The 57,037-nt window shown below is 58.4% G+C and carries 55 protein-coding genes (2 of these 55 cut by a window edge); 46 read left to right on the top strand and 9 right to left on the bottom strand.

Annotation, left to right across the window (positions count from 1 at the left end; translation table 11 throughout):
* The 7 genes from ACWGXE_RS03010 to ACWGXE_RS03040 form a co-directional block, all read left to right on the top strand.
* Positions 1-472, top strand: the end of a protein-coding gene (locus ACWGXE_RS03010) for a multinuclear nonheme iron-dependent oxidase (protein ID WP_447601206.1). It extends 1,013 nt beyond the left edge of the window; only the last 472 of its 1,485 coding nucleotides appear in the window; the start codon falls outside the window, past its left edge; the stop codon is at positions 470-472.
* Positions 469-1,632 (top strand): tRNA dihydrouridine synthase, encoded by a 1,164-nt coding sequence (locus tag ACWGXE_RS03015; RefSeq protein WP_447601207.1) that lies wholly within the window; start codon positions 469-471, stop codon positions 1,630-1,632. Before ACWGXE_RS03010 ends, ACWGXE_RS03015 begins: the two co-directional genes overlap by 4 nt.
* A gap of 8 nt (positions 1,633-1,640) precedes the next feature.
* A complete protein-coding gene (locus ACWGXE_RS03020; protein ID WP_447601209.1) occupies positions 1,641-2,273 on the top strand; it encodes a Maf family protein in 633 nt (210 codons plus the stop codon).
* A 166-nt stretch (positions 2,274-2,439) separates the two neighbouring features.
* Positions 2,440-3,114 carry a hypothetical protein gene (locus tag ACWGXE_RS03025; RefSeq protein WP_447601211.1) on the top strand — a complete coding sequence of 225 codons (675 nt, stop codon included), beginning with the start codon at positions 2,440-2,442 and terminating at the stop codon, positions 3,112-3,114.
* Positions 3,115-3,292: 178 nt separating this feature from the next.
* On the top strand, positions 3,293-4,828 hold the full coding sequence (locus ACWGXE_RS03030) for a sensor histidine kinase (protein ID WP_447601213.1): 1,536 nt from the start codon (positions 3,293-3,295) through the stop codon (positions 4,826-4,828).
* Complete coding sequence (locus tag ACWGXE_RS03035) at positions 4,825-5,265, top strand: response regulator (RefSeq protein WP_447601215.1); 441 nt, start codon at positions 4,825-4,827, stop codon at positions 5,263-5,265. The genes ACWGXE_RS03030 and ACWGXE_RS03035 overlap by 4 nt, the downstream gene beginning before the upstream one ends.
* A gap of 18 nt (positions 5,266-5,283) precedes the next feature.
* Positions 5,284-7,062, top strand: a complete 1,779-nt coding sequence (locus tag ACWGXE_RS03040) for a response regulator (RefSeq protein ID WP_447601217.1) — start codon at positions 5,284-5,286, stop codon at positions 7,060-7,062.
* On the opposite strand, the gene ACWGXE_RS03045 is transcribed toward ACWGXE_RS03040, so the two are convergent.
* Positions 7,059-7,247, bottom strand: coding sequence for a F0F1 ATP synthase subunit gamma (locus ACWGXE_RS03045; RefSeq protein ID WP_447603858.1), 189 nt, complete (start codon positions 7,245-7,247; stop codon positions 7,059-7,061). The two genes, ACWGXE_RS03040 and ACWGXE_RS03045, sit on opposite strands and share 4 nt — an antisense overlap.
* 223 nt (positions 7,248-7,470) lie before the next feature.
* Positions 7,471-7,620 (bottom strand): hypothetical protein, encoded by a 150-nt coding sequence (locus ACWGXE_RS03050; protein WP_447601219.1) that lies wholly within the window; start codon positions 7,618-7,620, stop codon positions 7,471-7,473.
* Positions 7,621-8,097: 477 nt separating this feature from the next.
* Here ACWGXE_RS03050 and ACWGXE_RS03055 point away from each other — a divergent pair, with 477 nt between their 5' ends.
* From ACWGXE_RS03055 to ACWGXE_RS03075, 5 genes are all read left to right on the top strand, one after another.
* Positions 8,098-9,021, top strand: a complete 924-nt coding sequence (locus ACWGXE_RS03055) for a mechanosensitive ion channel family protein (protein ID WP_447601220.1) — start codon at positions 8,098-8,100, stop codon at positions 9,019-9,021.
* 79 nt (positions 9,022-9,100) lie between these two features.
* Positions 9,101-10,489, top strand: coding sequence for a sigma-54-dependent transcriptional regulator (locus tag ACWGXE_RS03060; protein WP_447601222.1), 1,389 nt, complete (start codon positions 9,101-9,103; stop codon positions 10,487-10,489).
* A 60-nt stretch (positions 10,490-10,549) separates the two neighbouring features.
* Positions 10,550-13,918, top strand: a complete 3,369-nt coding sequence (locus ACWGXE_RS03065; protein WP_447601224.1) for a PAS domain S-box protein — start codon at positions 10,550-10,552, stop codon at positions 13,916-13,918.
* Between the two features lie 287 nt (positions 13,919-14,205).
* Positions 14,206-14,580, top strand: a complete 375-nt coding sequence (locus ACWGXE_RS03070) for a response regulator (protein ID WP_447601225.1) — start codon at positions 14,206-14,208, stop codon at positions 14,578-14,580.
* Between the two features lie 41 nt (positions 14,581-14,621).
* Complete coding sequence (locus tag ACWGXE_RS03075) at positions 14,622-16,034, top strand: sigma-54 interaction domain-containing protein (protein WP_447601227.1); 1,413 nt, start codon at positions 14,622-14,624, stop codon at positions 16,032-16,034.
* Positions 16,035-16,308: 274 nt separating this feature from the next.
* On the opposite strand, the gene ACWGXE_RS03080 is transcribed toward ACWGXE_RS03075, so the two are convergent.
* From ACWGXE_RS03080 to ACWGXE_RS03100, 5 genes are all read right to left on the bottom strand, one after another.
* Entirely contained in the window at positions 16,309-17,064 is a 756-nt protein-coding gene (locus ACWGXE_RS03080; protein ID WP_447601229.1) for a cytochrome c biogenesis CcdA family protein, read from the bottom strand.
* Between the two features lie 58 nt (positions 17,065-17,122).
* Complete coding sequence (locus ACWGXE_RS03085) at positions 17,123-17,623, bottom strand: TlpA family protein disulfide reductase (RefSeq protein WP_447601231.1); 501 nt, start codon at positions 17,621-17,623, stop codon at positions 17,123-17,125.
* A 13-nt stretch (positions 17,624-17,636) separates the two neighbouring features.
* Positions 17,637-18,107, bottom strand: a complete 471-nt coding sequence (locus ACWGXE_RS03090; protein ID WP_447601232.1) for a DsrE family protein — start codon at positions 18,105-18,107, stop codon at positions 17,637-17,639.
* A 159-nt stretch (positions 18,108-18,266) separates the two neighbouring features.
* Entirely contained in the window at positions 18,267-18,926 is a 660-nt protein-coding gene (locus tag ACWGXE_RS03095) for a response regulator (protein ID WP_447601234.1), read from the bottom strand.
* 45 nt (positions 18,927-18,971) lie between these two features.
* A complete protein-coding gene (locus tag ACWGXE_RS03100; protein ID WP_447601236.1) occupies positions 18,972-20,387 on the bottom strand; it encodes a sensor histidine kinase in 1,416 nt (471 codons plus the stop codon).
* Between the two features lie 580 nt (positions 20,388-20,967).
* On the opposite strand from ACWGXE_RS03100, the gene ACWGXE_RS03105 reads away from it, so the two are divergent.
* The 19 genes from ACWGXE_RS03105 to ACWGXE_RS03195 all read left to right on the top strand — a co-directional run bounded on the left by ACWGXE_RS03105 (position 20,968) and on the right by ACWGXE_RS03195 (position 42,142).
* The gene (locus ACWGXE_RS03105; protein WP_447601237.1) at positions 20,968-25,908 is read left to right on the top strand and encodes a hypothetical protein; all 4,941 of its coding nucleotides are present in this window, start codon (positions 20,968-20,970) and stop codon (positions 25,906-25,908) included.
* 281 nt (positions 25,909-26,189) lie between these two features.
* Complete coding sequence (locus tag ACWGXE_RS03110) at positions 26,190-27,095, top strand: formylglycine-generating enzyme family protein (RefSeq protein ID WP_447601239.1); 906 nt, start codon at positions 26,190-26,192, stop codon at positions 27,093-27,095.
* A gap of 143 nt (positions 27,096-27,238) precedes the next feature.
* Positions 27,239-28,213 (top strand): formylglycine-generating enzyme family protein, encoded by a 975-nt coding sequence (locus tag ACWGXE_RS03115; RefSeq protein WP_447601241.1) that lies wholly within the window; start codon positions 27,239-27,241, stop codon positions 28,211-28,213.
* Between the two features lie 126 nt (positions 28,214-28,339).
* The gene (locus ACWGXE_RS03120) at positions 28,340-28,621 is read left to right on the top strand and encodes a hypothetical protein (protein WP_447601242.1); all 282 of its coding nucleotides are present in this window, start codon (positions 28,340-28,342) and stop codon (positions 28,619-28,621) included.
* Positions 28,618-29,016, top strand: a complete 399-nt coding sequence (locus ACWGXE_RS03125) for a hypothetical protein (protein ID WP_447601243.1) — start codon at positions 28,618-28,620, stop codon at positions 29,014-29,016. The genes ACWGXE_RS03120 and ACWGXE_RS03125 overlap by 4 nt, the downstream gene beginning before the upstream one ends.
* A 569-nt stretch (positions 29,017-29,585) precedes the next feature.
* The gene (locus ACWGXE_RS03130) at positions 29,586-30,029 is read left to right on the top strand and encodes a cupredoxin domain-containing protein (RefSeq protein WP_447601245.1); all 444 of its coding nucleotides are present in this window, start codon (positions 29,586-29,588) and stop codon (positions 30,027-30,029) included.
* A 14-nt stretch (positions 30,030-30,043) separates the two neighbouring features.
* Entirely contained in the window at positions 30,044-30,520 is a 477-nt protein-coding gene (locus ACWGXE_RS03135; protein ID WP_447601247.1) for a hypothetical protein, read from the top strand.
* 115 nt (positions 30,521-30,635) lie between these two features.
* Entirely contained in the window at positions 30,636-33,425 is a 2,790-nt protein-coding gene (locus tag ACWGXE_RS03140; RefSeq protein ID WP_447601248.1) for a monovalent cation/H+ antiporter subunit A, read from the top strand.
* Positions 33,416-33,772: a Na+/H+ antiporter subunit C gene (locus ACWGXE_RS03145; protein ID WP_447601249.1), complete on the top strand. Its 357-nt coding sequence runs from the start codon at positions 33,416-33,418 to the stop codon at positions 33,770-33,772. Before ACWGXE_RS03140 ends, ACWGXE_RS03145 begins: the two co-directional genes overlap by 10 nt.
* Positions 33,769-35,313 (top strand): monovalent cation/H+ antiporter subunit D, encoded by a 1,545-nt coding sequence (locus ACWGXE_RS03150; protein WP_447601251.1) that lies wholly within the window; start codon positions 33,769-33,771, stop codon positions 35,311-35,313. Before ACWGXE_RS03145 ends, ACWGXE_RS03150 begins: the two co-directional genes overlap by 4 nt.
* Positions 35,310-35,795 carry a Na+/H+ antiporter subunit E gene (locus tag ACWGXE_RS03155; protein WP_447601252.1) on the top strand — a complete coding sequence of 162 codons (486 nt, stop codon included), beginning with the start codon at positions 35,310-35,312 and terminating at the stop codon, positions 35,793-35,795. Before ACWGXE_RS03150 ends, ACWGXE_RS03155 begins: the two co-directional genes overlap by 4 nt.
* Positions 35,789-36,058 (top strand): K+/H+ antiporter subunit F, encoded by a 270-nt coding sequence (locus ACWGXE_RS03160; RefSeq protein ID WP_447601254.1) that lies wholly within the window; start codon positions 35,789-35,791, stop codon positions 36,056-36,058. Before ACWGXE_RS03155 ends, ACWGXE_RS03160 begins: the two co-directional genes overlap by 7 nt.
* 4 nt (positions 36,059-36,062) lie before the next feature.
* Positions 36,063-36,410 carry a Na+/H+ antiporter subunit G gene (locus tag ACWGXE_RS03165; RefSeq protein WP_447601256.1) on the top strand — a complete coding sequence of 116 codons (348 nt, stop codon included), beginning with the start codon at positions 36,063-36,065 and terminating at the stop codon, positions 36,408-36,410.
* The gene (locus ACWGXE_RS03170) at positions 36,407-37,336 is read left to right on the top strand and encodes a universal stress protein (protein WP_447601258.1); all 930 of its coding nucleotides are present in this window, start codon (positions 36,407-36,409) and stop codon (positions 37,334-37,336) included. Before ACWGXE_RS03165 ends, ACWGXE_RS03170 begins: the two co-directional genes overlap by 4 nt.
* A gap of 72 nt (positions 37,337-37,408) precedes the next feature.
* Positions 37,409-38,563 carry a hypothetical protein gene (locus ACWGXE_RS03175; RefSeq protein WP_447601260.1) on the top strand — a complete coding sequence of 385 codons (1,155 nt, stop codon included), beginning with the start codon at positions 37,409-37,411 and terminating at the stop codon, positions 38,561-38,563.
* Between the two features lie 10 nt (positions 38,564-38,573).
* A complete protein-coding gene (locus tag ACWGXE_RS03180; RefSeq protein WP_447601261.1) occupies positions 38,574-39,050 on the top strand; it encodes a hypothetical protein in 477 nt (158 codons plus the stop codon).
* A 122-nt stretch (positions 39,051-39,172) separates the two neighbouring features.
* Positions 39,173-39,748, top strand: coding sequence for a hypothetical protein (locus ACWGXE_RS03185; RefSeq protein WP_447601263.1), 576 nt, complete (start codon positions 39,173-39,175; stop codon positions 39,746-39,748).
* Between the two features lie 295 nt (positions 39,749-40,043).
* Entirely contained in the window at positions 40,044-40,718 is a 675-nt protein-coding gene (locus ACWGXE_RS03190; protein ID WP_447601265.1) for a response regulator transcription factor, read from the top strand.
* Complete coding sequence (locus tag ACWGXE_RS03195) at positions 40,715-42,142, top strand: sensor histidine kinase (RefSeq protein ID WP_447601266.1); 1,428 nt, start codon at positions 40,715-40,717, stop codon at positions 42,140-42,142. The genes ACWGXE_RS03190 and ACWGXE_RS03195 overlap by 4 nt, the downstream gene beginning before the upstream one ends.
* 63 nt (positions 42,143-42,205) lie before the next feature.
* Here ACWGXE_RS03195 and ACWGXE_RS03200 read toward each other — a convergent pair whose 3' ends face one another.
* The gene (locus ACWGXE_RS03200; RefSeq protein WP_447601267.1) at positions 42,206-42,679 is read right to left on the bottom strand and encodes a DUF2231 domain-containing protein; all 474 of its coding nucleotides are present in this window, start codon (positions 42,677-42,679) and stop codon (positions 42,206-42,208) included.
* Between the two features lie 221 nt (positions 42,680-42,900).
* Here ACWGXE_RS03200 and ACWGXE_RS03205 point away from each other — a divergent pair, with 221 nt between their 5' ends.
* The 3 genes from ACWGXE_RS03205 to ACWGXE_RS03215 are packed head-to-tail and all read left to right on the top strand — an operon-like array spanning position 42,901 to position 45,896.
* Positions 42,901-43,239, top strand: a complete 339-nt coding sequence (locus ACWGXE_RS03205) for a Zeta toxin family protein (RefSeq protein ID WP_447601268.1) — start codon at positions 42,901-42,903, stop codon at positions 43,237-43,239.
* A complete protein-coding gene (locus tag ACWGXE_RS03210) occupies positions 43,236-43,394 on the top strand; it encodes a hypothetical protein (protein ID WP_447601269.1) in 159 nt (52 codons plus the stop codon). The genes ACWGXE_RS03205 and ACWGXE_RS03210 overlap by 4 nt, the downstream gene beginning before the upstream one ends.
* 30 nt (positions 43,395-43,424) lie before the next feature.
* A complete protein-coding gene (locus ACWGXE_RS03215) occupies positions 43,425-45,896 on the top strand; it encodes a type I restriction-modification system subunit M (RefSeq protein ID WP_447601271.1) in 2,472 nt (823 codons plus the stop codon).
* A 238-nt stretch (positions 45,897-46,134) separates the two neighbouring features.
* Here the strand turns inward: ACWGXE_RS03215 and ACWGXE_RS03220 are convergent, their stop codons facing one another.
* Positions 46,135-47,169 (bottom strand): IS481 family transposase, encoded by a 1,035-nt coding sequence (locus tag ACWGXE_RS03220; protein WP_447597908.1) that lies wholly within the window; start codon positions 47,167-47,169, stop codon positions 46,135-46,137.
* Between the two features lie 214 nt (positions 47,170-47,383).
* Here ACWGXE_RS03220 and ACWGXE_RS03225 point away from each other — a divergent pair, with 214 nt between their 5' ends.
* The 12 genes from ACWGXE_RS03225 to ACWGXE_RS03280 all read left to right on the top strand — a co-directional run.
* On the top strand, positions 47,384-48,298 hold the full coding sequence (locus ACWGXE_RS03225; protein ID WP_447601272.1) for a restriction endonuclease subunit S: 915 nt from the start codon (positions 47,384-47,386) through the stop codon (positions 48,296-48,298).
* Positions 48,292-48,813 carry a hypothetical protein gene (locus ACWGXE_RS03230; RefSeq protein WP_447601274.1) on the top strand — a complete coding sequence of 174 codons (522 nt, stop codon included), beginning with the start codon at positions 48,292-48,294 and terminating at the stop codon, positions 48,811-48,813. Before ACWGXE_RS03225 ends, ACWGXE_RS03230 begins: the two co-directional genes overlap by 7 nt.
* A gap of 6 nt (positions 48,814-48,819) precedes the next feature.
* Positions 48,820-49,701 carry a hypothetical protein gene (locus ACWGXE_RS03235; protein ID WP_447601276.1) on the top strand — a complete coding sequence of 294 codons (882 nt, stop codon included), beginning with the start codon at positions 48,820-48,822 and terminating at the stop codon, positions 49,699-49,701.
* Entirely contained in the window at positions 49,698-52,877 is a 3,180-nt protein-coding gene (locus tag ACWGXE_RS03240) for a type I restriction endonuclease subunit R (protein ID WP_447601278.1), read from the top strand. The genes ACWGXE_RS03235 and ACWGXE_RS03240 overlap by 4 nt, the downstream gene beginning before the upstream one ends.
* Entirely contained in the window at positions 52,867-53,595 is a 729-nt protein-coding gene (locus tag ACWGXE_RS03245; RefSeq protein ID WP_447601279.1) for a M48 family metallopeptidase, read from the top strand. The genes ACWGXE_RS03240 and ACWGXE_RS03245 overlap by 11 nt, the downstream gene beginning before the upstream one ends.
* A 44-nt stretch (positions 53,596-53,639) precedes the next feature.
* Entirely contained in the window at positions 53,640-53,966 is a 327-nt protein-coding gene (locus tag ACWGXE_RS03250) for a hypothetical protein (protein ID WP_447601281.1), read from the top strand.
* A complete protein-coding gene (locus ACWGXE_RS03255; protein WP_447601283.1) occupies positions 53,951-54,190 on the top strand; it encodes a DUF2283 domain-containing protein in 240 nt (79 codons plus the stop codon). Before ACWGXE_RS03250 ends, ACWGXE_RS03255 begins: the two co-directional genes overlap by 16 nt.
* A 594-nt stretch (positions 54,191-54,784) precedes the next feature.
* On the top strand, positions 54,785-54,940 hold the full coding sequence (locus ACWGXE_RS03260) for a hypothetical protein (protein ID WP_447601285.1): 156 nt from the start codon (positions 54,785-54,787) through the stop codon (positions 54,938-54,940).
* Between the two features lie 42 nt (positions 54,941-54,982).
* Positions 54,983-55,186, top strand: coding sequence for a hypothetical protein (locus ACWGXE_RS03265; protein WP_447601286.1), 204 nt, complete (start codon positions 54,983-54,985; stop codon positions 55,184-55,186).
* A 283-nt stretch (positions 55,187-55,469) separates the two neighbouring features.
* Complete coding sequence (locus tag ACWGXE_RS03270) at positions 55,470-55,670, top strand: hypothetical protein (RefSeq protein WP_447601288.1); 201 nt, start codon at positions 55,470-55,472, stop codon at positions 55,668-55,670.
* A 56-nt stretch (positions 55,671-55,726) separates the two neighbouring features.
* The gene (locus tag ACWGXE_RS03275; protein ID WP_447601290.1) at positions 55,727-56,083 is read left to right on the top strand and encodes a hypothetical protein; all 357 of its coding nucleotides are present in this window, start codon (positions 55,727-55,729) and stop codon (positions 56,081-56,083) included.
* Between the two features lie 275 nt (positions 56,084-56,358).
* Positions 56,359-57,037, top strand: the 5' portion of a protein-coding gene (locus ACWGXE_RS03280) for a universal stress protein (RefSeq protein WP_447601291.1). It continues 281 nt past the right edge of the window; 679 of the gene's 960 nt are visible here — the first part of the coding sequence; its start codon is at positions 56,359-56,361; its stop codon lies beyond the right edge, outside the window.

The following is a 57,037-nucleotide window of genomic DNA, read 5'->3' on the forward strand; positions in this document are numbered from 1 at the left end:
AAGAAGCGACGCGGCATATCAGTTGTTTGCCTCACAAGAGCGAAAGACCGCGCTCGCTCAAGACTATGCGCAGTATGCCGCGGTCGTGACCGGTCGGGAGGGGATTGAATCTCGGCGCCCAATTCTCGAGCCCGGGGATCAACAGGAAGGGTTGGCTTATTATCGGCAGGTCTACCTTCCCTATGAAATTCTGCACTGGGGCGGTGAGTTGCACGATATGTTTCCCCGGACTTTTGAGGTGATCTTTCAGAGCCATGTAGATATGAATGACTTTGTGGCCTTCTGGTTTAGCCGGCCTCGCCCCGCACCGGCTCCCTATGACTTCTTTTTATTAAAGGTCGAATACTTTGTGGAGTTCGTGGCGACCATCATGCCCGATGCCGTTGCCGTGGCTTCGAAAGAGGCGGAAGAGTTGCGGGCTGCCTATGACGCGGCGAATCGCCGGGCCGGCTTCGAGGAGATCACGACGTGAGTTTCTGGTCCACGCTTCCACGGCCGATCATTGGATTGGCGCCGATGGACGGAGTCACGGACGCCACGTTTCGGCGCATCGTCGCGACGCAAGGCCCTCCCGACGTGACGTTTACGGAATTTACCCATGTCAGCGATATCAGCCGCGGACCCGAGTATCTTTTGGGTTCTTTGGTCTACAGCGAAGTCGAACGGCCGATCGTCGCGCAGATCTACGGCAAGGAGCCGCTCCTGTTTTATCAAGCAGCTCATCTGGTGTGCGAGTTGGGCTTCGACGGATTGGATATTAATATGGGTTGCCCGTCGCGCAATGTCGCCTCGTCCGGTTCCGGGGCCGCATTGATCAAGACCCCGGAACTGGCCCAAGCCATTATTCGAGCGGTGAAGCAGGGGATTCAGGATTGGGCCGCGGGACAATCGCTGGAGTCCGCAGGGTTGAAACGATCGCGAAGCGAAGCCATACGGCGCATGAATGAAGAGCGAGGCAGCGTTCCGATGATCGGCCGCCGCCCGCTCCCCTGGTCGGTGAAGACGCGCCTTGGCTGCGATGCCGTAGTCATCGATCGATGGATCGGACACCTGCTGGAGGAACGGCCGGCAGCCATCACGATCCATGGCCGTACGCTGGCGCAGATGTATCGGGGTGAAGCCGACTGGAGCGCCATTGCGGCCGCCGCCGAACTCGCGCGGGGTACGGATACGGTGATCCTCGGCAACGGGGATGTGCGCAGCATGGAAGACGCAATCCGGCGCGTGCGTGAGAGCGGTGTGCAGGGCGTGCTGGTCGGACGTGCCACACTCGGCTCGCCCTGGTTCTTCCGACGGAAGGAATTGGTTCGTAAGGCTGCCGTAGAGCAGGCAGGCGGAGAAGCGGAGCCGACAAGGGACCTGGTTGATGAGCCGGATGTCCGCGAACGGTTCGCCGTCATGCTGGACCATGCCAGGCAATTCGAGAAACTCGGCGGGCCCGAGCAGTTCCAGCGGATGCGCAAGCATCTTGGATGGTACTGCAAAGGGTTTCCCCATGCCGCGGCCATGCGAGCCCGCATGTTCCGCGCCTCCAGTGTGCGTGATGTGGAAACGACGATGACGGAGTTCTTCGGCTGCGATTTCGTGGCCACTCTCACCGAGCGATCCTGTTCCGCCGGCCTTCCCGCCTGATCCCACGCATGCGACTCATTCTTGCCTCGACTTCTCCCCGTCGGAAAGAGTTGCTCGCCTTGCTCGGGCGTCCATTCGAAGTCTGCGCCCCGTCGTTCATCGAACGATTGGATGCCCGCCGTCCGGCGGAAGCGCAGGCCAAGGAATTCGCGTTGAATAAGGCCCTCTCATGCGGGCCGTCGTGTCCCGAAGATCTGATCGTCGGAAGCGACACGGTCATCGCACTGGGTGATGAAGTCATCGGGAAACCTCATGATCGCGCAGACGCCGAGGCAATCCTGCGTCGCCTGATGGGCAAGGAGCATCGGATTTGGACCGCGGTCGCGGTGGTATGCGAACGTCAGGGGATCCGAGATATCGCGGCGGACATGGTGCGCGTCCTCATGACACGATGGGACGACGAGCGGTTGGCGGCCTACTTGCAGACCGGGGAAAGTATGGGCAAGGCCGGCGCCTATTCCATTCAAGGCGCCGCCGGTGACTTGATCGAACGGATCGATGGTGATTTTACGGCGGCAGTCGGCCTGCCGCTGCGCCTCTTGGCTTCATTGCTCGCCGCTCGCGGACTTGGCCCGTTGGTCGATGTGGAGACGTTGTATCGCACGCGGCCTTATCCAAACTGGCACCGCTTCGGACCTTAACCACAACAGGCCGACATGATCGGCGCCCGGATTGCGCTCTGTCCGAACGTGGACGGTTGATCGCGATTGTCGCAATCCGAGACGCGGCATCGCGCAAGATTGAAAAGGGGTGGGTCATCCCTTACAATGCGGCCCATTATCCGGCGTAATGTCCGAGGAGGTCCTCATGCATGGTGTTGTCGGAGCAAACAAGCAAAGCCGGCTCATGCCGGTGAGCGTGGCATTGTGTCTGGTCGCGATGATCGTCGTATCACGGCAGCCTGCCGGGGCCATCGATGTCCAATTATCAATCGAAGAGGCCAAGAAGGCATTGGAAGCCGGCCGCGCGCCGATGGAAAAGGCGAGCACGCCGGAAGACGTGAAGAAAGTGTTGCAGCAGGCTTCGCTGGCCACCCGGGTGGGAGCCGATCCGGAGAAGGAACCATGCGGCGCGAGCGCGATCCTGCGGACCAAGCGCTACCGGCTGGAGGCGTTCGGCCGCCAGGAAGCGGCGGAATCCAAAAAGCAAAAAAAAGACATCCGCATGCCGGAAGAATTCATTCAAAAAGTCATCGATATGCCGAATATGGAAGTGGAAGTGCAGCTTTGCGGAGATGATGAATACTTCGCCGAAAAGGCGGACCTTGTGTTTCAGCAGAAGGGAAAAAACATCCGGCCGATCGACATCAGCCCGGCCGACCGGGGTAGAAAGAATGACGGCGAAGGCCCCGGCTATCGATCCCGATTCACCGCCCGTTTTGCGTACGATAGTTTCGATCCCAATGCGAAAACCGTCGTCGTAGTGACTCTTCAGGACGGGCAAGAGATCCGATTCGACGCCGACTTGTCCAAAGTCAGGTAACCCGACATGTGCCCCGGATTTGATTCGGCAGCCTGAGACGCAAGGCTTGGGGCTGCAGTCGCCTCTTGCAGGAACGGTCGCGATGCCGCGGCCTCTCACACAATTCAGATAGCCGGCCGCCGCGGCGATGTTTTCCCTTGGGTCAGTACAGGAAGCCGGGGCTTCGCCCGCTGGTACGATGGACATCAGATCCGCAACCGATATTTTGCGAGAGGTGGATCGCCCTGTCGTCCGTCTTGCTCACTTCCTCTCGGTTTCCTCCGGCATCCTGATCATCTTCTGGCTCGACCTCATCTCGGCGCTCGGTATTTCCGTCTGGGCGCTGTATATCGTTCCCATCTGGTATGTCTCCCGCCTCCGGGTTTCTTCCAAGGCCATCTTTACCATCGCCGCGGTCTGTACGGCGTTGACGATCCTCGGATGGTTCCTCTCGCCGCCTGGCATGGATCCCTGGATCGCCTCGTACAATCGTGTGATCGGGATCGCCCTCATGTGGACCCTTGCGGCGGTGCTGGCGCGAGCCTCGGCTTTTGACGAGCGATTGAGGGTCGCGCAGAAAGCGCAGGCGAGACTCGCGGCCATTGTGGAAAGTTCCGACGATGCGATTATCGGCAAATCGCTGGAAACAACGATAACGAGTTGGAATGGCGGCGCCGAGGCGATGTTCGGGTTTACGGCGGATGAAGCGGTCGGACGGTCCGTTACGCTCATCATCCCTCCCGATCGCTTAGATGAAGAGGCGCATATCATAGAACGGCTGAAACGAGGCGAGCGGATCGAACAGCACGAAACGATGCGCCGCCGAAAAGACGGAACCGATGTGCCGATTTCGCTGACCATGTCGCCGATCAAGGATGCCGGCGGAAGACTGATCGGGATTTCCAGTATTGCCCGGGATGTGACTGAAAAGCGGCGGGCGGATGAGATCCTCCGGCGGCAGACGGCCCAGCTTCAAGAGCAGGCCGAACATCTGCATGTCGCCAATGAGCAGCTCACGAAGCACGCCGTCGCGCTGGAAGAGGCGAATAAGGAGTTGGAAGGGTTCAGCTATTCCGTGTCGCATGATCTGCGCGCGCCGATCCGAACCATCCATTCGTTTGTCCGTATCATCGAGGAAGACCATGCGGCCCAACTGGACCCGGAATTGTTGCGCTGTCTCGGCATAATTGCGAAAGGAGCGAAACAAGCTGGCCAACTCATCGACGACCTGCTCGAATTTTCCCGGCTGGGCCGCCACGCGCTGCAACGGGGACCGGTCAACATGGTCGCGCTGGTCCAAGACGTGTTGGCGGATCTCCGCAAGGACCGAGACGATCATCGCACGAACATCGCGGTCGCCGATCTCCCGTCTTGTTTTGGGGACCGGCGTCTGTTGAAATTGGTCTGGACGAATCTGCTGTCCAATGCATTGAAGTACAGTCAGTATCGCGACGATGTACGGATCGAAGTGGGTTGGCGCCCGGACGACCGGTCAAATCGAATGTGCGTCTACTCCGTCAAGGACAACGGCGTCGGATTCGACATGAAATACGTGCACAAGTTGTTCGGCGTGTTCCAGCGGCTCCATGGAAAAGAGGAATTTGAGGGTACCGGAGTGGGGCTGGCCATCGTCCAGCGCATTGTCCATCGGCATGGAGGCAGGGTCTGGGCCGAAGGAGAGGTTAACGTGGGCGCAACATTTTATTTTACTGTGGAAAGGACCGCGGCATCATGATGAACGGAGTCGATATTCTGCTGGTCGAGGATAATCCTGAGGACGTGGAACTCACGCTGCGGGCGTTCAAAAAGAATAATCTCAGCAATAAGATCCATGTGGCGCGTGACGGGGAAGAGGCGTTGGAATGTCTCTTCGGCACCGGCCGGTATGCGGACCGCTCGCCCTGTACGGCGACCAGGATGATTTTGTTGGACCTGAAACTTCCCAAAGTCGATGGACTGGAAGTGTTGCAACGCTGCAAAAGTGATCCGCGCACGAGCATGATCCCGGTCATCGTCCTTACGTCGTCCCGCGAGGAGCGGGATATCGTCGACAGTTACAAGCTGGGCGTGAACAGTTACATCGTAAAGCCGGTGGATTTTCCGCAGTTTACCGAGGCGGTGCGCCAGCTGGGGTTGTATTGGATGGTGTTGAACGAAACGCCGAACAGTTAGCGCCATCGGGGAGATCGCATGGGAGAGTCGATTCGCATTCTGATCGTGGAGGACGAGCCGGCGGACGCCGAACTGCTTATTCGACAATTGCAGCGAGACGGGTACGAGCCGGACTGGCGTCGCGTCGATACTGAATCGGCATTCCTGGACGCTTTGGATAGCCCGTTGCATATGATCATTTCCGATAATGCCATGCCGTCGTTCAGCGCCGCCCGTGCCCTTGAACTGTTGAAACAGCGGGGGATGCGCGTTCCGTTCGTCGTGGTCTCCCGCGCCATCGGAGAGGAACAGGCGGTGGCCTTGATGCGGGAAGGCGCGGACGACTATGTCATGAAGGATCGGCTGGGCCGCATAGGATCAGCCGTGCGGCAGGTGCTGGGCCAAGCCCGCTTGCGCAAAGAGCATGCCGCCTCCCAGGAGGCGCTGGAACGACTCAATCGAGAGTTGGAACAGCGCATCGCGCAACGGACCAGCGAGCTGCAAATCGCGAACGAGTCGCTGGAGCGGGAACTGCGCGATCGCACCAGAGTGGAAGAAGAATTGCGCCGGATTACGAATGAGCTGGAGTCTCGCGTGATCACCAGGACCGCCGATCTGATCCATTCTCAGGCTCGATTGCGTGCGCTGGCCTCGGAATTGGTCTTGACGGAACAGCGCGAACGCCGGCGGCTTGCGACGGATCTGCACGACTATCTGGCGCAACTCCTCGTGCTGGCCCGTTTAAAATTGAGCCAGGCTCAGCCAAAAATGGCGGCTGGTCCGGCGAGCGACCTGTTGCTCCAGGCTCAAGACGCGCTGAAGCAGGCCTTGACCTACACGCGGACACTGGTGGCCGACCTCACGCCTCCGGTGCTGCGGGAGTTCGGTCTCCCCGCGGCGCTGATCTGGCTGGGGGACCATATGCGGCCGCACGGACTCTCGGTGACGGTCACCATTGAGGAAGACGCACTCCCATTGCCGGAAGATCAAGCGGTCTTGCTGTTTCAATCGGTGCGCGAGCTGCTGATGAACGTCTCCAAGCACGCAGGAACCGATCAGGCCACCGTCTCGCTGTGTATGGCGGAAGGGAAGGTGCTCCGCATTGTGGTCGAGGACCGAGGACAAGGTTTTGACGTGACCGCGGCCGACCGACCGACGGCGCAGTTCGGATTGTTCAGCATCCGGGAGCGGATGCAGGTGATGGGCGGAACGTTGGAAACGGATTCCGTGCCCGGCCGCGGCACCAAGGCCGTGCTCAGTCTACCGCTCACGCCGGAGGAGCCGGCAACCGCGGCGAATACTGAATTAAGAAGTTTGAGTGACGAATTATCTGCGAAAGCAGGGAGGATGAGCCCGGGAGGGCCCGGTGGGGACGACCAGGCTCTCTCCGATTCCAATGCTCTGCATTCAGAATTCAATATTCAGGAGTCAGCAATCCAAAAGCAGGTGCGCGTTCTGTTGGCGGATGACCATGCCATGGTCAGGCAAGGCCTGCGCAGCGTTCTCGAGGGTTATCATGATCTGCAAGTCGTCGGTGAGGCGCAAGATGGGATGGAAGCGGTGGAACTCGCCCATGTGCTGAAACCCGATGTCATTGTCATGGACGTGAACATGCCGAGGCTGGACGGCATCCAAGCCACATCCCGAGTGAAGCGCGAAGATCCGAATACCGTCGTCATCGGCCTCTCGGTCAACGGCGCGAAGCAAGTGGAAGACGCGATGCACCAAGCCGGCGCCTCGGCCTTTCTCACGAAAGAAAAGGTCGCAGACCAGCTCTATCAAGCCATTCAGAGGGCCAAAATACGAGACAGGATCTAATCTAAGCCTTTCCTGAGCGCTTCAGCACTCAACATAATCATTTCGATTTCCTCTGTGATCTCTTCTTGGCGCAGCCGGTTGCGCTTCAAGGTTAATTCTCCGATGTCTTTTTCCAGTCGTTGAATCGCTTGGTCCATGTGTTGGAATCGGACGAGATCTTCAGTCATGAGCGAGCTGAAAAACACCTCCTCAAGCGTGGAAAGCAAATAGTGTTCAAGCAATTCAGCGGCGAAGGCAAACGGGTCGAGCGTCAAGGTCGCGACAAAGGCTATTGGTCACCAGCTCGATCCACCTCTCGCGCATCCGGCAAACGGCGCCAAGTATTTCAGGCCGGGAAGCGCCGTGGCTTCCGCCGCCACCACGGTGGTGTAATCCAAGGCCCGCTGGAGCGCAGTGTGTCGACGGTATTCACCAGGCTCGCTCGTTTTGGCCGATCGCCACGTAGACGTAGAAGACTCCTTTCCCGCGCTGATTGATCACCGTATCGAGCGCAAGGGCGCGCTTCCCGACCCCATTGTCTCCGATGATCAATTGCCGCTGGCCTTTTGCAATCGGCACAAGCGTGTCAACGATTTTGCAACCGGTATAAAGCGGCCGATGCACGAAATCGCGAAGGAGAATAGGGGGGACGGAGCAAGCAATTGTGCTGGACCGGAGCAATCTGGCGGTGGGATCCCGTCCAATGAATCGCCCAGTGGAGTGATCACGCATCCGGGGAGCGATTCGCCGACGGGAACGCTCTGGCGCTGTCCGGAGAGGTATGCGGCGGAACCGGCGGCCAGGGACTGCGTTTGGGTCAGGAGAATTCCGCCCAGACGATCTTGTGCCAGGTGAAAGACAAGCGCGCGACCGCTTTTATAACGTGACCATGGCTCGCAATCGTGTTATGTCACCCCGAGAAAACGGAGCATTTGGCTACAACGTCATGCGTCTAGTGGGGCGAAACGATACAGCGAACGCGCTTGCAGGGGCCATTTCGAGCACTGCGCCGGCCGGAGGTGGTCCTGAACCGATTCACCAAGATGGGAGGAGGGCATGATTGAAACCTATCTCAGGCGATTTCTGGACCGGTCGTTCGAGTGGGTGTCCACGTCGGGATTGCGCGTCATTTTGATCACGGTCGGGATGATTCTTTTGTTCACGCTTCTCCAGCGGCTGGTGGAGCGGTTCCGACGTCTCTATCAGGGACGGCTACCCGGGCCTACGGAACTTAAGCGTGCCGATACGCTGACGCATGTCATCCGAGACGTCGCCAGAGTGGTGATCCTGGTCGTGGGCGGCATGATGATTCTGTCGGAAGTCGGCGTGGATTTGAAGCCGTTGCTGGCCGCGGCCGGGCTGGGCGGGTTGGCGATCGGGATTGGCGCCCAGAGTTTGGTGAAAGACGTCATTTCGGGATTCTTCATCATCTTGGAGGACTCCATTCGAGTCGGAGATGTCGTGGAAATCGCCGGTGTGGGCGGGTTGGTGGAAGAGGTTACGCTGCGAACGGTCGTCCTGCGCGATCAGGCGGGAAGCATCCACGTCATTCCAAACGGCCATATCGACAAGGTCAAAAATCTGACGCAGCTCTATTCCTATTATGTCTTTGATATCGGGGTGGCTTACCGGGAGAATGTGGATGAAATCATGGCGGTCTTGAAAGATATTGCCGAGGAACTACGGCTGGATCCGGATTTTGCCGACGACATTTTGGAACCGTTAGAAATGTTGGGTGTGGATCGATTTGCCGAGTCGGCGGTCATCATCAAATGCCGCATCAAAACGAAACCGATTCAACAATGGCGAATCGGCCGGGAAATGAACCGCCGGATTAAGAACACCTTCGACGCCAAAGGCATTGAGATGCCGTTCCCCCATCACACCATCTATTGGGGCGCGCCGAAGCAGGGGACGCCGCCGCCCCTCTATGTGGCCGGTCTGCGAGACGATCAACTTCCGGTTCAGCCGCTCCCTTGACCGGATGTAGAGGAACCTCTAGGCTTGGGCCTTCTTCGGCTTTGATTACTCGTTGCGGAAGGAAAGCGAGCGACGCTCTATGACGGACGAATCGGGTGCGGTCCTGATTGTGGATGATGATCCCGCGATGCGGGAACTGGTCTATGATGTGTTGAAAGACCGAGGTCACGACTGCACCGCGGTCGGAGGCGCCCAGGAAGCCTTGCAGCAATTGACCCAAAAAGACTATTCCGTGGTGCTGACCGATCTGCGCATGAAAGGGATGATGGGTACCGAACTGCTTACGGAGATCAAGCGGAGTTATCCGGATACCGGCGTCATCCTCATGACGGGATTCGGGTCGGTTGAAACCGCCGTGGAGGCGATGAAGCGAGGGGCCACCGATTACCTAACCAAGCCGGTGAAGACCGAGGATCTGGTTCGCGTGGTGGAACGCGCCATTCGGGAAACGTCTCTTCGACGCGAAGTCGGACGCCTGCGGAAGGAAGTTTGCAAGGAGTACAGCTTCCACCAAATCCTCGGCAAGAGTAAGTCGATGCAGGCCGTCTTCGATTTGATTCGTCGGGTGTCGGACAGCCCGACGAACGTGCTGATCACGGGGGAAAGCGGGACGGGGAAAGAACTGGTGGCCAAGGCGATCCATTACAACAGCGACCGGCGGGATGCCCCGTTTATCCCGGTCAACTGCGCGGCCATTCCCGAGCAACTGCTGGAAAGCGAATTGTTCGGCCATATGCGCGGGGCCTTCACGGACGCCAAGGCGGACAAGCGCGGCCTCTTCGAGGAAGCGCAGAAAGGCACCCTGTTCCTGGATGAGATCAGTGAATTGCCGCTCATGCTTCAAGCGAAACTGTTGCGGGCCATTCAGGAGAAGGAGATCCGGCGGGTCGGGGCCACCAGAGCCATCTCGGTCGACGTGCGGATCATCGCCGCGACCAATCTGAAGTTGGCGGAAGAGGTCCAGCAGAAACGCTTCCGCCAGGACTTCTATTATCGGCTCAACGTGATCGAAGTGAAGCTGCCGCCGTTGCGCGAACGCCGCGAGGACATTCCGCTCTTGGTCGAGGCGTTCCTCAAGAAATGCGGGGAATCGAGAGGGAAGCCCGTCAAAGCCGCGAGCGAGGCGGCTCTTGCCATGCTGATCGATTACGCCTGGCCCGGCAATGTCCGGGAATTGGAAAATGTGATCGAGCGTGCCGTCACATTGACGCGCGGCGACAAGATCGTGCCCGAGGATCTTCCGCCGGCTATCCAGGGATCGCGGGGCGACCGGCGGGTCCTGGACGAAGCGGCGGAACGGACGCTCCCGTTGCACGAAGTGGAGAAGGAATACATCGCCAAGATTCTGGAGAAGACCGGCGGCAACAAGTACCAGGCGGCGCAGGTGCTCGGGATCGACCGCAAGACGCTCTATCGCAAGCTGGCTGAGATGGAAGGCAAGTCGCCAACCGAACCGCGCAGCGGCTGACAAGACCGGATTTTCCAACCGTCGGGGACCGCATTGAGCGACAGGAGACATATCAGTGGCGTGGAAGCCGGCATTCTCTTGCTGCTTTCCGCCGGGATCTTTGTCCTTGATCTGCTGGCTCCGATCGGTGTCTCAGCTTGGCTCCTGTATCTGCTTCCTCTGGCCTTGACATTTTTGCTGCCGCACCACCGTGTCTCTTTCTACTATTGCCTCTTCGTGACGCTTTTCATATTCAGCGCCTATGTATTCAATCCCGCGACCGGGTCGTCGCGTTCCTCCAATCTGCTGAATCGCGTGATCGGACTGACCGCGATCTGGGTACTGGCGTTCGTCGTGAGCCGGAAGAGGGCTCGGACGGGAAGCAGCCCAGCCGAAGTCGACCGCGAGGCGCCCCTGCTCGATCGTTCGCGTGACGACGCCTCTTCCGTGCGCAGCCGGACCGCGGAGGTCCTGCTGGCCGGGCACTTGCGTTTGGAAAGCATCGTGCAGTCCGCCATGGACGCGATCATCACGATTGACGAACGCCAATCCATCGTCCTGTTCAATCACGCCGCCGAGCTCATGTTTGGATGCCCCGCCCAGGAAGCCATCGGGAAGCCGCTTGATCGGTTCATCCCCGATCGATTCCGGGCGGCGCACCGGGATCACATCGTCGCATTCGGCAAATCCGGGACGACCAGCCGCCGCATGGGGGCCTTGGGGCAGGTCCGCGCACTCACGGCCGGAGGCGAAGAATTTCCCGTGGAGGCGTCGATTTCCCAGATTTCGGTCGACGGGAGAAAATACTTCACCGTGATCCTGCGGGATACCAGAGAACGCGAGCGGCTGAAACGTGAGTTGGAGGAGCGCGAAGCCCTCTTGCGGACGATCATCGAAGCCGAGCCGGAATGCGTCAAAGTGCTGAGCGTGGACGGCACGATCCAGAGCATGAATGCAGCAGGCCTGGCCATGCTGGAAGCTGAACAGAGCGGGGAGGTCGTCGGGAAAGCTGCCTGTGATTTTGTCGTGGGAGAGCATCGCGCGGGCTTCACCAAGCTGCTGACCGATGCGGCGCAGGGGCATCCCGGTCTGCTGGAGTTTGAAGCCATAGGACTCCGTGGCAGCCGCAGGTGGCTGGAATGTCATGCGGTCCCGCTGCCAGGCGGGGAGGAAGGCATCAGCGGCATTCTGGCCGTCACCCGCGATGTGACGTCGCGAAAACAGGCGGAGGCGGAACTGAAACGCAGCGAGGAACGCCTCCGGAGCATTTTGGCGTCGATGGAAGAAGTGGTGTGGTCGAATTCGGTGGATGGCTCGGAGATTTTGTATGCCAGCCCGGCAGTCGATCGCGTATACGGACGGTCGGCGACCGACCTCATCGGTCGGCCGGCGCTCTGGCTCGACATGATTCATTCGGAAGACCGGTCGGCGGTGGAGCAGGCGATTCACGCGCTTCCACGTCTCGGACACTTCGACCTGGAGTATCGGATTCGACATCCGAACGGCGAGGTCCGATGCCTCCGTCATCGGGGACGGCTCATCACGGATGACCAGGGGCGGCCGATCCGCGTCGACGGTATGGTGTCCGACGTGACCAAAACCAAGACGGCGGAATCGGCCATGAGAAAGGCGCAGGAGCGGTTCGCGGATATCTTTGAATCCTCCAAGGACGCGATCGGATATGTCTCGCTGGACGAGAGCTTCGTGCTGGCCAATGAGGCCTTTGCCGCGCTGACCGGTTACTCCCGAGAGGAGCTCTTGAGCAAGACTCACGGGGATCTCACGCCGCCGGAATTCCGCATCGCTCAGGCCAAGAAAGTTGCGCGGGTGCTCCAGACCGGGGAGCCGGCTGAATATGAAAAAGAATATGTCCGGAAAGACGGGTCTCGCGTGCCGGTCGCCGTTACCTTGTTCCTCGTGAAGGGAGATGACGGCAAGCCCGACGGTGTGGCGGCCATTGTGCGCGATATCACAGAACGGCGGCGAGCCGAGCAGGCCTTGAGGGAAAGCGAAGAGCGATTCCGGGAAATGGCCGAGACCGTCCAAGAGGCGATTTGGATCAGGGCATTGTATCCCGACCAGGTGCTCTACGTGAGTCCGGCCTTCGGCCGCATCTGGGGTCTGTCGCCTGAGCACCTCTATCGAGATCCGGGGGCCTGGATGCAGGCGGTGCATGCCGGCGAACGGGACAAGGTCGCCGCTCGGTTTGCGCAATGGCTGGCGGATGAGGGCCGGGAGACGGAGTATGACGTCGAATACCGGATCGTACGGCCGGACGGGATCATTCGGTGGATCCATGATCGCGGGTCGTTGATCCGCAACAAGGAGGGCCGGATTTATCGCGCGACCGGCATCGCCGAAGACATCACCGATCGCAAGGCCACCGAAGTTCTTCTGTTGCAGAGCGAACAGCGATATCGCCAGCTCGTGGAAGTCTCCCCGGATGCGATCGTGATCACCCGCGGTGAGTTCATTGTGTTCATCAACCGGGAAGGGCTCGAGCTGCTGGGCGCGGCCGGGCCTGATCACGTCGTGGGACGGTCGCTGTTTGATTTTATTCACCCCGATTCTCATGACGAGGCGAAAGAACGCTTGGGGCAATTGAACCAGGGCTTTGATCAGGTTCCGCTGGTTGAACAGAAATTTGTCCGCATCAACGCCAGCATCGTGGATGTGGAGGTCACGGCCGCCCGGTATATGGACCAGGAAGGCCCGGCCATCCAATTCGTCCTGCGAGACATCACCCAGCGCAAACGCCTCCAGGAGCAACTGCGCCGGACCGAACGTGTGGCCGAACTCGGCACGCTCGCGTCGGGCATGGCGCACGAGATCGGGACTCCCATGAACGTGATCCTGGGACGCGCGGAATACCTGATGAATCGCACGAGCGATGAACCGATCAAGAAAGGCCTTCAAACAATCGTGAGTCAAGTCGAACGCATCACCAGGGTGATGAATCAGCTCTTGTCATTCGCCCGCCGCGAAACTCCGGAACGCCGAGCCGTTAACTTGAGCGAGATCGTCGAAAACAGCCTGGAGATGTTTCACGAGCGGTTCGCGCGCCATCACATCGAGATAGAAACGGAGTTTGAGCCGGCCTGTCCTCCGGTGCATGCGGACGCCGACCAGATGAGCCAGGTCCTGATCAATCTTCTGATGAACGCCATCCATGCGATGCCGGACGGAGGACGAATCCGCATTACCGTCCGGCAGGCCGATCGAAACATGGTCGAGCTGATCATCGCGGATACCGGGTCCGGCATGCCGCCCGAGGTGTCGGCGAAGATTTTCGATCCGTTCTTCACCACGAAGGAATTTGGGACGGGCACCGGTCTGGGCCTCACCGTGGTCAAGGGAATCATGGAAGAGCACGGCGGCACGATCGCGGTCACCAGTGAGCCGGGCCGTGGGACGATTTTTACGCTGGCGTTGCCGGTGAGTGAGGCGTAGTCAAGCTCCAGAAGGCAATGTATGGAAACGGCAAACCAATGATCAACGTGACCCGCCCCGGAACGGACCTGTCGTACGAAAAAAGTGTGGCATCCAGGGACATATCTCTCCGGTGGACTGGGGTCTTTCTCGCCATGGTTTCTTCCTTGTGCCGGTCCCGTAATCCGTTGCGTCAGAGATAAGTCCGCTGATTGTATCGACATTCGAGGGTGATGCAGCTGAATCCGCCATGGCATATGGCTTGCGTGAACCAGGCGTCCAAGGGACGTATGCTTGCGGAGGGATCGGTGACAGCTGAAGTAAAAAAGAGAGCGGTGCTGCTCGTGGTTGAAGATGACCGGGATATGCGGAGCTTGCTGTGCGATGAGCTCTGGGATGAAGGGTTCCAGCTTCGAGAGGCAGCGAACGGCGATGAGGCATTGACCGCCGTGATGGAAGCAATGCCAGATTTGATCATAACGGACTTAAAAATGCCGGCTGGAGGTATCGATTATGTCAATCGCCTCCGGACCTTTGCGCCCTATTGCCCGATTATCCTCATGACAGCGTTTGGAAATACGAGGACCAAGGAAGAAGCCCTGAAATCCGGCGCCACGGTTTATTTTGACAAACCCGTGCGTCTATCGGAACTGAAAGCCACCATCCATGAATTGCTCAAGTGAGGCGGTATAGCGCGATAACCTTTTCATCAAGGGAAACAGAGATGGCCGGATCTCATGAATGCAGTCCCTCCGTCGACTCGTGCGGCGACCCCATCATCAGGGCTCGCATCGAAGCCCTCAAGCAATTGGCGGATACCCTTCCAGAACGAATTGCAATTCTTGATCGTCAGCTCAATGTGATATACGCCAACGAGGCGGCTTGGCCCGCGGTATCCCGTCCTCAAAGCGTCTCCGAACCGGCGAAGTGTTATGAGAGTCTTGTCAGGTCCCAAGGACCCTGCAGGTACTGCCCCGCCACCGGCGTGTTCGAGACCAAAGAGGCCCGCTCATTGCCGTGCGCGGGATCTGAAGAGACGACCGTGTGCGGCATGAAGCGGGTTTTGCCGCTGATCTCCGGACAGGGAGACGTGGAATCGGTGCTGGTGCTGTTTCGAGATCAGCCGACTCCGGCTCCATCGAAGGCGGCCGCCTTCAATGTCGGGCTTCCCGTCGAATGTTCGACGATTCGGGACTCCTCCCGCCTGGGAAGTCTGATCGGACAGTCGCCCGCCATGCAGGAACTGTTTCACATGATTCGTCTTGTCATGGATAGTCAAGCGACGGTGCTGATACAGGGAGAAAGCGGAACAGGAAAAGAATTGGTAGCGCGAACCATCCATCAGATGAGCTATCGGCGGGTGAAACCGTTTGTTGTCGTCGATTGCGGATCGTTGCCCGAGACGCTCTTGGAAAGCGAGCTCTTCGGCCATGTCAAGGGGGCGTTCACCGGCGCCACCTGCGCAAAGCGCGGCCTTTTTGAAGAAGCGGACGGGGGCACGCTCTTTCTGGACGAGATTGCGGATACCACGCCGACCTTCCAAGCGAAGCTGTTGCGGATCCTGCAGGAAGGTGAGATCAAACGGGTCGGTGGCACCCAGCCGATCAAAATCGATGTCAGGGTTATCTCGGCTTCCAATAAGGACTTGTTCGAACTGGTGACGGCCAAGGCTTTTCGGCAGGACCTGTATTACCGCTTGGCCGTCTTGCCGCTCTATCTCCCGGCTTTGCGGGAGCGTCGAGAAGATATTCCGCTCTTGGTCGCACATTTCGTCGAAGCGTCCTGCCGGCGACACCGCCAGGCCGCGCGCAAGATCACGCAAGAAGTCATGCATGCACTGACGCAGGCCCCCTGGCCCGGGAATGTTCGCGAGCTTCAGCATTACATCGAGCGGGCGGTGGTCACCACCAGCGGGCCGGAACTCTGTTGCGTGGATATTTTCGCACTGGGGTCCGACCCTGAATCGTCCGATCTCCGAGAAGTGGTCCGCGGCGCGGCGCGGCAGATGGAGCGCGCCAGGATCATCCAAGCCCTTCGCCAAGCGTCCGGCAATCGTGTCCGCGCGGCCAAACTGCTCAACATCAGCCGGGCGAATCTCTACAATAAACTCCGCGCCTATGGGTTGGACGGAACGTGAACGAAAGGCTTCCGAGCCATCGTCGGATCACGAGTCTATCACCCGGGATGTCGTACAAGAGGTGTTGGTCGGGCCGTTTGGCGCCTCTTCCTGGAGATCTAAGCGCATCATTGATTGCCCATTGAGATGATTGTTAAGAATCGAACGCCGCGGTCAGCAGCCGGGGGCTCAGCGAGCTATCTATAGAACATCGTGGTTGTCACGTCCTTGTGCCCGAGGATCTCTTGCACGGTCCTGATGTCGTACTCAGAAAGACCTTCGGCAACAGAGGACTCTATGCACCGTCGACCCCCAGGTATGAGCCGATCCCGTACCGTTCGAAGAACGACGTCAGCAGCGTGAGGGAATCGCTGTAGATGACCACACCAAAGACGATGAGAAAGAGGCCGCTCGCGGCGGACACCGCCTTTTGATAGCGGCGGGCTCGCTTAAATGTAGAAAGAAACCGGTCCATTCCCATCGCGGCTGCAAACAGCGGCAAGCCTAGTCCCAGGGAATAGAAAGCCAGCAACGTCACTCCATCGGTAAGCGTATCGGTCGTGCTGGCATACATGAGCATGGTGCCGAGTACCGGACCAACGCAAGGCGTCCAACCAGCGGCAAAGGTCGCTCCGATCAGCGCTGAACTGGCATAGCCTGCCGGACGATGATGCAGGTGAATGCGTTTTTCGATCATCAAGAACCGGAGATTCAGCATCCCCATTAAATACAGTCCAAACAGGGCGATGAGGATGCCGCCGACTTTGCGAATCAAATGCTGATAGTCAGCCAGCAGTTGGCCGATCAGGCTGGCCGAGGCCCCAAAGGCAATAAACACGAGCGAAAAGCCCGCGATGAAAAGAAGCGCATTGGCCATGATGGTGTTTCGCAGTCGAGGTCGCTCTGCCGAATCCGACAGTTGATCGAACGAAAGACCCGTGATGTACATGAGATAGGAAGGAACGAGAGGCAAGACGCAGGGAGAAGTAAAGGACAGCAATCCCGCGAGGAACGCAGCCATGAGCGAGGTCTGAGGAAGAGAGTCGAGCATAGTCACCTTCGTAAGCAGACGGCCGGGAGGGACGGTTGTCCGCTCCCGGCCGTGGCCGTCATCTTCTCAGCGTGGACAAAAACTCGCGGAACTGAAAGTTCTGGAGGACACCTCCTCCGCGATGGACCAGCACGACGCTCCCCTGAGCGTCCAGCAGCACATAGGTCGGGGTGGCGTTGATCTTAAACGACTGCGCGACCCAACGGTCTTCGTCATACGCGCTTGGAAAGACGAATGTTCCGGACCGTTCCTTGACGAATTGCGCGACGTTCGTCCTTGTGTCGGCGAATCCGATCGAGACGACATGGAGCTGCGACGGTTTCTCATGCTGATAAAACTCGCCCAAGAGCGGTAAGTCCCGCTGACAAACCTTGCACCAGGGAGCCCAGAAGACCAGCAAGGCCGGGTGACCCTTCAGTGAGTCGTTGCTGTACGTCTCACCGGCGAAGGTGACCAGCTCGAACGCGGGCGCCGTCGAGACCGCCGGCGCCGCCGCCAGTTCAGGCGGGCTGAGATACACGGCGAGACAGATGAGCATGCTGGCACCGAACCAACGCATGGCGACCTCCATTTCACGGTTTGATGTAAAGATATCCTTCCTTCTGCAAATCGGCGATGCGCTTCACGGCTACCGGATGCAGCGTAGCGACGAAACCCTTTGCCAGATTGTCGACCGTTTTCCCGAAGGCCTTCATGGACACCTGGCACATCTCCGCCTTCGCGCCCTTCTCCATGATCTGGTCGAACCGCTTCGTCATCTCCGGATCCATCTTGTCTTTCTCAAACAATTCGAGCGCGGGTCCGTGGACGACGAGCTCGACGTCGATTTTGTCCGGCCCTCCTTCCGCATCGATGTGTTTATTGATGAGCGCGAGTGCGTATTTCGCCACCTCCGGATCTTTCCCATCGACATGATAAAGAACCTTGGTCTTCTCTTGTCCTCCCGCCGCTTGCGCGTGGTCGTGATTCAACGGAAGGACCAGCAGGGTCGCGATGATGAACAAGAAGCACAGCACCGGAGCGCGAGTCGGCAATGTCAACATGGCATCCTCCTCATGGTGAAAAGCGTGGATGGGCATCGAACATATGCCCACATCCTAAGCGAGGGAGGGGAAAGGCCGGCAGGGGAGATCAAGCCGTTACGGAAACAATTATTCCCCCATCGGCCAGGGGAGAATGCCCCTGGCCATGAATAATGAGGGCTAGTGTTTGGAGCGCTGCTTCGTGTAATAGACGGCGGCTTGGGATCGGCGGCTTACGTGAAGCTTCTGGAAGATGTTCTCAAGATAATGTCCGACGGTCTTGTCGCTCAACTGGAGGACGGCGGCGATTTCTTTGTTTGTGTTCCCTTCGGCGACAAGCGCCAAGACGCGCTCTTCTTGCGCCGAGAGCTCATCGCGTTTGTCGGCGGAGTCGCGGGACAATCCTTTCACGCGATCGAGCACCCGATTCGTCACGGCGGGATCGAGGATGGAGCGGCCCGCGGCGACGCACTTCATGGCTCGAATCAGTTCCTCGCTGCTGACTTCCTTGAGGAGAAACCCATACGCGCCTGCGAGAATCGTCGCCAGCACGGCGTCCTCATCGGCGTAAGAGGTCAGGAACAGGACCCTCGTTTCGGGTCGTGCCGCCCGGATGGCTCGACAGGCTTCCACCCCGTTTCCATCCGGCAGCCGCACGTCCATTAGCACGACATCCGGTTTCAGCTTGGCCGCTTCGGCGATCGCGTCGGCCATTGTGCCTGCCTCGCCCACCACCCGAAAGCCGCCTGATTCTGTAAACAGAGTACGTAGGCCGAGCCGCAACACCTCATGGTCATCGACCAACAGTAGCCGGACCAGCTTGGTTTCAGACTCCTGCATGCGCGACCTCCTTTACCGGCAGCTCCTTCGCCTCGAAACGAAGGATTACTCGGACAGGCTCCTCGGTAGATCGAAGATGATACGGGTGCCTTGGCCGGGCTGGGAGACTATCTCCAGCCGTCCATTGAGCCTGCGTGCGCGTGCCGCCATGTTTTTCAATCCGCGGCCGGGCGCTCGGGGAGCCAAGGCCGGAATCCCCTTCCCGTCGTCCTCGATGATCAGCCGTACGTAGCCGGCTTCAAGGCTTAGCTTCATTTTGCCGCTTTTTGCTGCGGAGTGACGAAAGCTATTGCTCATCGCTTCGCGGGCCACCGCGAGGACGTGCGATGCCTGCTCGCCGGTAAGGTAAGCTGCGGCACGTGGATCAATTTCCAAGCGATAGGGCGGTTGTGCCGGGCCGGTCATGTTTCGCACGAGTGATGGCAAAGCCTCTTCAAGGTCCCGCCCGTTTGAGATGAGCGGCTCCAGTCCTACAAGATACCCGCGCAGCTCACGGATCACCACCTTGAGGTCCGCGACGGCGGCTCCCAGCGGCGCCATGACGTCCTTCGCTCGATCAGAGAGGAGGCGCTGGCACCGTTCCAGGCCAAGGGCTACAGAATAAATGGACTGAATGACACTGTCGTGAAGATCGAGCGCGATGCGCTCGCGGTCCTCCAGGCTCCGGCGCAACGCCTCTTCCGCTCGTGACGTCCGTTCGAGCGAGGTCCTCAATTCCGCGATCATCTGCATATAGCCCTGAGCGATTTCCCGGAGAACGAGAAGATAGGCCGTCAGGCGCAAGCCATGCCAGAACCACCAACGACCGTCCCAGGGAACGGAATACATGAACACCAATTCAGCGAGGCCGAACATGAGCGCCAGAGAACCGAAGAGATAGTCCTCGGGACGGCGGGATTGCCGATACTCAAGAAACAATTTGGCGCCGGCTCCGAAGAAGAACATGCAGGCCAAGCTCTGCGGCGCCACAGCAGTCGGAGTGAACTGTCCGTCGCGGATCATGTCCGGAAGCCGGTCGGGGAAGCTCAGCACCCAGACGCCGAAGATCAGTGATCCGATGGAGATTCCCCATGGAAGCCATTTGCCCATGTGGTCCTTCCGACCCGGCTGCCGCCGGACCAGGATGAATCCTGCTCCACCAGCCAGACTGGCGACGTTGCGCAGGAACACAAAACCATCGCCAGGCTGCGCAGCGGCGTGAAACACTTCCAGGATTCCCATCGCCAGAAAGCCGCCGGCGGCCGGCTGCAATCGGTTGGTGCTCGCCTCATCGCGTCTCAGAAAGAGCACGGCAGCCATCGCGATCGACGCCAGCCCGCCGACGGTCTCCATTGCAGAGTGCAACGGAGCCTGATGCCAGCGCCAATCGGGCCATTGGGCCTGCAACAGGATGCTGAGAAGCAATGAACAGACAGTCACAAGGGCCAGAAGAGGGGATAAGAAGGAGGTCGATGTGGGCATGCCGCCTCGCGCTCAGGATGAATGCATACGCATGTTACCGAATTCAGGCGGCTCCCCTCCACCTTTTGCCCCATTGCTCCTCAATGTCTCTGTGTGAGTGTCTACGAGCGTAGACAATATAACCCTGTGATTTGTTTGAGATGGCGCCTTGCTTCAACGAATTGTTGTCCAAATTTATAGAAAAACGGCGAGCCCGCAACCACCAATGATGAGACGTACGCGAGCCATGTAAGGGCCCGATTGTGCGGCTCTTTCTTCACCATTCCAATATTGACGGTCCGATCGGCATATCAATTGCGCTAGAGGTCACCGCTGGTGAAGGGCGCGGGTGATTGTGGACCGGCCTCCGAATGACCTGCTCTCTCGGAAGGGAGAACCTTCACCAGCTCTAAATGCGGAAGCCGGTGACGTACGACTTGGTGACTTGATGATCTGGCGATTTGGTGAATGAACACTTCACCGGATCGCTAAGTCACCCAATCATACTTTGGCACAACAGCACGACGTACGACCCATGGACGACCTGGAGAAGTTCAATAACCAACCGCCGACGAAGGCGGAATCAGAAGGAGGCCGTTGTATGAGCTATATGGGATTTCAACCTCAACGCAGGCGCCGAAGCCGCAAGGCCACGCGAGGTCTGCAAGCTGCGCTGCTCTCAGGCAGCCTGCTGGCAACCCCGTGGCTCTTCGCAGCCGGGCCGGGAGACCAGGCCCATGACGGGCATGCCAGTCCGGTGTCGATGCCGGGGTGGACACAAACGTTGAAGGGCCAGACGGTCGTCGAGGATACGTTGGAAGGACGTGCCGACCGGTCGGAGAAGATCGAACTGCAACATCACCGGTTGATGCGGAAGATCGAGGAGCAGGCGCAGAAGGACGCGCAGGCGCAACCCACGTCCGGCATGTTCAACAACATGTCGATGATGCATCAGTACATGGGGCAAGACGGATCGAGCTTCCTCCTCATGACGGATGCCGCCAAGGGCGAGCCGGTGTCGATGAGCGGCGGCAAGTGTCCGGTCGGCGTGCCGACCAAACAGTTCGATGTGTCGATGATCAACATCGAAATCACCCTGAACCGCTGGCTCGATTACTACCCGGGCTACATGTATGTCCTGACACAGGACATCGACAAAGCGCGGGCGGAGGAAGCGAGGAACAAAGAGGCCCGCGAGAAGGAGGGCTTTGATCCGGGGGCCGTCAGCACCGGATTGCAGGGCGATGTCATCCAACCGCTTGTCCTGCGCGCGAATCAAGGTGATTGCGTGAAGATGACCTTGCGGAATCAGATGGAGGGGGAGGACGGCAGCTTGTTCATCCAAGCCTCCAGCATGGTCGTGAGCCCCACCGGCAGACCGGCTACGACGACCAATCCCGATTCTATTGTCGAGCCGGGCAAATCGCAGGACTTCGAATGGTACATCCATCCGCACATGCAGGAAGGTGTTCGCCAGTTCCATTCCTATAGTCATGACCGGGAATTGACGGTGCTGGGTCTCTTCGGCGGCTTCATTGTCGAACCGAAGGGATCGAAGTACCTGGACTCCTTGGGGAGCGGCCCCGACAGGGAAGTGACGAGCGGCTGGCAGGTCAACATCGACAACGGGTCCGGACCCGACTTTCGTGAGTTTGTTCTGTTCTATCACGAGATCGGAGACGAAGCCTTCAGGCCGCTGAACAAGAAGGGCGACTTCTTGCCGCAGCGCGATCCATTGACCGATGCCTACCGTCCGGGCGGGCGTGCGATCAACTATCGCAGCGAGCCGTTCGGCATCGATCAGATGCATTTGCAGCATGAGTATTTTGGATTTGAGGACGAATCACTGGCCTACAGCGCCTATACGTTCGGCGATACGCCGACCACCATTGCGCGCGGGTATTTGGGGGAGCCGGTCAAATGGCGGCTGGTCCACGGCGGCTCCGAGGTGTTTCATTCCCATCATCCGCACAGTGGATCGATCCGGTGGCAGCGGAGTCCCGGCACCGAACCCAATAATCTTTGGGCGATGGGACAGGACGGACCGGTGAAGTATCCGGTTGTCCGGACGAAGTCCGATCGCGTGGACGTGGAAGTCATCGGTCCGTCCGAAGCGCTGGACCTCGAGCCGGAATGCGGCGGCGGAGGGTGCCAGCACTTGGCCGGCGAATTTCTCTATCACTGCCACGTCGCGCACCATTATGTGGCGGGGATGTGGGGCTACGGACGATTCTATAACACCTTGCAAGTCGGCGCGGGTCACACCGACACGATGCCGGACCTACAGGAGTTGCCCGACCGAAAAGGTCGCATGAAGCTCGGCGTGAGCTCCGACAAACTGATCGGCACCACCGTCGATTGGTTCGGGAAGAGTTTTAAGATTGTCGATAAGAGCCAGAAGACCAATTGGAAATCCGATCCGGCGGTGGTGAATATCAAGGACTGGGTCGAGATGTATTTGCCGGCTCAAGGCAAGCCGGGCCACACAGACAAAGAAAAGGATCAGATTCTGGCCTATGACGCGACGGTATGGGATTGGAAGTGGGACGGCAATATCGCGAAGGGCGAACGTGAGAGCACGGCGCCGAATCCCAAGTATACCTGGGCGGCCAAGTGGGACGACAGCACGAGGCCCTCGATTCTCTTCGATCCGACGACCGGGCGCATGGCCTGGCCGTTGTTCAAGCCGCACTTCGGCAAGCGCGTGCCGTTCTCCGCGAACCACAACGGTGCGCCGTGGCTAGAACCGATCCACCAAGATGAGAACGGGGAGCGGACCTCCGAGCCGGCCAAGCCGGGCGAACAGGGCCGCTGGAGCCTGTGTCCCGACAATGCCAATCAGAAGGCCTACAACATCCACTTCATCCGGTTGCCGATCACTCTGGCCAGGAAGCAGGGGAAAGAGCCGCCGATCGTGGATAAGGACGGCCTGATCTACGTGCTCCACGAAGAGGAGAATCTGACTCGGGCCAATGATGATATGAAGTATCCGGCCGTAATCCGGGCCAACGTGTATGATTGCGTCGACCTGCTCCTGACCAGCGAGTGGGACGACGACGATTACACTAACTTCCAGTCGTCCAAGATCAACATTCATCCCCACTTTTTCCAGTTCGATACGGGGAACTCGGACGGCGTGATCTCGGGCTTCGAGTACGAAATGTCGGTCCGGCCGTTTACCATGTGGGGTAAGAAAACCAAGCATGGATTGCCGGCGCCGATGGTGGCCAAGGTGGTAGGAGGAGCGAAGGCCGGCGCGACATCCATCAAAATCCAGATGGCGCCCGGCGCCACGCCGCTCCATGTGAACACCGAAGTCATGGTCGGCATGGATTGTTTGCAGAAAGGCAGCGATCCGGCGGCATCCCTGCCGCGGGATAAGAGTTGTTCCGAAGTCGCCCGCATCAAGGAAATCAAGGGCGACAGCCTCACGTTCTTCAAGCCGCTGAAGCACAACCACCCGGCCAATGACCTCGTGTCGCCGGAGTTTGTCCGCTATCGGTGGTGGGTGGACGTGGATATGGGAACGGTGTTCTGGCATGACCATGCGTTCGGCGCGACGACCTGGCCGCACGGCGGATTCGGGGTGACCTTGGTCGAGCCGTACGGCAGCACCTATCATGACCCCAAGAACGGGAAGCTGGTGTACAGCGGGCCGGTGGCTGACATTCACAGCAACGAGCCGATCGGCGCCGGTGTCAGCGGCAGCTTCCGCGAATTGATGGTCTCCATTCACGACACGGTCCCGCATACCGTGAACGTCATTGAAGCCGGCAATCCTCCGGGACAGCCGATCGAAGTGGCGTTGGAAGCGGGCAAGACGGTGTCGTTCCAGATGCCGGAGAAAATCCTGAACGCGCCGAACCGGTACCTGAACGGCGGCACGCATACGACGGGCAGCGGCTTTAACTTCCGGGCCGAGCCGTTTGCGCAGCGCCTGTCGAATAACCCGGACACGTCCAAGCTGTTCAGCAGCGCCATCCATGGCGACCCGGATACGCCGCTCTTGCGCGCATATGTGGGCGACACGATGGTGTTCCGTCTGCTGCACCAGCTGATGAACGAATCCCATGTGTGGACCATCTCCGGTCACACTTTCCTGACCGAACGGTACGCGGCCGACGCCAATCGGAAGAACTCCATTCATGTAGGGATCGCCGAGCGGTACGATCTCGTGACCAAGGCGGGTGGGTTCCAAGGTATGCCGGGGGACTATATCCACTTCAACGGCCGGAGTTCCCACTTCGCCGAGGGTGGATGGGGCATCGTCCGGGTGTTGGACAAACCGGTGGAAGACCTCAAGCCTTTGCCGAAGGGAACCAATCCTCTCGGTATTGCGCCCGTGCCGGGCTCCGTATGTCCGGCTGACGCTCCGGTCAAGAACTTCAGCGTGGTGGCGTTGGATCGCCCGATGAAGCTGAATCCGAAGGCGCCGGAGGTGATCGAGGTGGATTTCGAGCGCAAGATCGAAATGACGATGCCGGAAGGCAAGATTTTCGCGCTGGAAGAGGAGATCACCAGGGTGGCGGGAGATGTGATGCCCAATCCGCTTACGCTGCGCGCCAACCTCGGTGACTGCATCAAGGTGACGCTGAAGAACCAAATGAAGAACAGCCGCGCGTCATTCTTCGCGCCGGGCCTGGCCTTCGATCCGAAGGACAGCCAGGGGTTGAACGTCGGGAATAACCCTGGCGATCAGACCGTCGCCCCGGGCGAAAGCCGCAAGTACACCTACTACGCTCATCCGGCCAATAAGGAGACGACGTCGTTGGTGTGGGACGGCGGGAATGTCGTGGTCAATCCGCGCAACGGATTATACGGCGCGATCATTGTCGGCCCGCGCGGATCGCAATATCGCGATCCCGTGACCGGCGCGGATCTCTCGCAGAAAAACGCGTGGAGAGCCGATGTGATCGTCGATACCAGCTTGCCGGAAAACGTCGGCAAGGCCAATTACCGTGATGTGGCCCTCTTCTTCCAAGATGAGGATAACATCATCGGCACTGCCTTCATGCCCTACGTGCAGAACGTGGCCGGCCTGACGTCGGTGAATTATCGGTCTGAACCGTACAAATTCCGCGAAGAAGAGGGATGTTCGCTGGGAAAAATATTCCAGCCGTGCAAAGTGGATAAACCGGAAGATCCTGTCACGCCGCTGATCGAAGCGCATGCAGGGGACCCGATCCGAATCCACGTCATCGGCGCGAACAGCGAGCAGAACGGCATGTTCGGCGTGGAAGGCCATGAATGGCCGATCGAGCCGTACATGCCCGGCGCGGACATGATCAGCGTGGTGGAGTATGCCGGGTCCGAGGTTCTGGATGTCTTCATCCGCGGTGGAGCGGGTGGGCCGTACCGCCAGGTGGGAGACTTCTTGTGGTCAAACCAGCGGCTGCCCTACACGCAGTCAGGGCAGTGGGGATATCTCCGGGTGTTGCCGACCAGTGACGCGCGGATCCAGCCGCTTGGCGCGGCCGGGCCGGCATCGAAGCAAGCGGAAGTGCAACCCGAGCCGAACGGAATTCCGACGGCCTTGCGCTGAAGAAGGAGAGTTCGACTGACGAAGGGCGGGCAGCTTCGGGTTCGCCCTGATGCGATGAAGTTAGACTGCTAGTGATCCGGTACAGTTGGCCGCTCGCCTCTTCGGAATAGAAGAACGGCGAGCGGCGCCGGGTTTGGTCAATTGCCCGGCAACAGACGCCAGGGCGATCCCCTCCGTGCCCATCCCTTCCAGTCGAATGGGATAGGGATGAGCAAAACAAAAATGTGAAGTAGGGAGCTGCATGCAATGTGTGGCTCCCCCGCTTTTTAGAGAAATGATGAATGTGGAGTGAGGAATTTTACCCTTTCCGCCTCACGAACGGGTTGTGTGTCGCCGTCCTGATTGCCGTGCTGTGTCTTATGGGCATGCCTGCCGTGGCGAGCCATGAGCAGTCGAAACAACCGTCGCTCTGGACCCCGCTGGACGAGGCGGAGCGGTTGGCCGGCCTCGAAGTGCCCGGCGGGATGGTTGTCGTCCCGGGCGGATGGTTTCTCATGGGGAGCGACCCCAAAGTGGACCGAGCGGCCGGACCGCAGGAGCAGCCTCAACGACGGGTATACATAGAGGCATTTCGAATCAACCGATTCGAAACGAGCAACGTGGATTATCTCCGCTATGTGCTGCACACCGGTGCCTCCTGGCCTCGATACTGGAAGGAGCAGCCGTTCCCGGAAAAAATGGCGAAGCATCCCGTGATCGGCGTCTCCTGGCGAGAAGCGGATGCCTATTGCCGGTGGGCGGGGACACGCCTTCCGACAGAGGCGGAATGGGAGAAAGCGGCGCGAGGAGAAGACGGACGGATATTCCCCTGGGGCAATGAGCCGGCGGGGTGGATGAAAAGCAACATCGCGCATCCCGGTTCGAAGCGAGGCTTCAAGTATCCGCCGCTGGCCAATGTCGATCGATACGACAAGGGCGTGAGTCCGTACGGAGTTCACCAAATGGCGGGGAACGTGAGTGAATGGGTCGCGGATTGGTTTGATCCCGAATACTACCGGACCAAGCAAGATCAGAATCCCACCGGCCCGCGACAGGGGCAGGACAAGGTATTTCGCGGCGGCTCGTGGAATGAAGACCCGGAAGTGGCGCGCTCGGCCGGTCGAAATGCCGGCGGGCTGGACCATTGGAGTTACTTGATCGGATTTCGCTGCGCGCAATGGGAACCGCCGCTATCCACCCGGCGTTAACTGTGAGCGCCGGGTGAAGTTTGATGTGGTGATTTCGTAATTTGGCGAAGGGCTCGCGGCAGTTTTTACTTCACCAAATTACCAAGTCATTTCCAGCGTCGAGATACGCTTTACGATGAACGTCTTTAAGGAGGAGGCCGAACGTGGACACCAAAGAGCTCGGTTCATGGACCAGAGTCGAATGGCTAGTCAACGCGCTGTTGGTGACAGCTACTTTGCTGATCCTGACGAATGTTGTCTGGGGCCTGGATACGCAAGACATCACGATCGAATGGACCGCTGAAGGGAAGCGGATTGCAATGGATCGGGTAAAGGCTTGGCCCGCGAAGAACGACATGGTGTCGGTCCCGGCCGGCCCGTTTTTGATGGGGAGTGATAAGAAGATCGACCGCAACGCCTATGTCACGGAACTGCCGCAGCGCACGGTGTATGTGGACGGATTCGACATCGATACGTACGAAGTCACCAATCTCCAGTACCTGAAGTTCGTCCTAGACACAAACCGGGCTCCACTCATTGATTGGCGGTACGATGGCGGAAACTTTCAAGACGCGATGGCTCACCACCCGGTCATGCACGTCACGTGGTACGACGCGGATGCGTATTGCCGGTGGGCCGGCAAGCGGTTGCCGACGGAAGCGGAGTGGGAAAAGGCGGCGCGCGGAACCGATGGCCGCCTCAACCCATGGGGCAACCAATCGGCCGGATTGACCCGCGCCAACTTCGGCCGAACCGGCCTGTCAGGGCCGGTCCGCGACCGTCCGGAACGGTTGCTGTTGTACCCGCCATTGATTGCAGTAGACCGGTATGACAACGCGGTCAGTCCCTACGGCGCCTATCAACTTAATGGTAATGTCGCCGAATGGGTGTCCGACTGGTACGAAAAGGAATACTACCGCTCCGCTCCGGACCGGAATCCGACGGGGCCGGAAAAGGGAACGCAGAAGGCGTTTCGCGGCGGCGGGTGGATGGACAGCACGACCACTATGCGGGCGGCCATGCGCAATGGGACGGACCCTGGAACCAAAATCAACTGGCTAGGGTTCCGGTGCGCGCGATCCATGCCTGAACCAGCCGGCGCGCAAGTGCCGCAGGCGAGGAGGACGCAGGATGAATGATAACTACATAGTCGTATAGCTGAGGTTTCTTCACAGACTGATGTCTCGGGCCGGCGAGAACGATGCAGTGAACCGACGGGAAGGGCCCGGAGGGCCCTCGCTGGCCAATCCAGAGAAAGGGACATCATGGCAAGGAAGAAGAGGAGGATCGATGGAGTCATCTCTGCCGTCATTGCGATCGTCGTGGCGCTCGGTGTTTGTGGTGCCGGGCCGGTTTCGGCTGAAGAAGGCACGGGAAACATGGTGTTCTTCAAGGGCGGGTTCATGGGGATGACCAGCGGCCGCGCCAACGGATTCTTTACCGACTGCGGGCTGGGTTCGACAACGTGCGGACAGAATGACAGCCACACTGGATGGTACGTAGGAGCCGGACTTGATCTCGTGCTTCCAAGAGCCTTTGGGACATGATGAGCAAGACATGGGCCGTCGGAGAGATCGGCCTGCAATTCAACCGCCTGAGTTCCGAAACCGTCGTCGGGGGCGTCAGCTCCGCAACCGGTGGACCGGCAAAAACGCAACTCACCATGGTGACAATCGACGTGGCCCCGAAGATCAAATTCATGGAAGACAGCCGTTTCCGGCCCTGGATCATTCCAGCCGGACTCGATATTCACGTGATCAGTCCACCGTCGAACCAAACGCAGTATCTGGATGTGGGGGTGCAGTTCGGATTGGGGTTCGAGTACGAAGTCTACAAGGCGTTCAAGGTGGGCGTGGACGGCCGCTATCACCTGACGGCGAACATGACAAACACCAACAATAGCTACGGACAAGTCGGACCCTATGTAGGAATTTCATTCTGATTGTTTCGCGGCAAGAAGCGTCAATTGGGCTGCCGCCGGTCCCTCTTAGCGCGCGACCGTTGCACCGGCTCGACGCGGCCAGCGCTTATTCGCCAGTTCGAGATGCAGGGCTGCTTGATGTTCACGGTCACGCGCTAAATTGTCATAAAACTTGGGCCAGAATCCTTGACCCGCTGATCCATTCAGAATCGGATCCAAAAATCTGCTCATAGGTGGCGACCCGGTCGCCCTGCCTCGAGGTCCGGCTTAAAGCAGGGTGACCGGATCCTCACGGCAAATGGACAGCCGTTTCGGTATTGGGTGGGAGGAAGCGAGGTTCCAACCGCTCTCACAATTGAACGAGACGGGATAACGCTCGACCTTAATGTTGTCCTCCGGCCTTACGCTGAACTGAATCGGAATGAAATCTCCAATTAGCCTCTCTCCTTCCTCTCATCACTCTTCAACTGATCGGTCGATGGCGCCGTTTCTTTTGTCGAGCCATTGCGAGTGACAACTGAGATGATTCATGATGCCCTTGCAAGTTCTCTCACAAAGTCGTGTATGACACCCATACGTGGAGGTGCCGAATGAAGAATCCAGTGTCTTGTGTCGGAAGCCAGCTGATCCTCATTGGTCTCATGTTGGCCTTGCTGGTCTGTCCATGGTTCGACAGGAGATCGTCGGCTGTAGAGCCTCAGGAGCAGCGCATCGAGATCACGATCCGGGACAGCACCTTCCTTGTGACCAAGACGGTGCCGATTCATCCCGGATTTCCCACGGTGATCGTCATCCGGAACGAAGACAATGTTCGACATGGGTTCATGTCGTCGATGCTAGCCGGACTTTCGGTCCACGGCGAAGGAGAAGGCATTGAATCCTATGGCAAAGGGATAGAGGGATTCTATGTCGGTCCTGGAAAGACCTTGATCGTTCGATTCATCACGCAGCATCAAGGTCAGTTCACATTTCAGTGCGATTTGCACACTGATCTCAAAGGCGAAATTTATCTTCTCGAGGTTCCGGTTGCCTGACTGAAAATCGCGGCATGAATACCTTTCTTGTGTGGCTTCATGTCCTTGCTGCCATGAGTTGGATCGGCGGGATGATATTCCTGTCCCTGGTCGTGGCTCCTCTTTTTCGCCGAGCCGGCTTGTCCGGGGAACGTCTTCAATTGTTCCGTGACATCGCGCGCCGATTTCGCGTGCTGGTGTGGGTTGCTGTGAGCCTGCTCATTACGACCGGTGTTGTCCTGATCGTGCAGCGGGGTCTGCCGATCGGCGATGTTGCCGCCTGGCCCCGCCCGTTACAGGTCAAGTTGACGTTGGTCGTTTGCCTGGTGGGCTTATCGCTTTGGCACGACCTGATGCTGGCCGCACGGACCCGGTCGATTCCACAGTCATCCGCCACAGGACCAGCGCCGGTTGATCGGCGGGCGGGAATGTTGGCCCGGTTCGTGCCCAGGCTTGCGCTCCTGTTCGCGTTGGCCGTGGTATACGCGGCGGTCGTCCTGGTTCGATCCTAGCCCGCATTATTCATCATCGGAAAAACTCTTTGGGATTCCCGCCGGATCGGCTTGCAAGTTTCGCCCGCCTCCCGTAGAAGACGGAGAGACATTTCTTTGCGTCGTATTTCTCGCAATGACATTGCCGATCATCATATTGCTGCCTTTTCTCGCGGGCGCCGCCGGCACGTTGATCGCCCAGCGCCGGGGTTTCTCCGCCGCAGCGTGGGCTGCCGCCGCGCCGGTGGCCATGAGCCTGGCCTTGCTGGCGGGCAAAATGCCGGACATTCTGACCGGGGAGCAATTCATTGTGAGCCGCCCATGGCTCCCGCAGGTCGGTCTGAATCTCTCGTTCAGGCTTGACGGCCTGACCCTCCTGTTCGGGCTTCTGATTCTCGGCATCGGGCTGCTCGTCATTCTCTATGCGCGCTACTACCTATCATCGGAGGACCGGATCGGCCGATTGTACGCGCTGCTCATGCTCTTCATGACAGCGATGTTGGGCATCGTCTTTTCTGAAAATGCGCTCCTGCTTCTGATGTTCTGGGAATTGACGAGCCTGTCGTCCTTCCTCTTGATCGGGTTTTGGACCCACAGCCCGCTCGCCCGCCAGGGAGCCCGTATGGCCTTTGCGGTGACGGGCGGCGGCGGCCTTGCGTTGCTCGGCGGCCTCCTGCTCGTGGGGAATATTGCCGGCAGCTTCGAATTTTCGGATTGGTTTGCGGCGCGCGAGGCCATCCGTAACCATCCCCATTTCAATGTCGCGCTGGCGTTGATCCTGCTGGGCGCGTTCACCAAATCGGCGCAGTTTCCGTTTCATTTCTGGCTGCCCGCGGCGATGGCTGCTCCGACACCGGTCTCAGCGTATCTTCACTCCGCCACCATGGTGAAAGCCGGCGTCTTTTTGCTCGCGAGACTCTATCCCTTGCTGGGAGGAAATCTCGTGTTCGAATACGTAACCACCACCGTCGGTTTGACCACGATGGTGTTCGGCGCCTACGTGGCGATGTTCAGGCACGATCTCAAGGGATTGCTCGCCTATTCGACCATCAGCCATCTGGGCCTGATTATGTTTCTGATGGGCCTCGACACCCCGATGTCGTCGTTGGCCGCCGTTTTTCACGTCGGCAACCATGCGACCTTCAAAGCGTCGCTCTTCATGGCCGCCGGCATCATCGATCATGAGTGCGGAACCCGCGACATGCGAAGGCTCGGTGGTCTGTGGCGCCAGATGCCGCAGACGGCGGCCCTCGCCATCGTCGCCGCGTCCGCAATGGCCGGCGTGCCGTTATTCAACGGGTTTTTGTCCAAGGAGATGTTTTTCGCCGAGGCACTCGATCTCCATGGCATCCCTCTGCTCGAAAGTATTGCTCCGGCCGCCGTCACGTTGGGATCGATGTTCAGTGTCGCCTATTCCGTGCGGTTCATTCATGATGTGTTCTTTGACGAACCGCACGACCTTCCGCATCAACCGCACAAGCCTCCCCGCTATATGAAGGTGCCGGCCGAGGTGCTGGCGGTCGTCTGCATCGCGGTCGGTGTCCTGCCCGGCTACACCGTCGCCCCGCTGGTTGATGTGGCGGCGCGGGCGGTCGTCGAAGACACGCTGCCGTTCTATCGCATCGCGTTGTGGCACGGCTTTTCCCTCCCGTTGGTCATGAGTGTCGTCGCCCTCGTCGGCGGCTCGGTGATCTACTGGTTGTTACGGCATCGCTATGATGTGCATCTCCATGTGCCGGTCCGCTATACCGGGCGGCTGCTGTTTCAACATGCGTATGACGGAGCCATTGCGGCGGCCGGCCGCCTGACGAACCGATTGCAGAACGGTTCGCTGCAGCGTTATCTGGCCTTCGCGGTGGCGGCCTTCATCGCACTCGGCGTGTGGCCCTTCATGCAGCATGGTTTTCAAGCAGGCGGCGCGACGCCGGTGCCGGCGGTGCCGTTCGGCTTCGTGGTGTGGGGCGTGGCGATGCTCGGTGCGTTGGGGGTCGTCCGGTCGCATCATACCCGCATTGTCGCCGTGATCCTGGCCGGTGTCGTCGGGCTTGTGGTCGCGATCACGTTCGCCTATTTCTCGGCGCCCGACCTTTCGCTGACCCAGCTCGCCGTGGAGGTGGTCACGACGGTGCTGCTGTTAACGGCCTTGGCGCGTTTGCCGTTGGCCACCCCGCGGGAATCGACGAGACGCCGTCTGGCATGTGATACCGCCTTGGCGGTGGCTGCCGGTGCCGGTGTGATGGGACTTTCGTGGGCTGTGTTGACACGAGGGCAGGAATCGATCGCCTGGTACTTTCTGGAGAACAGTGTGCCGCGCGGCGGCGGCGACAATGTCGTCAACGTGCTGCTGGTCGACTTCCGCGGCTTCGATACCTTTGGTGAAATTATTGTCCTGAGCATGGCCGCCATCGGGGTCGGACTTCTCATGGCGGACCTGCGGATCGAACGGCCTGCATTCATGCCCAAGCCGGAGAGAAACGGCATCATGTTCGCGGTGGCGGCGAGATTGGTGCTCCCGCTTGCGATGCTCGCGACGGTCTACATGTTCTTACGCGGCCATAACCTGCCGGGCGGGGGATTTATCGCCGGCCTCATCGCCTCGCTCGCTCTCGTCATGCAGTTCATGGGTGAGGGGTTGAGCCCGATCCTTGCCCGCGTGCGGATTGATTATAGGCTCGTGATCGGCGCCGGTGTGGGTGTGGCCGGGTTCACCGGTCTCGCCGGCATGTTTGCGGGCGCCCCGTTCCTTACCAGCGCCGCCGGCCATTTCCATGTCCCATTTCTAGGCGAGGTCCCGCTGGCCAGCGCAATGGCCTTTGACCTGGGGGTTTTCATGGCGGTGCTTGGAACCACGCTTCTGACGTTGACCGCTCTCGGGCAGGCTCGGCGCAAGCCCCCCGCGACAGAAGAGGAGCCCTCATGGAATTGATGCTCTCCACCGGAGTCGGGGTCGTCACGGCCTGCGCCGTCTATCTGTTGTTGCGTGGGCGGACCTTCCCCATGGTGCTCGGGTTGTCGTTGTTATCCTCGGCCGCCAACTTGTTTATTTTCTCGATGGGGCGGCTTCGCACGGGGGCGCCGCCTATCATACATTCGGAAGCGGCCGGTTATGCGGATCCGCTGCCGCAGGCGCTGGTCTTGACCGCCATTGTGATCGGGTTCGGCATGACCGGCTTTATCATGGCGCTCGCGGTACGCCTGCGGTATCAGACCGGCAGCGACCATGTGGACGGCATGGAACCGGCGCCAAGCCGCATGCCGGTGGATGGATCATGAACCATCTGCTCGTCGCTCCCATTGTCCTGCCCGCGCTCATGGCGGCCCTGCTCCTTATTCTGCAGCGCGCGCCGCTGGCAGCGGCGCGCGTCTTGAGCGTGGCCGTGACGGGCTGTCTCTTGGCCGTGGCGCTCGCCATCCTGGGGCTGGCCCGGCCCGGTTCGCCTCTGGTCTACGAACTCGGGAACTGGCCGGCGCCTTTCGGAATCGTCCTTGTCGCAGACCGCCTTTCGGCGCTTATGCTGTCGTTGACGGCGCTGCTTGGGCTCACGGTGGCCCTGTACGCGACGCAGGGATGGGATGCCCGTGGCCGTTTCTTCCACCCGCTGTTTTTGTTTCAATTGATGGGATTGAACGGAGCTTTTCTCACGGGCGACTTGTTCAATCTCTTCGTCTTTTTCGAAGTTCTCTTGATCGCGTCGTATTGTCTTGCGCTGCACGGATTGGGACGGGATCGCCTGCGGGCCACCTTGCACTATGCCGCGATCAATATCGCCGCCTCCAGCGTCTTCCTCATCGCGGTCAGCCTGCTTTATGGAGTCACCGGGACGCTCAATATGGCTCACCTCGCCGAGCGCGTGGCCCAGGTGCAAGCCGAGGACATTGCACTGGTTCGAGCCGCGGGGTTACTGCTGTTCGGCGTGTTCGGGGTCAAGGCTGCGCTGTTCCCCCTTCATTTCTGGCTGCCCCCGGCCTATGCGCATGCGCCCGCCCCGGTTGCCGCCCTGTTTTCGATCATGACCAAGGTCGGGATCTATGCGATCATTCGCGTGAAGACGCTGATCTACGGCCTGGACGCGGGCACGCTCATGGACCTGACTTCGCCGTGGCTGCTGCCCTGTGCGCTGGGCACGCTCACCCTCGCCACGGTGGGCGCGCTCGGTGCCGACCGGCTGGCAACCATGACCGCCTACTTGACGATGGCCTCGACCGGCACGATTCTGTCCGCTGTGGCAGTCGGGGGCGCTCCGGCGCTGTCCGCGGCGCTCTACTATCTGGCGCATTCCACCGTCGTCATTGCAGTGCTGTTCCTCAACGGCGACTTGCTTGGACGCAGCCGTGGTGACCTGGGGGATTCGCTTCATCCGGGCCCGGAGATTCGCAAGGCGGGATGGCTCGGTCTCGCCTTCCTATTCGGCGGCGCCACCGTGGCCGGCGTTCCTCCTTCCGCAGGATTCTTCGGGAAAGTGCTGGTCCTGCAAAGCACGCAGGACGGCGCGGCAGTCGCGGCCCTGTGGGGCGTCGTCCTGATGACGAGCGTGCTGACGTTAGTTGCCTGCGCGCGAGCTGGCAGCATCGTGCTCTGGAACGTGACGGAGCCGCTCCCAGCCGCACAAGCGCATGTGCCGCGCGGCGGCGAGTGGGCGGCCCTCATCACGCTGATCGTGGGCAGTCTGCTGCTGGTCGTATACGCGGCGCCGATTACGAGTTATCTCGATGAGACGGCGGCGGACCTCATTGCCCCGGCCCGGTATATCGATGCCGTGCTTGGTTCTCATGACGACAATCTTATTCGGCCTTTCGTGGATGGTGGCAGGTGAAGTCCCTTTGCCCGTTTCCGATATTATCACTCGCGCTGGCGGCGACCTGGCTCGCGTTGACCGGGATCTCGGCATCACAATCGGCATTGGCGCTCGTGCTGGCACTCGTGATCCCGGGTCTTGCCGCTCCGTTGCTGGCACCGCTGCCCGGCATCCGTTCCTTCGGCGGCGCGGTTCGGCTGATCGCGGTGGTCGCCTGGGATATCCTGCTCGCCAATATTGCGGTCGCGCGTCTCGTGCTCGGGCCGATGTCACATTTGCGTCCGGGATTCGTACAGGTGCCGCTTGCCCTGACGCATCCGCACGCCATCGCCCTCTTCGCGAGCATTGTGTCGATCGTGCCGGGCTCCATCCCGGTTGCGCTGGCGTCCGATGCGCGCACGTTATTGGTGCATGTCCTTCACGTGGAAGACGAAGACTCCTTCATCGCCCGAGTCAAGCAGCGATATGAGCGGCCCTTGATGGAAATACTGGAATGCTGATCAGTTCCATTTACATCGCCTATCTCGCCATCGCGCTCGCGGTGACGTGTTGCACGATGCGGCTTTTGAGAGGTCCTCATCCGGCCGATCGTATCCTGGCTTTCGATACGCTGTACGTCAACACCATTGCCTTGTTGATCGTCCTCGACATTCATCTTTCCACTTCCCTGTTTTTCGACGCGGCCCTGCTGATTGCGCTGACCGGGTTCGTCTCCACGGTGGCGCTGGCCCGCTATGTGGCTCGCGGTCGTGTCATGGAGTGAACCGATGCTGGACATCGCCGTCTCGCTGCTTCTGCTGATCGGCAGTTGTTTTCTCCTCGTCGGGTCGTTCGCTCTTCTCCGGCTGCCGGATTTTTTTATGCGGCTGCACGGCCCCACCAAAGCTACGACATTGGGCGTCGGGGGCATGCTGCTCGCGGCGATCGTGCATGTCTTCCATAGAACCCTCAGCCTGCGTGAGTTGTTGATCGTCGGGTTTCTGTTCATCACGGCGCCGGTGAGCGCATTCCTGCTCGGACAGGCCGGATTGCGGCGGCGTCTCGCGTCTCAGGCGCCGGTGCCGGAGGAGTTTTCGGGTGGTGAGGCCCTGCAGGAGGACGGACAAGAACGATGAGAGCCGCCCGCCACACAAACGGAGTCATTTTACTGGCGACTGATTTTTCGAAGCCGGCGCGACGGGCCTATGCCTACGCGCTCAAGTTGTCATTGCTCTTGAATACACGACTGGTTCTCCTCCATATCGTGAAAGCGATGCCCGACTTCGAGACCTGGTCTCCAGCGGCCCGCCGATCTGTCCATTCATTGCGAACCAAAGCCTTGCTTGAATTGGGCCGCATGGTTCGTGTCGCCAAAGACAACGGGATCGCGGCCGAGCATAAATTGATCGTCGGTATTCCCGAGGATTCGGTTGTGAAGGTCGCGGAGCAGATTCGCGCGGATTTCATTGCCATAGGTACGCACGGCCGGACCGGTTGGGATCGTCTCCAACTGGGGAATACTGCAGAGGCGCTGTTACGGCATGCTCGATGTCCCGTTCTGACGGTCCATGCCTCCGCTGTGGCCGATGCTCCCGTGAACCCGCGCCGCGTCAACTTGAAGACGATCCTGGTGGCGCTTGATTTCTCGGCTTCGTCCGACGCGGCGTTGCGCGCGGCGACGTTGCTTGCCGAGCGGGCCGATGCACGAATGATCCTGATCCATGCGGCGGGCTCGTCGGGCTTGGTGAGTCGTAAGCGGGGTCGCGCGGCTAAATCCGCCGACCATAGTGCGGATCGGCTGTTTCAACGCGCGGTTGAGGCAGCGCAGGCCGAGCGCAGCATCATCAGGAAAATTGTGGAACCGGGAAGCCCCGTGGAGGTCATCCTTGATCAGGCAAAACAGACGAAGGCTGATCTGATCGTGATGGGAACCAACGGACGGCGTGGCGTGGAGCGGCTCCTATTAGGAAGCGTGGCTGAATCCATCGTCCGCAGAGCGGGATGCCCGGTGCTGGTCGCCAAACCAAGACCGCAGGATACTCCAATACGTAGAGATGGGTGATAACGAAGCGATTGATTAGTCACCGGCCGGCCCCTAAGTTGGCGAGAGGGATGCGAAAGAGGAGACGGGATTGTGATCGCAGTCGTCTTCATATCGCTGAGTCTGCTGGTGACGCCCGCTACGGCCTTTGCCGAGGACTCCACCGACCGCTCATTGTCGCGCCGGCGCGCCGTCTTGCCGGCCGGACAAGTGGTGCAAGGCGACTACGTTACCTTCGGACCCAGGGTTGTGATTTCGGGCACCGTGCAGGGCGATGTCTATGTTGCCGGAGGCAGGGTCTTGGTGGATGGAGTCATTCATGGAGATCTGATAGCGGTCGGGGCGAAAGTAATCGTATCGGGCAACGTCGCGCAAGACGCCAGGATCACCGGCGGCCATGTCGTCCTGAGCGGCAAGATCGGCAAGAACGTGGCGGTCGGCGGGGCCGATGTGCAAATCACCGATGCCGCAAGCATTGACGGCAATCTGGTCGCCGCCGGCGGCGATGTGGAAATCGAGGGGCCGGTCGGTCGCGATGCCAAGATTGGGGCCAGAAACGTCGTCCTCTCGAATCGTATCGGCGGCGATCTCGCGGTGGCGGCGGGGGCGGTTCGGCTGACCTCGAAGGCGATCATCTCGGGAAGGCTCCGGTACTGGGCCGATGCGGAGCCGATCATTGAGGAAGGGGCGAGCGTTCGCGGGCCGGTGACGCATCGCCGGCTACCGGAGGGGTGGCAAGCGGAGGGATTCCGGCGGGGACTCGCCGGGCTCTGGGCGCTGACGTGGATCATGAGCATCGTCTCCACCTTGGTTCTGGGATTGGTCCTGTTGCGCATATATCCGATGTTCACGCGACGAGTCGCCTCGGCGATTCGTGACCTTCCATGGCGGTCCCTCGGCTGGGGAGCCATCGCCTTGGTCGGAATCCCAATTCTTGCGCTGGTGTTGGTCATCACACTACTCGGCGCACCGCTCGGAATGATCATAATGGGACTGTATGCGGCGACCGTCTATATTGCCCGCATCTATGCCGTGACCTGTTTCGGGCAGATATTGCTCCGGCGCACATCCGATTCGTCGCCCCTCGCGTGGAGTTTTGTGGCGGGATTAGGGGTCTATGCCCTCCTGACACTGGTTCCGATTGTGGGGGAGATCGTCACGACCGTCACGGTCCTGTTCGGTCTGGGAGCCTTGTTGATGACGAAGGCGAGCCTGGTGGTCGCTTTGCGGGGAGAAGAGTTGGTGTGAGAATGGGGGAATGAGGCATTCGCTCATTACCGGGCTGAGTTTCGGCCTGACGTCCGGCGTCATTACGACGCTGGGCTTGATGGTGGGGCTGTATTCCGGCACCCATTCGGAATCGGCGGTTTTGGGCGGCATCCTGACGATCGCGGTGGCTGACTCGCTGTCCGACGCCTTGGGCATTCACGTGGCGGAGGAATCGAAGCACCAGGGGTCGCATGCTCATGTCTGGGAAGCGACGCTCGCGACCTTTGTGGCGAAGTTTCTCATCGCCGCCTCCTTCGCGGTTCCGGTCCTGCTGCTGTCTCTGGACGTCGCCGTGCTGGTCAGCATAGGCTGGGGCCTGCTCTTGTTGGCGATTCTGAGTTTTTGGGTGGCTCGCATACAGAAGAACGCGCCTTGGCAAGTCGTCGGCGAGCATGTATTTATCGGGATCTGTGTCATTGCCGCCACTCATTTTCTTGGCGAATGGATCGGCCGCCGGTTTTCATGAAGCGACTAGCCCGCATTATCCATGATGGTTCGTGACCAAACTGCGGAGACGCCACGCGAGGTCCACGCCGCGCCGAATAAGGCGCGCCACGTTTGTGGGTAGAAAGATACGCGGTTGGATGAATGAGCAATGATTTATCAGCGCTGGGTGCCGCGGGAATGGAGCAAGAAATGGCAGAAGGCCTCAACGCCACCTACGGCCACTTATTGACGCTCTGGACGACGGGTGTCCGTGATTACCACACCATGCTCTCCGACTACCTCACCGCCAATTCAATCTTTGTTGCGGTCGTCGGTTTGCTGATCTCGAGGGAATCGCTAGCTTTAACCTTCACGGTGCTCATTCTCATGCTGGGCGTGATCGGGATTCTTCTGAGCCTGCAGATGGCGATTGTGCTCGGCCGTCTGTCCGGTCAAAATGCGCTGTGGGAATGGCAGCTCCGCGGTATCGAGCGCATGCCGGGTTGGACGCAGCCCAATCTGGTGAACCAGCTGTTTCGCCTGCGCGAACGGCAAGAGCCCATCGAGCAGCAGCATAATGAGCCGCCGGTGTTTCAGCCGAACTGGGCGTTTCGGCAACACCCGCAATGGTGGGCTCACCGTGCGGTGAGCTTCCCGTGGTTTTTCGGTTCGATCTATGGAATGTTTGTCGTCTGGAGCGCAACGCAGCTCTGGCATGTAATCATGCGGTCGCCCTAGCGGGCCCGTTGCGTCCTGAACCACCCATGCGCCTTCCGCGCTCATGGTCACGGAGACACCGCCCGACTACGGGCCGGTGCAATGAGCAGGATGATCGTCAGCATGACGACCAGCAGCCAGAGGGCGGGATATGCGATCATGACCAATAACAAGGGCATCCGGTCCTCCTTTCTCAAGTTCTTCCGTTCTATGCTGGTCGATTCCCAGATAAGTCGCCTTGATGAACGGCCGATAGAGTGTCGGTGAAGAATTGTTCATCCGAACGAGTATGCGAAAGAAGACGTTATCATAAGTTATGCGGATTCTCGTGATTGAAGACGACAAGGACTTGGCGCAGTTCATCCGCAAGGGATTGCAGGAGGAGCGCCATGCGGTGGACGTGGCGGAGGATGGCGAGGCGGGACTGGAATTGGCGAGCAGCGGCGGGTATGACTTGATGATCGTGGATGTGATGCTTCCCAAGCTCGATGGATTGAGCTTCTGTCGCCGCGTGCGGGGCTGGGGCGACCAGACGCCGATTTTGCTCCTGACCGCTCGGGATACCGTCGAAGACAAGGTGGCGGGCCTGGATACGGGTGCCGATGATTATTTGACGAAGCCCTTCGCGTTCGCGGAACTGGTTGCGCGCGTGCGCGCGCTGATCAGGCGGGGCGGGCCGGCGCCGGCAAGCGAATTAAAAGCCGCGGATCTGGTGGTCGATCCGGCGGCGCATCGGGTATGGCGGGGTGGAAAGGAAATCAACCTGACGAACAAGGAATATGCTCTGCTGGAATATCTGTTGCGAAACCGGAATCGCGTGCTGACGCGCACGGCGATCATCGAACATGTCTGGGGGTTGAATTACGATCCGATGACCAACATTGTGGACGTCCATATCAGGGCGCTGCGGGCGAAGATGGATAAGGATTTTTCACCGCCATTGATTACCACGGTCCGGGGAGTCGGATACATGTTGGAGGCGGAAGCATGACGTCGTTTCGGGGCCAGATCCGCTTGGCGGCGATCGTCTTTATCCTGGGCCTCCTGATGGTCTTCAATATGGTGGTGTATTGGGGATTCCAGACTCTTCTGACCAGGTATGTCGACGGGCGTTTGGTGGAGTTGGCCGATATCTTGGCTCATCTGGTGGCGGAGCGGCCGGAGTTGCTTCAAGCGAAGGACGGCGAGATTCTTCCCGAAGAAGAGGGTAGACAGCCGGTCGACGAACATAGTCAGGAATTGCGCGAGGTCTCGCATCGCATTCAGATTTTGGCTCCCAACGGGACCGTTGTGTTTAAAGGCGAGGACGTGATCCCGCTTCCGCCGGTATCGCAGAGTGCGCTGGAAGACGTGAGACGGGGACAGGCGGTCTACGACACGGTCGATGCTCCGAACGGCTCACCGGTTCGCCGCGTGCTGGTTCCCGTCAGACGGCATGGGGACGTGCGGTTCGTACTGCAAGCCGAAGCATCATTGGATCTCGTGCAGCGGACGCTTCGGAATCTCATGGGGCTGCTCATCCTTTGCTCCGTGGCGGCGATGGTCGCCGCCTGGGCCGGCAGCGCGTGGTTGGCACGAAGGGTCCTCGAACCGTTGGCGGTCTTGAGCCGGACGGCCGAAAAAATATCGGCCTCCAGCCTTCGGACCAGACTCAATCTGGATGCTCCATACGAGGAATTTCGGCAATTGGCGGAAGCGTTCAATGCCATGCTGGATCGACTCCAGAAGGCCAGCGAGAGCCAACGGTCGTTCGTAGACAGCGCGGCCCATGAACTGCAAACACCGCTTACCGTGTTGCGTGGAAATCTGGAAGTGTCGTTGCAAAAAATGCGGACCGCCGAAGAATATCGGGAGGCGCTCATCACCAATCTCGAGCAGGTGGAACGATTGATGGCCTTGACAAAATCCCTGCTGACGCTGGCCCGGTTCGCCGGTGACCGGCCTCCCATTCAACTGGCCCCGCTGGCGCTTGAACCGCTGCTCCGTGAGTTGATCGAGGATCTGGTGCCGCTGGCCGAGGATCGCATGATCCGCCTGACGCTCGAATGCGAACCGGTATTGCCGGTCCAGGCAGACGCGCAGAAGCTCAAGCAGCTGATCATCAATCTGCTGGATAACGCCCTGCGCTACACCGATCCGGGCGGGGCCGTATCGGTACGCCTGAGTGGGACTCCCGATGAGGTGTGCATTGCGGTACAGGATACGGGCCAGGGAATCGAGGCGGCGCATCTGCCGCATTTATTCGAGCGGTTTTATCGCGTTGATCATTCCAGAACCAGAGACGTCGGAGGAACCGGCCTCGGCCTTTCCATCGTCAAGGAGATTGCCGACTCCCACAAAGGCTCGATCAAAGTCGAGAGCGAGGTCGGCAAAGGTTCGACGTTTACGCTTGTCCTGCCTGCCATCAAGAGTTGAGCCGGCTCCCCCGCCACGCTTCGATTGACGGCCGTCCTATCGGACCAGCATTGGTTCTGTCCGCTATGAGGCCACGCGGCTCTGCTCCGGCCCCTTAGATCCGGCACCCGGTGGTTCGACGGCGACGCCGTGGACATACACCAACTCGCCTCCCAGCCATCCTGATATCCCCAGCAGGGTCACAGCGACGATCGATAAGATAACGGGGATGGCCTCCGCCTCCCAGACGATACGCATGAAACTATTCAGCGCAAACAGCACGACAATGGTGAGATTGGTCGTCATATGCCAGAAGCCGACTCGCTTGACTGCCGGGTCGGTGAGCGAGCGGTAATCGAGGTATCCAGGAATCGCCGCGATGAGCGCGCCGAGCAGGCCGCCGATCATCGTATACAGCGCCATGTCCTGCCAGATCGCATCTCCCAACCCCATCATGTAAACCACGTCGCAGACCAAAGAGAAAATCCAGAGCGCAATTGGAAACGGAATTAACATCGGATGGATCGGATGTTTCAGAATGCTCGCTGGAGTTGCCATAGTATGCTCCTCTCGCTTCAGTGATGAGAAAAGTCGGCCTTTCTTCAAGCCTACGCCGCCGTTCGGGACTAAAAAAGAGTCCATACACTCTGTTGCCCCTGGTACGTGGATATCGGTATTCTACGGCACCGGGAACTCGGAATCTGGTCGGCTGCTTGTTTTCCAGCCTCTCAGAGCCTCCCCTCCGCCCCGACCTAGCTGCACGCCGAGCGGGCCGGTTGGTGCTGGCTGAACTTTCTCGGTTAGTGAAGGAACGAAAGCATTTCGCCTTTGAAAGTACCTTGAGCGGTCGAATCTATCTGAGATTGCTCAATCGGTGGAAACAGAAGGGATATCAGATCGAAATCGTTTTTCTGAGATTGGCCTCCGTCGATATCGCGCTCCGTCGTATTGCAGCCCGTGTGCGGCAAGGAGGCCACGATGTTCCGCGAGGCGATGTCATCCGCCGCTTCAATCGCAGTTGGAGTAATTTTCTAACGGTCTATCGACCCATCGCCGATGCCTGGGCGGTCTATGATAATTCCGGGGATGCCCCGAGATTATTGGAGGGAAGTCGATGAAGCCAGCGAGGCGCAGTAAACGATCCAGGGATTTCATTGAAGGCGTCGGACGCGCGCTGCGAAGGGCCGCTAAAGCGGCTCGCAAAACCGCTCGCGCCCACGGCACGCCGATCTATGTGTGGGAGAACGGCAAAGTCGTCGCGAAGAAGCCATGAGGCTTGGTTGGCCGATAACGTAGGGAAGTCATGGCACTAAAGAAGTCCGAACTGTACTCCTCACTCTGGGCGAGCTGCGATGAACTGCGCGGCGGCATGGATGCTTCGCAGTACAAGGACTATGTCCTCGTCCTGTTGTTCGTGAAATATGTCTCCGATAAATACGCCGGTCAAAAGGATGCGCTGCTGGATGTGCCGAAAGGCGGCCGCTTCGCCGATATGGTAGCCCTCAAAGGGAATAAAGAGATCGGCGACAAGATGAACAAGATCATCGGCAAGCTGGCCGAAGCGAACGATCTCAAAGGCGTGATTGACGTCGCCGATTTCAACGATGTCGATAAGCTGGGCAAGGGCAAGGAAATGGTGGATCGGCTCTCCAACCTGGTCGCCATCTTCGACACCCCGGCTCTGGACTTCAGCGCGAACCGGATCGAGGGAGACGATCTGCTGGGCGACGCCTATGAATACCTCATGCGGCACTTCGCCACGGAGTCCGGCAAGAGCAAGGGACAGTTCTACACGCCGGCGGAAGTGTCACGGGTGATGGCGCAGGTCGTCGGCGTGGGCAGCGCCAAGAGCGGCAGTCAGACAATTTACGATCCGACCTGCGGGTCCGGATCCCTGCTGCTTAAGGCCCATGACGAAGCCAAAGGCCGGAGCGGCTTCGATCTCACGCTCTACGGTCAGGAAATGGACAATGCCACCGCCGCCTTGGCTCGCATGAACATGATCCTCCACGATTGCCCGACGGCGGAAATCTGGAAAGATAATGTCCTGGCCAGTCCGCATTTCAAGGAGAAGAACGGGGCGTTGAAGACCTTTGACTTCATCGTCGCCAATCCGCCCTTCTCGTTCAAGTCGTGGAGCAACGGATTCAACCCCGCGGCGGACGAGTTCAAGCGCTTTGAGTTCGGGATCCCGCCGAAGAAGAACGGCGACTTGGCCTTCCTGCTTCACATGCTGACGTCGCTCAAGAGCACCGGCAAAGCGGCGGTCAATCTCCCGCACGGCGTGTTGTTCCGCGGCGGATCGGAAGCCGCCATCCGTCGCGAGCTGGTGAAGCGCGGGTATATCAAAGGCATCATCGGCTTGCCGCCCAATCTCTTTTACGGCACCGGCATTCCCGCCTGCATCGTTGTGCTCGATAAGGAAAACGCCCATGCCCGGAAGGGCATCTTCATGATCGACGCCTCCAAGGGGTTCATCAAGGACGGCAACAAAAATCGCCTGCGCACGCAGGACATCCACAAGATCGTGGATGCCTATAATCGCCAGCTCAATATCCCGCGCTATTCGCGGATGGTACCGCTGTCTGAAATCAGCGATCCGAAGAACGACTTCAATCTCAATCTGCCGCGCTACATCGACAGCACAGAACCGGAAGATCTGCAGGACATCGACGGCCATTTACGGGGCGGGATTCCCGATCGTGACGTCGATGCGCTCCAGAACTATTGGCAGGTGTTTCCCAGCGTGCGAGCCAAACTGTTCGAAAAGGCCGATCGCGAGGGCTACAGCCGGCTGAAGATTGCAGTCGGCGACGTCAAGGCCACGATTTTCGACCATGAGGAGTTCACCGCCTTCAATGGCTCGATAACCAAGCTGTTCGAGAAATGGAAGCAGCGGCATCTGTCACGCCTCAAGGGTCTCACGACTAGAGACAAGCCCAAGGCACTGATCGAGACGCTCTCCGAAGATTTATTGGATACGTTTGAGAAAGCGCAACTCATTAATCCATACGACGTGTACCAACATCTCATGGATTATTGGGCGGAGACTATGCAGGACGACGTGTATATGATCGCCGGCGAGGGCTGGAAGGAAGCGGCCAAGCCCCGGTTGATCGTGGAGACGAAGGAGAACAAGACAAAGGAAAAGCCGGATTTCAAGGTGGGGAAACACAAGTTCAAAGCGGATCTGATTCCCGCCACCTTGTTGATCGCCGGCTACTTTGCCGAGGAGCAGGCAGCCATTGACGCGCTGGAAGCAGAGCTCAGTGCGCTGGAGCAGCAACTCGACGAAATGAAGGAAGAACAGGGCAGCGAGGGTGGCCTGCTGGAGGAAGTCGTGTCGGGAGAAGGCGAGAAGCGAAAGATTTCAGCGAAAGCTGTCACCGCCCGACTCAAGGAAATCGTTGGGGACAAGGACTTCGATGAAGAGCGCAAGGCACTGGAAGAATATGCTGGCTTGCTCGAGCGACAGGCTGACACGAAGAGTAGCATGAAAGAAGCGCAGGAATCACTCGAAACCAAGATCGCGGCGAAATACGGCAAACTATCCGAGGTCGAGATCAAGACCCTCGTTGTAGAAGACAAATGGCTGGCCCGGCTTGCTGCTGATGTACAGAGTGAGTTGGATCGGGTGTCGCAGTCACTCGCTGGTCGCATCAAAGAGCTAGCCGAACGCTACGCCACGCCGCTACCGCAGCTGACGAAAGAGGTCGATGTTCTCGCAGCCCGCGTAGATGAACACCTGAAGAAAATGGGGGCGCGGTGTAATTGAGGCCGGGGTATAAACAGACAGAGGTGGGTGTCATCCCGGAGGAGTGGGAGGCGAAACCGCTGCGTTCAGTTCTTTCCAAGGGAAGGCTAGGGGGGAATTACCGGAATCAAGAGACAGAATCCCAGTTTCCATTGATGAAAATGGGGAACATCGCTCGCGGCTACTTTGATACGTCCAAGGTTGAGTTCATCTGTATAACTCAAGACTTCATCTGACAGACAGCGAGTCCTCACCGGGTTTAGGCCGCTAACATTTTCTCCTTGGCCAGCGGCACACTGTCGATGAAGGTGTGCATGGGCGTCTTGCCATAGCACCAGCGGCCCTGATGAGGGCGCTGCTCGTTGTACTCCTGTATCCATGCATCCAGGTCGGCCTGGAGTTCCTCCAGCGTCCGATAGATCTTCTTCCGGAACGCCACGCGGTAGAACTCGTTCAACATCGTTTTGTGGAACCGCTCACAGATCCCGTTGGTCTGGGGATGCCGCGTCTTGGTGCGCGTGTGATCAATGTTCTCCACGGCAAGGTACAATTCGTACTCATGGCGCTCCGGCGCGCCACAGTATTCCGTGCCGCGATCGGTGAGCACACGGTTCAGCGGAATGTCGTGCTGCTCGAAAAACGGCAAGACTCGGTCATTGAGCAATTCCGCGGCCGTCACCGGCGTCTTTCGGTCGTATAGCTTGGCAAAGCCGACTTTGCTGTAGGTATCGATGAAGGTCTGTTGATAGATCCGGCCCACGCCCTTCAACGTCCCGACGTAGAACGTGTCCTGCGCGCCGCAGTAGCCGGGACATGCGCTCTCGAATTCCCCGTGCGCTTCTTTATCCGCGGTGGCCTTCTCGAGCGCCACCACTTGCGCATCGGTGAGCACCAGACCTTCTTGCGCCACCTTCGCTTCCAGCGCCTTCAATCGTTTCCGCATCGTTTCGAGATCATGGCGGAGCCAGATGCATCGCACGCCCGCCGGGGAAATCGTCAGGGCCTGCTTGCGCAGTTCATTGGCCACGCGGGCCTGCCCCCAAGCCGGCTGCTCAATGGCCATCTGCACAATCACCTGCTCCACTTCAGGCGCCACCCGATTCTTGAGGAGGGGTTTCTGTCGCGAAATCTCTTGGAGGGCGGCCTCGCCGCCCCTGTCGTAGAGTTCTTTGAACCGATAGAAACTATCTCGGCTATACCCCATCAGCTGACAGGCTTTGGAGACATTACCGAGCTGCTTCGCCAGTTCCAACACGCCGACTTTGGCCTTGATGATCTTCTGCTCCGTCGTCATTGTCCTCGCTCCTTTCGAAAGAAGGAGGACTCTACCTGACTGTCAGATTAAGTTCTAGCTTTCACAGTTCATCATTCCCTCCGTAATTCCTGATGATCAGCACCGCCTCGTTTATGGAGACGTACTGTTCAACACACGGAACACCCTCGAATTGGTCGGGAAAGTTGCTATCTGGCGGGACGAACTTCCGGCCGCCTACTACAATTCGAACCTCATGCGGTTGGAGTTCGACGCCAATGAAGTTTGTTCCAACGAATACGCCTGTTATGCACTGAATACCGCCAGCTCAGTTGCTCGTCTTAGGGCCCTTGCGACGGGAACCACTAGCGTCGCCGCCATTTACACACGGGACTTGATGGGGTTGCTATTTGTTGTCCCGCCCAAGCCCGAACAGCGCGCCATCGCGGCGGTGTTGAGCGACGTGGATGCGCTGATAGCCTCGTTGGATCAACTCGTCGCCAAGAAGCGCGACCTCAAACAGGCCGCCATGCAGCAGCTCCTCACCGGCCAAATTCGTATCCCTAGCTTCGATGGTCAATGGACGGGGAAGCGGTTCGGTGAATTAGCAAAACCTCGACAGGAGCGAATTGACCCTCGTCGAAGCCCCGTCCAGGAGTTCTGCATTGAGCTTGAGCACATCCAACCATGGACAGGAGAGTTGCTGGGAAGCACCACTGCAGGAGAAAACTCCTCGATCAAATCTGTGTTCCGTGAAGGCGATGTTCTCTTTGGAAAGCTTCGTGCGTACCTTAGAAAATACTGGCTGGCGGATCGACCGGGATTGTGTTCAACCGAGGTATGGGTATTCATACCCAATGAAGATCTCGTGACTAGCAGTTATCTTTTCCAGCTCATCAAGATGAATCGATTCATTGAGACGGCGAGCACAGCTTACGGAACTCACATGCCACGCTCCGACTGGAATCTCGTGAAGAACTACGAGATCAGACTTCCACCACTTCCTGAACAAACCGCCATCACCGCCGTCCTGTCCGACATGGATGCCGAGATCACGGCTCTTGAAGCCCGCCGGGACAAGACCCACGCTCTCAAGCAAGGCATGATGCAGGAACTGCTGACAGGACGTGTTCGCCTGGTGAAGCCTGAGCCCTCACATCAATCATGTTGAATTGGTTTGCCAAGGCCATTCTTGTTGCAACCGCACTATCGCCAATGTTGGGGGCAGTGGCAGTCAATCAGGTCGCCCATGGTAGACCGACCTCGGATTGGTTTCCGTGGTTAGTTTCTGCGGTTGGACTAGCTCTCATTTGCTGGCTACTCCTGCTCTATCTAGGGAATCATGGTGAAAAGCATATGTTCCAAATCAGGTGTTTTGAGGACAAGGACAAGGAAATTGTTGCATTTCTCCTTACCTATCTTCTGCCTTTCTTAGCGACAGACAAGCTCGAGTTTAAAGGTGAGTGGATGACAGGAGCATACATCATGGCCATCATCATCCTGGCAATCGTCCATGCAGGTGCCTTTCATTTCAATCCGGTCATGGGGCTGTTGTATCACTTTTACTCTGTCAAAGATGACAATGGCGTGTCTAATTTGCTCATTTCCCGCAAACCGTTAAGCAAGGTGGGGGTGGACGTTGAAACTGTCAGAGTGGCGCACAACATTTACCTAGCAAGGAGCTGAGAATCCATGTTGCGCAACTTCCACCTTGCAGCATTGACAAAACAACATGATCAGCAAGAACTGTTTCACATCCCTTTGCACCAGGCGCTGCAAGATTCGCTCGCGCAAACGTGGGAAAAGCAACTGGCCGTCTTTGCGGATGGCATTGAAGAGGTTGCTTTCAATCCGAGTTACACACCTGAAAACCACGAGCGATTCCGATTGTCTGACTTTGAACTTCCCGAGCCGTTACGCTCCATCAAAAGTGTGAATGTTCAAAATCAGTCGGCAATTAGCGAGCACGAAGAGACAATGGACTCAATCAGGGCCATAGTGGCATTTTGTCGTAATAATGCGGGTCAGGAACTTGTATTATTTCAGAATTTCAGCCGATCGCATGTCATAGCGCCAGGTCGCTTCCTTCTTTTGCAGAACAACACATATCAAACCGCTGATCGCCCTGGGATCCAATTGAACAATCGACTGAGTGCCGCTTACAACGCAACCGAAAAGAAACTCCTCTTTCACAATTTCCGTATCGCAAATACATTCCTGCCCCTTGCTGAATTTTACGAGGAGGCCTCCGAGGAAACGATTCGCAAAATTCTCGGCCACAAGTTACTTGCTCCTGAAGATGTTGACGCCCTTGCGATTGGTGCCAACCAATGGTTTCGGAAGCGCTTTGCCATGTTGAAGGATTCGGGCGTGCTTGAGCATTATTCTGTGCAACAGATCCAGAAGCGAGCGAAGAACTGCGATATCGACATTAAGCTTGCGAAGGGAAGAATTGTGTTCCCTGCTGAAAAGGGATCTGCAAAAAGGCTCTTACAATTTCTCAATGAAGAGATTTATCGGGGCGCGATAACGGACACGTTGTACGAGACCAATTCGAAGCGTGAGGCAGATTGATGAACATCGGCCAGCTCGAAAAGCGAACTCAGCGGCGCGTAGTGAAATTGTTCCGCGAGCACCTCGGCTATGACTACCTCGGCGACTGGACTGATCGTGCAGGCAACCGGAATATCGAAACTGACTATCTCCGAGCGTTTCTGAAGAAACAGCGTTATGACGAGGCGCTGATTACACGCGCGCTGCACGTGCTCGACAAGGCGGCTGGTGACACCAGCAAGAGTCTCTACGATCGGAACAAAGAGGTCTATGGCCTCCTGCGCTATGGTGTGAAAGTCAGGCCGGACGTGGGCGAGAATACCGAAACCGTCTGGCTGATCGATTGGAAGAACCCGGAAAATAATCATTTTGCCATCGCGGAAGAAGTCATCGTCGCGGCCGCAACCGATAAGGCCCACCCCAAACGCCCCGATGTGGTTCTGTATGTGAACGGCATCGCGCTGGGCGTGCTGGAACTCAAGCGCTCGACCGTCTCTGTGGCAGAGGGTATCCGCCAGAATCTCGATAATCAGAAGAGGATCTTCATCGAGCATTTCTTCTCCACCATCCAGTGGGTGATGGCGGGCAACGATACCGAAGGCCTGCGTTACGGCGCCATCGAGACGCCTGAAAAGTATTACCTCACCTGGAAGGAACAGAGTGACATCGAGAATCTGCTCGACCGGGCGTTGATTCAGCTCGGCGAGAAGGCACGGTTCCTGGAGCTGATCCACGACTTTGTCGTCTTTGACGCCGGGGTGAAGAAACTCTGCCGCCCGAACCAGTATTTTGGGGTGCGCGCCGCCCAACTACATGTGAGACGCCGTGAAGGCGGGATCATTTGGCATACGCAAGGATCGGGCAAGAGCCTGACAATGGTGTGGCTGGCGAAATGGATGCGCGAGCAGGTGAAGGATTGTCGCGTGCTGATCGTGACCGATCGGAAGGAGTTGGACGAGCAAATCGAGAAAGTCTTCATGGGCGTGTATGAGGACATCTACCGCACGAAAAGCGGCGCGGACCTGATTGCAACGCTGAATGCAACCAAACCGTGGCTGGTCTGTTCACTCATTCACAAATTTGGCGGCAAGGACGAGAGCGAGGAGGGCGGTGATATCCCTGGCTACATCGAAGAATTGAAGAAGGCACTGCCGCCGGGATTCCTGGCGAAAGGAAATCTCTTTGTCTTTGTGGATGAGTGTCACCGCACGCAGTCGGGTGATCTGCACGAAGCCATGAAGAGCATTCTGCCGAGCGCCATGTTTATCGGCTTCACCGGCACGCCACTTTTAAAGACAGAGAAGCAGAAGAGTATCGAAATCTTTGGCCCCTACATTCACACCTACAAGTTCGATGAAGCCGTGAGGGACGGGGTGGTGCTCGACCTTCGCTACGAGGCGCGAGACATCGACCAGCGCATCACCTCGCAAAAAAAGATCGATCAGTGGTTCGAGGCGAAGACGAAGGGCCTCACTCCTCTTGCGAAAGCTCAGCTGAAACAGCGCTGGGGCACGATGCAGAAGGTGTTGTCCAGCCAGTCGCGTCTGGAACAGATTGTCGCTGACATCCTGATGGATATGGCGACGCGCGATCGCTTGAAGAGTGGACGCGGCAACGCCATGCTGGTCTCAGGGAGTATCTATCAGGCCTGCAAACTCTATGACCTGTTTTCCAAGACGGACCTCAAGGGCAAGTGCGCCATCGTCACGTCTTACCAGCCCTCAACGGCGGACTTGAAGGGTGAAGAGAGTGGCGAGGGTGACACCGAGAAGCTGGAACAGTACGACACCTACCAGAAGATGCTGGCTGATTGGTTCAACGAACCGCCGGAGAAGGCGGTGAATCGAGTCGAGGAGTTCGAGAAAGCGGTCAAGAAGAAGTTCATCGACGAGCCGGGACAAATGAAGCTCTTGATCGTGGTGGACAAACTCCTGACCGGGTTCGATGCCCCGTCGGCGACCTACCTCTATATCGACAAGCAGATGCGGGACCATGGCCTGTTCCAGGCTATTTGTCGGGTGAACCGTCTTGACGGGGACGATAAGGAATACGGCTACATCATCGACTACAAGGACCTGTTCAAGAGCTTGGAAGGGGCCGTGCATGATTACACGAGCGGCGCGCTCGACGGCTACGATAAGCAGGACGTGGCCGGCCTCTTGAAGGATCGTCTAGAAAAGGCCCGAGAGCGGCTTGAGGAGATGCTTGAAGCGGTGCGCGCCCTCTGCGAGCCGGTCGAACCTCCTAAGGATCAACAGGCTTACTTCCGCTACTTCTCCTCGAAAGAGCACGGCAATCCCGAGCAGCTCAAAGCCAATGAGCCACAGCGACTTTCTCTCTACAAACTGGTGGCGGCACTGGTCCGAGCCTATGCGAACTTAGCCGGCGAGATGGCCGAAGCGGGCTTCACCGCCTCCGAAGCCGAGGCGATCAAGAAAGAAGTGACGTTTTACGAAAACCTCCGTAACGAAGTGAAATTACACAGTGGTGATGCGATCGACCTGAAGCAGTACGAACCTGCCATGCGGCACCTGATCGACACCTACATCCGGGCGGAAGAAAGCGAAAAGGTGTCGGCCTTCGACGATCTGTCGCTTGTGCAGTTGATTGTGGAGCGTGGGGCCGACGCGGTGAACTCCTTGCCTGAAGGTATCCGCAGGAACAAGGAGGCCATGGCGGAGACCATCGAAAACAATGTCCGGCGGCTCATCATCGACGAACAACCGATCAATCCCAAGTACTACGAGAAAATGTCGCAACTTCTCGATGCGCTCATCAAACAGCGCCGTCAGGAAGCAATGGACTATCAGAAGTATCTGCAGAAGATCGTAGAGCTGACGAAGAAAGTCACAAACCCTGAGGCGGGTGGGACCTATCCAAGTACGATGAACAGCCGCGGCAAACGGGCCCTCTATGACAATCTCGGTAAGAATGAAACCTTGGCAATAGTGGTGGATGAAGCGGTGCGCAGCAGCCGGCAGGACAATTGGCGGAGCAATCCGTTCAAGGTGAAGAAGGTTCGCAACGCGATCAAAGCGGCATTGGAGCGCTATTTGATCCACGGAAACACAAGCCCTGATCAAGCGATCGATATAGGTGGACAAGGGGTTGATGGCTATAAGACGCAATCAGGTGAATGGCTGGACGACCAGGCAGAACGAACTCTGACATTGGTGAAGAACCAAGATGAATACTGAAAGTCGAGAAATCCGTGTGAGCGGCCTCCCCGTGCATATTCTCAGGAAGCCGATTAAAAACCTCCATCTCGGTGTGTATCCGCCGCATGGTCGAGTGCGGGTCGCAGCCCCTTTAGGAATGTCGGATAATGCGGTGCGGCTTGCCGTCATTTCCCGGCTGGGATGGATCAAGAAGCAGCGAACTCGGTTCCAATCACAGGAACGACAGTCCGCGCGGGAATATGTGTCGCGGGAAAGCCATTATTACCTCGGACGGCGCTATCTGATGAATGTCGTTGAGCATGATGGCCCCCCGTACATCACGTTAAGAAATAAGGGAGTCCTTGAATTTCATGTCCCAAAAAGGACGACCGCAGCAAATCGTGAGCGACTCCTGCGTGATTGGTATCGGCAGCAGTTGAAGTGTCTGATTCCGAAGATCGTTGAGAAATGGGAAGGTGTAACAGGCGTCAAGGTTGCGGCGTGGGGTGTGAAAAAAATGAAAACCAAATGGGGCAGTTGCAATAGTTCAGAGCGCCGCATCTGGTTGAATCTGGAACTGGCGAAGAAGCCAATTCAGTGTCTTGAGTACATTGTCGTCCACGAGATGGTCCACTTGCTGGAACGCCGTCACAATGACCGGTTCACCGAGCTGCTCGATCAGGTCATGCCGACATGGCGCTTGCATCGGGATGAACTCAACCGCGCGCCGCTTGGTCATGAGAGTTGGAGTTACTGAGGGCAGGTTGATGGGACGGCCTCACAAAACCTGATCGAAGTGGAATGGCGAAATTTCCTTGTCCCTATCTGAATGCCGATGTGGAATTGACCGAGGAACGGGAAACCCATATCCGCGACAAGCACCCCGATCTCTTGCCGGCGCCTCAGGACTATGTGGCTCAGACCTTGCGTGATCCCGATGAAGTGCGGCGGGATGGCCGTTTCCCAAACAGCCAGCTATTTTCCCGCTGGTTTCCCAATGTTAAAGGCGGTAAATTCATTGTCGTTGTGGTGGTTGCCGATCCGGCCCCTGCCGACCGCTACTGGATCGTGACCGCGTATTTGGCTCGCCAGCTTTCCGGAGGAACTGTCGCATGGAAACGTCCTTGACGGTCGAATATGACAAAACCGGCGATATCCTGTATCTCGGGAAGACTAAATGCTACCCCGAGCAGGAATCAGAAGAACTGGATTACGGGATCATCGCTCGTCTCAATCCTCAGACCCGCGAACTGGAAAATCTCGAAATCCTCTTCTTCTCCTCTCGTGTCGCCAAAGGAGAGTCGGTTCAATTGCCCGTTACCGCGGAGTTTCGCCTGCCGAAGACTGGATAAGTCATCCTCCTCTCATAGAGGGCGAGGAAACGGTTTTCTACGTTCTTCTCCAGAACACTTCCATCTTCTAATTCAGCACTCAGCATTCCTCATTCTCCAATCGTTTTCCTTCCATGAAGCCTTCTTCATGCGGTGCTCATCGCCCGTTCATCTCGCCGCCTTACAGTATGAGCAAGCACAACGGAGAGCAGTGAACGCCGGTTGAGCCGTCTGCTGCGACAGTCGCCTTGCCCGATGATGCGCCTGCGACGTCGAAGTCGCGCACAAGGCAGTGCTTGCTGGGCGCATCAAGCGGGTGTCTCACCGAGAAGCTGGGGACAAAGTCGGATTGTCTATGGGCCGGGCCCTCAATGCCCGCCCACAATAAGGAGGTCGCGAAGTGAACATGCTGAATGGGATGATCCCTACCGCGTTGTTGTTCTTGCTGGTGTTCGTGGTGATGGGGGTCATGATCTTGTGGGGTGTGTCGCTGCTCGACTTGCCGGGATAGGCAGGATGTTGAAAACTCGCCGGCGTGCACACATCCCTGACGGTGCGTTCTGATAATCCATGGCTTCGAGTGACCATTCGAAGAGAAACGAAAGGAGGACCATCATGATCGATAAAGGAGGCATCCCGATGTATCCGGCGCTGGTGTTGGCCGGATTGACATTGTTGACATGGGCCGCGGCAATCGTCGCGTCCTATGTGGACGAGACACCGGCGGATCTGGACAGGTCCACCGGCATGAAGGAAAGGAAGGTGGCCTAAGCGTCCTATATAAGGACGCTGGCATAGAAAGGAGTGGTACACATGAACGATCGGCGCACCGGCAATGTGGAGAGAAAAGAATGGTTCGGCAAGAGCGCGGCTGAACTCCGGGCGGAAGAGCAAAAGGTGCTTGTGGCGCTGATCTTTTATGTGATGTTGATTCTCTCCGCTATTTGGGGTCTCAAGGTGCTTGATCGTCACATTGAGGCCCAGGAGAAGTCTTCCGCCGCCGGCATGCCCGCATAAGCTATGGAGACTGCGATTGCCGGCGTGGTATTTCGGAAACGGCGTTGAAGCTCGACTTTTTAACCCGCGTTATTCATGACGGTTCGTCACGAAATGGCGCAGTCGCGTAGCGAGACGGGCGTGCGGAGGTGCGAAGGCCAGAGGCATACTTGAAATAGTATGTTGAGGGCCTAAGCATCGAGCCCGCCCGCCTACACACCACGGAACCCTGTGTGCAGGCTTGTCGCAGTAACGAATCCGTCATTGCAGTAGAAGCGTTCATGAATAATGCGGGTTGGACCTAATGGCAGCAACGCAGAGGCCGGAAAGGAAAGGAGGGGAACAGCTCTACTGCGACGATGAGTTTGGGAGCAGGGATGATGCGATCAACCGGGCGAAGATGAATGCCTTGGATACCGTAAAGATGAAATTTCGGAGCGTGAGTGAGGACGACATTGACTGGGATGTCAGGGAGGAGCGCGCGCCTGTCTTTGCGGAAGTCTGACGCGTGATGCGAGGGCACACCGGCGCCCGCGCCGGTGTGCCTGAACAGGAGGAACTATGGTGGCCGGACGCTTGAGATGGACGATACAACGTTGGACGGCATTGGACCATGGGCTGATGGTACGACTGCTTTCGGGAGACGCTCAACGATGGCGACGACGCGCCCGGTTTTATGAACGCCATCGTGATTACTTTCCACGGCTGGCCTCCGGTCGTTTCGTCGCCCGTTGCCGTGAATTGGAGGCCATGTATCGGAATCTCGCCATAGCGGTGGAAAAACTCGCCGTTCGTGCCGGGCGGGCATGGAGAGCCTCCATTGGGAGCCGGCGGTTCGCGGTAGGTGTGCCGGAAGACGTTCTATTGCCGCTCCCTCTATCGAAGCCGGTGTTGCGTACGCGACGGATCAGGCGCTAAACATTCACGGCGGACATATTGCTCACAGTGGTGGATTGCCCCATGATGAGGAATGTCTTGCGGCAATTGGCGACAGTCCAGATCTATTACGCGCATGACGCGGCGGTTTGAGCCTGTATGGATGCTAGGGTTCCGGCGCGGATACCGCTATCCATGTAGTGCACTTGCACGAGCGGAAGATGGTATTCTTCTTGCTGATTCGCAGTATAGTACGAGATTGTTGTGGCGCCGCGCGCGCTGATGAAACCGATTACCAAGTATTGTGAAGGAGTGCCATGAACCCGCAATTGATGACGCGCATCCTTTTTGCCACGGATTTCTCTGATTGTTCGGGACGTGCGCAGGAGTACGCGATGTATTTCGCGACCGCGTGGGATGCCAAGGTCGATGTGCTGCATGTGGTTGAAGGCCCCGCGTGGCTGAAAGGCAACGCCGCCGAATTAGCCGCGGTTGAACAGGCCCGGACGGAGGCGGCTCAGCGGCTCGATGTCGTTCATGATCAGATGGCGCGCAGCGGTATCGGCGCATCGGTGAAACAGGTCATCGGGATCCCCAGTCAACAAATTAACTTGGCCGCGCGGGAGAGCGGTGTCGATTTGGTCGTGCTCGGCACGCAAGGCAGGACGAACCTCCTGTATGGGCTGGTCGGAAGCACGGCGGAGCGGGTTATCAAGGAGGGCCCTTGTCCGGTCCTCGCGGTGCCGAAGTTCGGTGATGAAGCGGCGAGGCCCATCGCGGAAACGGCGCCACCAATCCCGATTCGGCACATTCTGGCTCCCGTCGATTTCTCGAGCCCGTCGCTGGATTCGCTCGAGTACGCGATTCAATTGGCCAACGGCCTCGGAGCCAAAGTGACCCTCGTGCATGTGCTGGAGCCGGTCTATTATGACTTGGAACGGGGGCTGGGGCCGATCGAGCAGGAGACTCGAAAACGGGACCACTGGATGAAGCAAC

It is taken from the genome of Nitrospira sp. Nam80 (assembly GCF_965152575.1).

What these genes read in the sequence shown, in the direction of transcription:
- ACWGXE_RS03020 (WP_447601209.1), top strand. Translation starts at nt 1,641, where the DNA reads ATGCGACTCATTCTTGCCTCGACTTCTCCCCGTCGGAAAGAGTTGCTC.
- ACWGXE_RS03025 (WP_447601211.1), top strand. Translation starts at nt 2,440, where the DNA reads ATGCATGGTGTTGTCGGAGCAAACAAGCAAAGCCGGCTCATGCCGGTG.
- ACWGXE_RS03030 (WP_447601213.1), top strand. Translation starts at nt 3,293, where the DNA reads ATGGACATCAGATCCGCAACCGATATTTTGCGAGAGGTGGATCGCCCT.
- ACWGXE_RS03035 (WP_447601215.1), top strand. Translation starts at nt 4,825, where the DNA reads ATGATGAACGGAGTCGATATTCTGCTGGTCGAGGATAATCCTGAGGAC.
- ACWGXE_RS03040 (WP_447601217.1), top strand. Translation starts at nt 5,284, where the DNA reads ATGGGAGAGTCGATTCGCATTCTGATCGTGGAGGACGAGCCGGCGGAC.
- ACWGXE_RS03055 (WP_447601220.1), top strand. Translation starts at nt 8,098, where the DNA reads ATGATTGAAACCTATCTCAGGCGATTTCTGGACCGGTCGTTCGAGTGG.
- ACWGXE_RS03060 (WP_447601222.1), top strand. Translation starts at nt 9,101, where the DNA reads ATGACGGACGAATCGGGTGCGGTCCTGATTGTGGATGATGATCCCGCG.
- ACWGXE_RS03075 (WP_447601227.1), top strand. Translation starts at nt 14,622, where the DNA reads ATGGCCGGATCTCATGAATGCAGTCCCTCCGTCGACTCGTGCGGCGAC.
- ACWGXE_RS03080 (WP_447601229.1), bottom strand. Translation starts at nt 17,064, where the DNA reads ATGCTCGACTCTCTTCCTCAGACCTCGCTCATGGCTGCGTTCCTCGCG.
- ACWGXE_RS03085 (WP_447601231.1), bottom strand. Translation starts at nt 17,623, where the DNA reads ATGCGTTGGTTCGGTGCCAGCATGCTCATCTGTCTCGCCGTGTATCTC.
- ACWGXE_RS03090 (WP_447601232.1), bottom strand. Translation starts at nt 18,107, where the DNA reads ATGTTGACATTGCCGACTCGCGCTCCGGTGCTGTGCTTCTTGTTCATC.
- ACWGXE_RS03095 (WP_447601234.1), bottom strand. Translation starts at nt 18,926, where the DNA reads ATGCAGGAGTCTGAAACCAAGCTGGTCCGGCTACTGTTGGTCGATGAC.
- ACWGXE_RS03100 (WP_447601236.1), bottom strand. Translation starts at nt 20,387, where the DNA reads ATGCCCACATCGACCTCCTTCTTATCCCCTCTTCTGGCCCTTGTGACT.
- ACWGXE_RS03105 (WP_447601237.1), top strand. Translation starts at nt 20,968, where the DNA reads ATGAGCTATATGGGATTTCAACCTCAACGCAGGCGCCGAAGCCGCAAG.
- ACWGXE_RS03110 (WP_447601239.1), top strand. Translation starts at nt 26,190, where the DNA reads ATGTGGAGTGAGGAATTTTACCCTTTCCGCCTCACGAACGGGTTGTGT.
- ACWGXE_RS03120 (WP_447601242.1), top strand. Translation starts at nt 28,340, where the DNA reads ATGGCAAGGAAGAAGAGGAGGATCGATGGAGTCATCTCTGCCGTCATT.
- ACWGXE_RS03125 (WP_447601243.1), top strand. Translation starts at nt 28,618, where the DNA reads ATGATGAGCAAGACATGGGCCGTCGGAGAGATCGGCCTGCAATTCAAC.
- ACWGXE_RS03130 (WP_447601245.1), top strand. Translation starts at nt 29,586, where the DNA reads ATGAAGAATCCAGTGTCTTGTGTCGGAAGCCAGCTGATCCTCATTGGT.
- ACWGXE_RS03135 (WP_447601247.1), top strand. Translation starts at nt 30,044, where the DNA reads ATGAATACCTTTCTTGTGTGGCTTCATGTCCTTGCTGCCATGAGTTGG.
- ACWGXE_RS03140 (WP_447601248.1), top strand. Translation starts at nt 30,636, where the DNA reads ATGACATTGCCGATCATCATATTGCTGCCTTTTCTCGCGGGCGCCGCC.
- ACWGXE_RS03145 (WP_447601249.1), top strand. Translation starts at nt 33,416, where the DNA reads ATGGAATTGATGCTCTCCACCGGAGTCGGGGTCGTCACGGCCTGCGCC.
- ACWGXE_RS03150 (WP_447601251.1), top strand. Translation starts at nt 33,769, where the DNA reads ATGAACCATCTGCTCGTCGCTCCCATTGTCCTGCCCGCGCTCATGGCG.
- ACWGXE_RS03160 (WP_447601254.1), top strand. Translation starts at nt 35,789, where the DNA reads ATGCTGATCAGTTCCATTTACATCGCCTATCTCGCCATCGCGCTCGCG.
- ACWGXE_RS03165 (WP_447601256.1), top strand. Translation starts at nt 36,063, where the DNA reads ATGCTGGACATCGCCGTCTCGCTGCTTCTGCTGATCGGCAGTTGTTTT.
- ACWGXE_RS03170 (WP_447601258.1), top strand. Translation starts at nt 36,407, where the DNA reads ATGAGAGCCGCCCGCCACACAAACGGAGTCATTTTACTGGCGACTGAT.
- ACWGXE_RS03180 (WP_447601261.1), top strand. Translation starts at nt 38,574, where the DNA reads ATGAGGCATTCGCTCATTACCGGGCTGAGTTTCGGCCTGACGTCCGGC.
- ACWGXE_RS03185 (WP_447601263.1), top strand. Translation starts at nt 39,173, where the DNA reads ATGAGCAATGATTTATCAGCGCTGGGTGCCGCGGGAATGGAGCAAGAA.
- ACWGXE_RS03190 (WP_447601265.1), top strand. Translation starts at nt 40,044, where the DNA reads ATGCGGATTCTCGTGATTGAAGACGACAAGGACTTGGCGCAGTTCATC.
- ACWGXE_RS03195 (WP_447601266.1), top strand. Translation starts at nt 40,715, where the DNA reads ATGACGTCGTTTCGGGGCCAGATCCGCTTGGCGGCGATCGTCTTTATC.
- ACWGXE_RS03200 (WP_447601267.1), bottom strand. Translation starts at nt 42,679, where the DNA reads ATGGCAACTCCAGCGAGCATTCTGAAACATCCGATCCATCCGATGTTA.
- ACWGXE_RS03210 (WP_447601269.1), top strand. Translation starts at nt 43,236, where the DNA reads ATGAAGCCAGCGAGGCGCAGTAAACGATCCAGGGATTTCATTGAAGGC.
- ACWGXE_RS03215 (WP_447601271.1), top strand. Translation starts at nt 43,425, where the DNA reads ATGGCACTAAAGAAGTCCGAACTGTACTCCTCACTCTGGGCGAGCTGC.
- ACWGXE_RS03220 (WP_447597908.1), bottom strand. Translation starts at nt 47,169, where the DNA reads ATGACGACGGAGCAGAAGATCATCAAGGCCAAAGTCGGCGTGTTGGAA.
- ACWGXE_RS03225 (WP_447601272.1), top strand. Translation starts at nt 47,384, where the DNA reads ATGCGGTTGGAGTTCGACGCCAATGAAGTTTGTTCCAACGAATACGCC.
- ACWGXE_RS03230 (WP_447601274.1), top strand. Translation starts at nt 48,292, where the DNA reads ATGTTGAATTGGTTTGCCAAGGCCATTCTTGTTGCAACCGCACTATCG.
- ACWGXE_RS03235 (WP_447601276.1), top strand. Translation starts at nt 48,820, where the DNA reads ATGTTGCGCAACTTCCACCTTGCAGCATTGACAAAACAACATGATCAG.
- ACWGXE_RS03245 (WP_447601279.1), top strand. Translation starts at nt 52,867, where the DNA reads ATGAATACTGAAAGTCGAGAAATCCGTGTGAGCGGCCTCCCCGTGCAT.
- ACWGXE_RS03250 (WP_447601281.1), top strand. Translation starts at nt 53,640, where the DNA reads ATGGCGAAATTTCCTTGTCCCTATCTGAATGCCGATGTGGAATTGACC.
- ACWGXE_RS03255 (WP_447601283.1), top strand. Translation starts at nt 53,951, where the DNA reads ATGGAAACGTCCTTGACGGTCGAATATGACAAAACCGGCGATATCCTG.
- ACWGXE_RS03260 (WP_447601285.1), top strand. Translation starts at nt 54,785, where the DNA reads ATGATCGATAAAGGAGGCATCCCGATGTATCCGGCGCTGGTGTTGGCC.
- ACWGXE_RS03265 (WP_447601286.1), top strand. Translation starts at nt 54,983, where the DNA reads ATGAACGATCGGCGCACCGGCAATGTGGAGAGAAAAGAATGGTTCGGC.
- ACWGXE_RS03270 (WP_447601288.1), top strand. Translation starts at nt 55,470, where the DNA reads ATGGCAGCAACGCAGAGGCCGGAAAGGAAAGGAGGGGAACAGCTCTAC.
- ACWGXE_RS03275 (WP_447601290.1), top strand. Translation starts at nt 55,727, where the DNA reads ATGGTGGCCGGACGCTTGAGATGGACGATACAACGTTGGACGGCATTG.